45 protein-coding genes and 1 pseudogene (2 of these 46 only partly in view) are annotated in these 57,671 nt (G+C 39.0%); 33 read left to right on the top strand and 13 right to left on the bottom strand.

The features are described 5' to 3' along the window. From LVD15_RS17775 to LVD15_RS17790, 4 genes are all read left to right on the top strand, one after another. A protein-coding gene (locus LVD15_RS17775; protein ID WP_233776562.1) for a PAS domain-containing protein crosses the window boundary here: on the top strand, positions 1 to 1,842 show its 3' portion. Its footprint begins 864 nt before the window's first position; only the last 1,842 of its 2,706 coding nucleotides appear in the window; its start codon lies beyond the left edge, outside the window; it ends in the stop codon at positions 1,840 to 1,842. Next, positions 1,829 to 2,482: a response regulator gene (locus tag LVD15_RS17780; protein WP_233776563.1), complete on the top strand. Its 654-nt coding sequence runs from the start codon at positions 1,829 to 1,831 to the stop codon at positions 2,480 to 2,482. The genes LVD15_RS17775 and LVD15_RS17780 overlap by 14 nt, the downstream gene beginning before the upstream one ends. 105 nt (positions 2,483 to 2,587) lie before the next feature. After that, complete coding sequence (locus LVD15_RS17785; protein ID WP_233776564.1) at positions 2,588 to 3,007, top strand: response regulator; 420 nt, start codon at positions 2,588 to 2,590, stop codon at positions 3,005 to 3,007. 968 nt (positions 3,008 to 3,975) lie between these two features. Continuing rightward, positions 3,976 to 5,082 carry a PAS domain-containing sensor histidine kinase gene (locus LVD15_RS17790; protein WP_233776565.1) on the top strand — a complete coding sequence of 369 codons (1,107 nt, stop codon included), beginning with the start codon at positions 3,976 to 3,978 and terminating at the stop codon, positions 5,080 to 5,082. Positions 5,083 to 5,117: 35 nt separating this feature from the next. On the opposite strand, the gene LVD15_RS17795 is transcribed toward LVD15_RS17790, so the two are convergent. Further along, positions 5,118 to 7,967: a M16 family metallopeptidase gene (locus LVD15_RS17795; protein ID WP_233776566.1), complete on the bottom strand. Its 2,850-nt coding sequence runs from the start codon at positions 7,965 to 7,967 to the stop codon at positions 5,118 to 5,120. A 135-nt stretch (positions 7,968 to 8,102) separates the two neighbouring features. Between LVD15_RS17795 and LVD15_RS17800 the strand changes: the two genes are divergently transcribed. From LVD15_RS17800 to arsC, 4 genes are all read left to right on the top strand, one after another. Further along, positions 8,103 to 11,018, top strand: coding sequence for a TolB-like translocation protein (locus LVD15_RS17800; protein ID WP_233776567.1), 2,916 nt, complete (start codon positions 8,103 to 8,105; stop codon positions 11,016 to 11,018). Positions 11,019 to 11,104: 86 nt separating this feature from the next. Beyond that, complete coding sequence (locus LVD15_RS17805) at positions 11,105 to 12,757, top strand: pyruvate dehydrogenase complex dihydrolipoamide acetyltransferase (protein ID WP_233776568.1); 1,653 nt, start codon at positions 11,105 to 11,107, stop codon at positions 12,755 to 12,757. Positions 12,758 to 12,831: 74 nt separating this feature from the next. Further along, complete coding sequence (gene hslV / locus LVD15_RS17810) at positions 12,832 to 13,380, top strand: ATP-dependent protease subunit HslV (RefSeq protein WP_233776569.1); 549 nt, start codon at positions 12,832 to 12,834, stop codon at positions 13,378 to 13,380. Further along, positions 13,380 to 13,721 carry an arsenate reductase (glutaredoxin) gene (arsC, locus tag LVD15_RS17815; protein WP_233776570.1) on the top strand — a complete coding sequence of 114 codons (342 nt, stop codon included), beginning with the start codon at positions 13,380 to 13,382 and terminating at the stop codon, positions 13,719 to 13,721. Before hslV ends, arsC begins: the two co-directional genes overlap by 1 nt. Here arsC and LVD15_RS17820 read toward each other — a convergent pair. Then, on the bottom strand, positions 13,616 to 14,743 hold the full coding sequence (locus tag LVD15_RS17820; RefSeq protein WP_233776571.1) for a glycosyltransferase family 9 protein: 1,128 nt from the start codon (positions 14,741 to 14,743) through the stop codon (positions 13,616 to 13,618). The two genes, arsC and LVD15_RS17820, sit on opposite strands and share 106 nt — an antisense overlap. Positions 14,744 to 14,754: 11 nt before the next feature. Next, a complete protein-coding gene (gene polX / locus LVD15_RS17825) occupies positions 14,755 to 16,473 on the bottom strand; it encodes a DNA polymerase/3'-5' exonuclease PolX (protein WP_233776572.1) in 1,719 nt (572 codons plus the stop codon). A gap of 176 nt (positions 16,474 to 16,649) precedes the next feature. Between polX and LVD15_RS17830 the strand changes: the two genes are divergently transcribed. The 3 genes from LVD15_RS17830 (at position 16,650) to LVD15_RS17840 (ending at position 21,040) form a co-directional block, all read left to right on the top strand. After that, positions 16,650 to 18,233 (top strand): hypothetical protein, encoded by a 1,584-nt coding sequence (locus LVD15_RS17830; protein WP_233776573.1) that lies wholly within the window; start codon positions 16,650 to 16,652, stop codon positions 18,231 to 18,233. Positions 18,234 to 18,323: 90 nt separating this feature from the next. Then, on the top strand, positions 18,324 to 18,551 hold the full coding sequence (locus tag LVD15_RS17835; RefSeq protein WP_233776574.1) for a hypothetical protein: 228 nt from the start codon (positions 18,324 to 18,326) through the stop codon (positions 18,549 to 18,551). 263 nt (positions 18,552 to 18,814) lie between these two features. Further along, positions 18,815 to 21,040, top strand: a complete 2,226-nt coding sequence (locus tag LVD15_RS17840; RefSeq protein ID WP_233776575.1) for an amino acid permease — start codon at positions 18,815 to 18,817, stop codon at positions 21,038 to 21,040. On the opposite strand, the gene LVD15_RS17845 is transcribed toward LVD15_RS17840, so the two are convergent. Then, entirely contained in the window at positions 21,041 to 22,273 is a 1,233-nt protein-coding gene (locus LVD15_RS17845) for a sensor histidine kinase (RefSeq protein ID WP_233776576.1), read from the bottom strand. Between the two features lie 322 nt (positions 22,274 to 22,595). Next, on the bottom strand, positions 22,596 to 23,321 hold the full coding sequence (locus LVD15_RS17850; protein WP_233776577.1) for a class I SAM-dependent methyltransferase: 726 nt from the start codon (positions 23,319 to 23,321) through the stop codon (positions 22,596 to 22,598). Between the two features lie 90 nt (positions 23,322 to 23,411). Here LVD15_RS17850 and LVD15_RS17855 point away from each other — a divergent pair, with 90 nt between their 5' ends. From LVD15_RS17855 to LVD15_RS17865, 3 genes are all read left to right on the top strand, one after another. Continuing rightward, complete coding sequence (locus LVD15_RS17855) at positions 23,412 to 25,562, top strand: TIM-barrel domain-containing protein (protein WP_233776578.1); 2,151 nt, start codon at positions 23,412 to 23,414, stop codon at positions 25,560 to 25,562. A gap of 186 nt (positions 25,563 to 25,748) precedes the next feature. Then, positions 25,749 to 29,801, top strand: coding sequence for a hypothetical protein (locus LVD15_RS17860; protein ID WP_233776579.1), 4,053 nt, complete (start codon positions 25,749 to 25,751; stop codon positions 29,799 to 29,801). Positions 29,802 to 29,892: 91 nt separating this feature from the next. After that, entirely contained in the window at positions 29,893 to 30,297 is a 405-nt protein-coding gene (locus tag LVD15_RS17865; protein ID WP_233776580.1) for an ester cyclase, read from the top strand. 59 nt (positions 30,298 to 30,356) lie between these two features. On the opposite strand, the gene LVD15_RS17870 is transcribed toward LVD15_RS17865, so the two are convergent. The 6 genes from LVD15_RS17870 to LVD15_RS17895 all read right to left on the bottom strand — a co-directional run bounded on the left by LVD15_RS17870 (position 30,357) and on the right by LVD15_RS17895 (position 36,573). After that, positions 30,357 to 30,749, bottom strand: coding sequence for a ribosomal maturation YjgA family protein (locus LVD15_RS17870; RefSeq protein WP_233776581.1), 393 nt, complete (start codon positions 30,747 to 30,749; stop codon positions 30,357 to 30,359). Then, positions 30,736 to 31,707: an alpha/beta hydrolase gene (locus LVD15_RS17875; RefSeq protein ID WP_233776582.1), complete on the bottom strand. Its 972-nt coding sequence runs from the start codon at positions 31,705 to 31,707 to the stop codon at positions 30,736 to 30,738. Before LVD15_RS17875 ends, LVD15_RS17870 begins: the two co-directional genes overlap by 14 nt. A 110-nt stretch (positions 31,708 to 31,817) precedes the next feature. Then, a complete protein-coding gene (locus LVD15_RS17880; protein WP_233776583.1) occupies positions 31,818 to 33,140 on the bottom strand; it encodes a hypothetical protein in 1,323 nt (440 codons plus the stop codon). Between the two features lies 1 nt (position 33,141). Continuing rightward, on the bottom strand, positions 33,142 to 35,286 hold the full coding sequence (locus LVD15_RS17885) for a DUF4836 family protein (RefSeq protein WP_233776584.1): 2,145 nt from the start codon (positions 35,284 to 35,286) through the stop codon (positions 33,142 to 33,144). A 49-nt stretch (positions 35,287 to 35,335) separates the two neighbouring features. Further along, a complete protein-coding gene (locus LVD15_RS17890) occupies positions 35,336 to 36,022 on the bottom strand; it encodes a hypothetical protein (protein ID WP_233776585.1) in 687 nt (228 codons plus the stop codon). A 188-nt stretch (positions 36,023 to 36,210) separates the two neighbouring features. Next, positions 36,211 to 36,573 (bottom strand): VOC family protein, encoded by a 363-nt coding sequence (locus tag LVD15_RS17895; protein ID WP_233776586.1) that lies wholly within the window; start codon positions 36,571 to 36,573, stop codon positions 36,211 to 36,213. Positions 36,574 to 36,742: 169 nt separating this feature from the next. Here LVD15_RS17895 and LVD15_RS17900 point away from each other — a divergent pair, with 169 nt between their 5' ends. The 4 genes from LVD15_RS17900 to LVD15_RS17915 all read left to right on the top strand — a co-directional run bounded on the left by LVD15_RS17900 (position 36,743) and on the right by LVD15_RS17915 (position 41,005). Further along, positions 36,743 to 37,771, top strand: a complete 1,029-nt coding sequence (locus LVD15_RS17900; protein ID WP_233776587.1) for a carbohydrate-binding family 9-like protein — start codon at positions 36,743 to 36,745, stop codon at positions 37,769 to 37,771. Positions 37,772 to 37,787: 16 nt separating this feature from the next. Next, entirely contained in the window at positions 37,788 to 38,873 is a 1,086-nt protein-coding gene (locus tag LVD15_RS17905) for a putative glycoside hydrolase (protein WP_233776588.1), read from the top strand. A gap of 126 nt (positions 38,874 to 38,999) precedes the next feature. Continuing rightward, positions 39,000 to 39,587, top strand: coding sequence for a Crp/Fnr family transcriptional regulator (locus tag LVD15_RS17910; RefSeq protein ID WP_233776589.1), 588 nt, complete (start codon positions 39,000 to 39,002; stop codon positions 39,585 to 39,587). Positions 39,588 to 39,724: 137 nt separating this feature from the next. Further along, a complete protein-coding gene (locus LVD15_RS17915) occupies positions 39,725 to 41,005 on the top strand; it encodes a M20 metallopeptidase family protein (protein ID WP_233776590.1) in 1,281 nt (426 codons plus the stop codon). Here the strand turns inward: LVD15_RS17915 and LVD15_RS17920 are convergent. Continuing rightward, on the bottom strand, positions 40,995 to 41,684 hold the full coding sequence (locus tag LVD15_RS17920) for a 2'-5' RNA ligase family protein (protein ID WP_233776591.1): 690 nt from the start codon (positions 41,682 to 41,684) through the stop codon (positions 40,995 to 40,997). The genes LVD15_RS17915 and LVD15_RS17920 overlap by 11 nt on opposite strands. A 129-nt stretch (positions 41,685 to 41,813) precedes the next feature. On the opposite strand from LVD15_RS17920, the gene LVD15_RS17925 reads away from it, so the two are divergent. Next, the gene (locus tag LVD15_RS17925; RefSeq protein WP_233776592.1) at positions 41,814 to 42,290 is read left to right on the top strand and encodes a GNAT family N-acetyltransferase; all 477 of its coding nucleotides are present in this window, start codon (positions 41,814 to 41,816) and stop codon (positions 42,288 to 42,290) included. Here the strand turns inward: LVD15_RS17925 and LVD15_RS17930 are convergent. Then, positions 42,281 to 43,291 (bottom strand): helix-turn-helix transcriptional regulator, encoded by a 1,011-nt coding sequence (locus tag LVD15_RS17930; protein WP_233776593.1) that lies wholly within the window; start codon positions 43,289 to 43,291, stop codon positions 42,281 to 42,283. The two genes, LVD15_RS17925 and LVD15_RS17930, sit on opposite strands and share 10 nt — an antisense overlap. Positions 43,292 to 43,570: 279 nt before the next feature. Between LVD15_RS17930 and LVD15_RS17935 the strand changes: the two genes are divergently transcribed. The 14 genes and pseudogenes from LVD15_RS17935 to LVD15_RS18000 all read left to right on the top strand — a co-directional run. Further along, the gene (locus LVD15_RS17935) at positions 43,571 to 44,335 is read left to right on the top strand and encodes an SDR family NAD(P)-dependent oxidoreductase (protein ID WP_233776594.1); all 765 of its coding nucleotides are present in this window, start codon (positions 43,571 to 43,573) and stop codon (positions 44,333 to 44,335) included. 247 nt (positions 44,336 to 44,582) lie between these two features. Continuing rightward, positions 44,583 to 46,205, top strand: a complete 1,623-nt coding sequence (locus LVD15_RS17940; RefSeq protein ID WP_233776595.1) for a hypothetical protein — start codon at positions 44,583 to 44,585, stop codon at positions 46,203 to 46,205. Between the two features lie 44 nt (positions 46,206 to 46,249). Beyond that, positions 46,250 to 49,189 carry a glycoside hydrolase family 31 protein gene (locus tag LVD15_RS17945; protein WP_233776596.1) on the top strand — a complete coding sequence of 980 codons (2,940 nt, stop codon included), beginning with the start codon at positions 46,250 to 46,252 and terminating at the stop codon, positions 49,187 to 49,189. Positions 49,190 to 49,704: 515 nt separating this feature from the next. After that, entirely contained in the window at positions 49,705 to 51,024 is a 1,320-nt protein-coding gene (locus LVD15_RS17950; RefSeq protein WP_233776597.1) for an IS110 family RNA-guided transposase, read from the top strand. Beyond that, the gene (locus LVD15_RS17955) at positions 51,024 to 51,335 is read left to right on the top strand and encodes a hypothetical protein (protein WP_233776598.1); all 312 of its coding nucleotides are present in this window, start codon (positions 51,024 to 51,026) and stop codon (positions 51,333 to 51,335) included. Before LVD15_RS17950 ends, LVD15_RS17955 begins: the two co-directional genes overlap by 1 nt. 103 nt (positions 51,336 to 51,438) lie before the next feature. Next, positions 51,439 to 51,753 (top strand): transposase, encoded by a 315-nt coding sequence (locus tag LVD15_RS17960; RefSeq protein WP_233776599.1) that lies wholly within the window; start codon positions 51,439 to 51,441, stop codon positions 51,751 to 51,753. A gap of 95 nt (positions 51,754 to 51,848) precedes the next feature. After that, positions 51,849 to 52,115 (top strand): IS3 family transposase, encoded by a 267-nt coding sequence (locus LVD15_RS17965; RefSeq protein ID WP_233776600.1) that lies wholly within the window; start codon positions 51,849 to 51,851, stop codon positions 52,113 to 52,115. 67 nt (positions 52,116 to 52,182) lie between these two features. Beyond that, positions 52,183 to 53,502: an IS1380 family transposase gene (locus LVD15_RS17970; RefSeq protein WP_233776077.1), complete on the top strand. Its 1,320-nt coding sequence runs from the start codon at positions 52,183 to 52,185 to the stop codon at positions 53,500 to 53,502. Between the two features lie 18 nt (positions 53,503 to 53,520). Beyond that, a pseudogene (locus tag LVD15_RS17975) lies at positions 53,521 to 54,033 on the top strand (IS3 family transposase); the annotation flags it as partial. A gap of 404 nt (positions 54,034 to 54,437) precedes the next feature. Further along, a complete protein-coding gene (locus LVD15_RS17980; RefSeq protein WP_233776601.1) occupies positions 54,438 to 55,502 on the top strand; it encodes an IS110 family RNA-guided transposase in 1,065 nt (354 codons plus the stop codon). Between the two features lie 48 nt (positions 55,503 to 55,550). Next, positions 55,551 to 55,757 (top strand): hypothetical protein, encoded by a 207-nt coding sequence (locus tag LVD15_RS17985; RefSeq protein WP_233776602.1) that lies wholly within the window; start codon positions 55,551 to 55,553, stop codon positions 55,755 to 55,757. A gap of 159 nt (positions 55,758 to 55,916) precedes the next feature. Next, entirely contained in the window at positions 55,917 to 56,336 is a 420-nt protein-coding gene (locus LVD15_RS17990; RefSeq protein WP_233776603.1) for a MerC domain-containing protein, read from the top strand. Beyond that, the gene (locus tag LVD15_RS17995; protein WP_233776604.1) at positions 56,333 to 57,532 is read left to right on the top strand and encodes a GTP-binding protein; all 1,200 of its coding nucleotides are present in this window, start codon (positions 56,333 to 56,335) and stop codon (positions 57,530 to 57,532) included. Before LVD15_RS17990 ends, LVD15_RS17995 begins: the two co-directional genes overlap by 4 nt. 106 nt (positions 57,533 to 57,638) lie before the next feature. Further along, on the top strand, positions 57,639 to 57,671 hold the 5' portion of the coding sequence (locus tag LVD15_RS18000; protein WP_233776605.1) for a TerD family protein. Its footprint extends 2,136 nt past the window's final position; the window shows 33 of its 2,169 coding nt (coding positions 1-33); it begins with the start codon at positions 57,639 to 57,641; its stop codon lies beyond the right edge, outside the window.

Here is a 57,671-nt window from a genome sequence, read left to right on the forward strand (position 1 = left end):
AAAGCCAGGCAGCAAACCCTTTCATTGATCTATAATAATGCCTCAGAGTTAATCGCCTTGTTTGAGGTACATGAAGATGGAAATATCACATTGGCCAAGTTGCCTGATTGGTATTTACAACAGCTCTATGAGGCCAATATAGATTATCCGCCATATAAGATTTTGGGTATTTCTATTCGGGAGCTTTATAAAGATTTGCTCAAGCTGGAGCAAGCGGAAATTAAAGAGCGAACTGACCGGCTGGAAAGTGTAATAAGAAACAAGCAGAATGTGGTGTATGAAGAGAATTTCAAGTCTCCAAGGGGCAATTGGGGTGTTGCGGAATCTAACCTCGTGCCTATATTAGATAAGGATAAGCATTGTACTCATATCCTTTATGTATCCAGAAATATCACTCATCAGAAGAAGATGGTTGAGGATCTTACAGAAACCAAAAACCGACTTCAAATGGCTATTGAAGGAGCTAGAGAGGGTATGTGGGACTGGGATATTACCACTAACGAAGTGGTTTTTAATGAATACCATGCTTCCATGCTGGGCTTTACGCCTACTATGCTTAAAGGTAATTTTACTGAATTCTCTCAGCGTATTCACCCGGAAGACAGAGACAAGACCTTTTATGCCTTGATGAGTCATTTGAATAATGAATCTGACTTTTATGAAACTGAACATAGGCTGAAGACCTATAATGATGGTTGGAAGTGGATCATGGTGCATGGTAAGGTAATGACCCGTGATAGTGAAGGGAAGCCACTTAGAGTAATCGGTACAAATGTGGATATTCATGATCGGAAAATGGCCGAGCTTGCCCTGAAGAAAAATCAAAGACGATTGGCCACCCTCATGTCTAACCTGCCAGGTATGGTTTATAGGTGTCAAAATGATGAAAAGTGGAGTATGATTTTTACCAGTGAAGGGGCTTTGGAGCTTACAGGGTATGATTCATCAGATTTTATTAGTGGTAAATTGAGCTTTGTTAGCTTAATAGTAGATAAGTATAAAAAGGAAGTATGGAAAACGGTGCAAAAGGCAATATCCAAAAAAGAGCCTTTTACGCTGGAATATGAGATAACCACAAAATGCGGAGAAAAAAAATGGGTTTGGGAGCAAGGGCGTGAGGTAGAAGATGGTATTTTAGAAGGCTTTGTGAGTGACATTTCAGAACGTATGAATGCTCGCGAGAAAATTATTTCTACTATTATAGAAACAGAAGATAAAGAAAGAAAAAGAATAGCCAAGGAGCTGCATGATAGCCTGGGACAAAAACTAACCACGGTTTCATTAAACTTTAATTCTTTGAAGAAGGACCTGCAGTTGAGTGATTCTGGTGAGAAAAAGCTGAATACAGGCCTGAATTATTTAAAAGAAGCTATTAAAGACAGTAGAGAAATTGCACATAACCTTATGCCACAGAGCATAGAAGATTTTGGGTATGTGCTTTCAGTGCAAAGTTTAATGGCGGATATTGACAGAGTTTCAGAAACCAAATTTGAGTTTTATGATAACCTTAAAGGCGCAAGATTGCCTAAAAATTTGGAACTCCATCTTTATCGTGTTACGCAAGAGGCGATTAATAATATCTTAAAGTACGCTAAAGCCAGCCAGGCATCTGTACAGCTGATGGCTTATAATGATGAAGTAGTCCTCACCATAGAAGATGACGGCATAGGCTTTCTTTATCATGAAAAAATGGAAGATGAAACACAAAGTTTTGGATTGCGTAGCATGAAAAACCGGGTGAATTCTCTTTCCGGAAATATAGAAGTAGAAACCAGTCCGGAAAACGGAACAGTAATAATAGTAGAAGTACCCTTCAAATATGAGTATAATGAAACCAACTAGAATATTAATAGTGGACGATCATAAAGTGGTAAGGGATGGTGTAGCCATGTACCTGGAAAATAACCCGGCCTATGAAGTAGTAGGATTAGTGGCCAGTGGCATGGAGGCTATAGAGGAGGTAGGAAAGAATGATTTGGACCTGATTATTATAGATATAAATATGGATGGCATGGATGGCATAGAGGCCACCCGAAAAATAATGGAAATAAATCCTGATATCAAGGTTTTGGCCCTAACCATGCATAATGACTATCAGCATATTAAAGCCATGATGGATGCTGGCGCCAGCGGCTATGTGCTTAAGAGCTGTGATGAAGTAGAAATGAGAGGAGCCATTGATACCATATTGAATGATGATATATATTATAGTAGTGAAGTAGGGCAGACGGTAATGAACAACCTGGCCAAGAAAAAGCCTAAAGCCTCAGGAACGGCACCTACTCCGCTTACACCAAGAGAGAAAGAAATATATAAACTCATATTAGAAGAATATTCCAATCAGGAAATCGCAGATAAATTGTTTATAAGCGTGAGGACGGTAGAGGTTCACAAAAGAAATTTATTAGAGAAAACAGGTGCGAAAAACTCTACAGGACTAGTGCTTTTTGCTATAAAAAATAACTTGTTTGATGATATTTAAAACCTAATTAAGTGAAACGCGTAGTGCGGGAATTACGCAAAAAGCCTTAACATTTTTTAACAGCGTATAGATAAATTTGTATGTACGTTGTGAATAGGGAGAATATTGAAAGAGTTAAGGAATATAGCGTTTTATAGTAGGTCTAATGAGGTTTTTGATTGTTTGGATGAAGAGATTTTCCAAAGGTGGAATTTCTTTTTGGCCTCACCTGATATTGCCTCTCCAAAATTAGATAGAGTTTACAACCCTTCATTATTAATTATAGATACCTATTCTCTGGGTATAGAGTTTCTGAATTTCATTTTTGAGCATTCCAGGTATAAAACTACGCCTGTCTTGGTGTTAGATTTTTATACTGAAAAACCATTCATTGAAAATTTGATATATAAAGGAGCTTCAGGGTACCTATTAGTACATTCTTTTGCTGATGAACTGGATACAGCTATGTCGGCGATTTTAGAAGGAAGGAATTATGTTTCTGACCAGTTAGAAATTTATAAGGGAAACACGTATTTAATAAAATAAGTAAGATTGCCTATGAAATATTACATGAAGATGTGTAGGTTTGTAGTGTAATAAAAAAATAACTGATCCACAATCCAGATATTTTTTTAAACTAATTGACAAAGATTTTTAAGAGTAGGTTTAGGTTGATTAATGGTTTAGATTAATCATGGTAACAGTCGGGAGAGGTCCCGACTGTTCGTTTTTTATACCTACTTGTTTTTATATCCTCCCTGGTTTTTTCCTTAAGAGCTTTCCCTTACTTCTGTAATTTCGCTTAATTCGAAGACATGTCAGGAAATGGGTGTATTTGTTACATTTATTTTGATTCCTTTTCTCTACTTTTGCCTAGTTTTTATTAATCCTAACTCAATTGAGTTCCTTTTTTTAATTGTGCGACCGCACAATTATATCTCTTCCTGTTACCTCAGCATTGAAAATCAGAGTTTTATCTAAGTATATTTTACGATAAGTAAGGGTAATCACTTACCTGATAAATTACGCATTTCCCCTGATTGATAAAACTTTATTCTGTTATACATTTGTATTGTAATCGTTGTCAAACACAACATATTATGAAAAGAATAATAATGATGACAATCATTTGTTTAACGGCTTTCACGCTGGGGTCATGCAGCCAATATACTTGCCCCACATATTCTAAAAATGAAAACCAGAAAACAATTAAAAATATTTAAGAATAGGGTTTAGGTTGATTAGTTAAGTAAAAAGGAGCGGTCTGATATCAGTCGCTCTTTTTTCATTTTAGACCCTTTACTTAACTCTGGTACGCGAAATACGTATTTTTTGAAATAAGACCCTACCCTTAAGAAAAGCTGCTTTTTACTCCCCATCTTTGTGTTGTTATTGTACTTAAACCTAAATGAAGTATGAACAATCGACTAATTGACAATAGCTTTTTTCTTTTTTTTACATTCATTCTTGCTCTGGTGAGTTTGGTTATAGAAGTTATTTAAACCCTTTTCGCCATGAGTATAACCACGCGAGAAGAAGAACAAGTTAATCTGACTAATGAATGTATTCACTTATTAGATGGCCTTAATGATGGCCTTCTGTGGGTAAATAAATTTGGAGACATAGTACAGGTAAATGCTGCTTTTGTCCGTATGACAGGATATGAAAAAGCAGATATAGAGCAAAAGAAGGTATTCCTTTATTTCAGAGAGATAAGTATGCTTTCCTGGGAGCTTTATTGGCGCAAGATGAAGGAGGGTGATAAGCCCGAGGCTGAAGGGAGAGTAGTGGATAAGGCTGGTATTTTAAAGCCAGTGCACATTAAGTTTAATGGCATAAGTTCTAAAAGAGACCTGGCCTGTCTGGTAGTGCAGGATGTTGCCTATAATATAAGTGATAGCCAAAGGCTTAAGCGAGTGAGTTATGAATATGATAGACTCATGTATCGTACTTCCCATGATCTTAAAGCACCTATTTCTACGATTTTGGGGTTGGTAGAGTTAGTAAAGAGAGATGCTACCAGTAATCAGCGAGAGTGCCTTTCGCTGATAGAAAAAACCATAAGAAAGCAAAACGCTTTGATGGGAGATATCAATCACCTGGCCTTTATAGAATCATCTAGAGTGGTACTTGATAGGGTGGATATTGAAGCGTTAACTAAAAGCATAATTTCAGGGTGTTTAATAGATAACCCTAAAGGTTCACAAATAGAATGGGAGTTAGATTTTAATACGAAAATCCCTTTTACTAGTGATGAAAATCTACTCAGTAAGGCGCTTTCGCCATTAATTAAAAATGCTATAGAATACAAAAGGGAAAATGCGCCTGATTGTAGAATAAGCATTCATGTTTTAATTACCGAGCAGACGCTCACGTTTAATATTGAAGATAATGGTATTGGCATATATGAAGATCTTCATAAGAAGATTTTTGATATGTTTTATCGGGGTACAGAGCGGTCCACTGGATCAGGCCTGGGTTTATATGTATCTCTAATTACTACTTATAAGTTAAAAGGGCACGTAGAGTTGGTAGAGTCTTCAGAGGGGAAAACAGTTTTTCAACTGGTGGTGCCAAATAAATTTTGTGTAAGAAGTAAGGCCATATCACATGAGCTGTAATATGGCCTTATTTATCTATTTTCTTTAGGTCTTATTTACATGGCAGGCTCAGGTTCTCCTGTTTTATCTACTAGAACAGGACTGCCCATTCCTTCCACTTTAAGTCTGTCATATTGCGTTTCTTTGTCGCCTACTATAACATAGGTCATATTTTTCAGATCCATATACTTTCTTACTAATCCTTGAACATCTTCCATGGTCATGTTTTGTAAGGTGCGTTGTTCCTGATCTATATAATCTAGCGGTAAGTCGTAAGCACTGATGGTTTCTAAAATACCGAGTAGAGAATTTAAAGTCTCAAACTTCCTAGTATTTTGTTTTATCAAAGCATTTTTAGTCTTATCCAGGTCTTCTTCAGTATAGGTTTTACCGTAGTTGCCTATTACTTCTTTGAAGGTTTCTAAAGACTCCAGGGTAACGTTAGACTTCACGCTAGATGAGGCTACGAAAGGCCCGGGATAAGTGCTTCTGTCTACATAAGAGTAAGCGCCATAGGTATACCCTTTCTCTTCTCTCAATACTTGGAATAGCCTGCCTCCAGAACCAGAACCGAGACGATAATTGGCTACGGTTAATGGGTAAAAGTCAGGGTCGTTACCATCTACAGTAAGTCTGGCTATTTCTATAACTGATTGCTTAGCTTTAGGTATATCTACAAAATATACTTGAGGCTCATCAGGCACAGGAAGTGTGGCAGGCGTAGGTATGCTTACTTCTTTAGCGGCCCACGAGTCTTCAAAAGAGGCGATTGATGATTTCACGTCATCTTCACTGATATTACCCGCAATATGGAATTTAGAAATAGAAGGAGAGAAGTATTGGTTATAAAAAGCCTTCATATCTTCTATGGTAATGGACTCAATAGAGCTAACATCTCCTGAAGAAGGTGTGCCTAGAATGCTTTCTTTACCGTAAAGCTTTGTGTTCAACACCATATTAGCTATGGCATTAGGGTTTACATCTCTTTGCTGAATATAGTTAATAGTGGCCTTTTTAATTCTATCAAACTCTTTCTCGTCCCATCTCGGCTCCAGCAGAATTTCTTTCACTAACTCCAAAGTAGCCTGGTAGTTTCTTGAAAGGCAGTTGGCTGATATGGTAATGAATTCATCAGAAGTATACATTCTTACATTAGCTCCCAGCTGACCAATGGCATCTTCTAACTCTTCTGGTGTTTTGGTTTTTGTGCCTTCCATCATTATGTCAGTGATCATGTAAGCTACTCCCACTTTATCAGGGTTGTCTGCTTTATGTCCTCCGCTTATTTTTATGCTGAAGTTAACAAGAGGCAGTTCGCTGGTTTCAATACCATACACGCCCATGCCATTAGCCAGTTCGCTAGTCCATATTTTTGGAGGACTAAGCAGAGGTGCATCGCCTAAAGGAGGCTCTTGGGTACGATCAAAAGAACTTTCGGTGCGAGGGTAATCATCGCTGGGCTCCTGATCTACCATAGCACTTTGCTCATTAGGTACTATGGCTTCTTCTTCTATTTCAGCTACTACACTTTGCCCTACAGCAAGATCAGGCTTACCGGAAGGAACAAAGCTGGTAAGAACATAATTTTTGCCTTTTATATACTTGTTATAGGCATCCATCACCTCTTCTTTGGTCACGGATTTAATATTGTGAATATCAGTAGTTACATAATCAGGGCTGCCAGCGTATTCATTATAAGTTGCTAATTGAAATGCTTTGCCTAGCACGCTTGAAATACCGTTATAAAAACTAGTTTCTAGTCCGGCCTTAATTCTATCAAGGTCTTTTTGATTAACACCTTCTTTTTCAAACTTGGTTAATGCTTCAAATATGGCGATTTTAACGCTGTCTAGGTTTACGCCTTCATTGGCTCTAACTCTTATAGTGAAGGTTCCCGCCAGCTCATTACTACTGTTATAAGCTACAGGGTTAGGCGCTAACTCTTTTTCTTCTACCAGTACTTTATATAATGGTGCGCGCTTGCCATCAGATAAAATTTCACCTAATACATCCAGAGCCCACTGATCTTTATGGTATTGCTCTACTGTAGGCCAGGTAAGTGTAAGTTCGGGCAAACTGGCAAAGTTATCTTCATAATATAATTGAATGGTAGAATCTAACTTTACAGGCTGTGGCTTTAAGGGCTTATCTACTCCTCTGGAAGGTATTTCACCAAAATACTTTTCAATCAGTTTTTTAGTTTCTTCAAGATTAAAATCGCCGGTTAATACCAAAGTGGCATTGTTAGGCCCATAATATTGCTCATAAAATTCCTTTACATCATCAAGCGTTGCATTTTGTAAGTCTTCTAACTCACCTATGGTAAGCCAGTTGTAAGGGTGCGAAGCAGGATATAAGGCCTTGTTAATCACTGCTCGGGTGTTGCCGTAAGCTACATTATCATAGCGCTGACGTTTTTCGTTTTGTACTACCGGTTTTTCCCCTTCAAGGCTGGCTTTAGTCACTGAGTTAATGAAATAACCCATGCGGTCAGATTCCATCCATAATACTTTCTCAAGAGCATCTTTAGGTACTACCTCGTAGTAAACCGTGCCATCAGTCCAGGTACCTCCATTAAAGGTGCCGCCCCATTCGTTAATGTTTTTGAAAAAGGCTCCTTGTGGTAAATTTTCAGAACGCTGAAATAGCATGTGCTCAAAAAAGTGAGCAAACCCGGTACGCCCCGGTTTTTCACGGTTAGAGCCTGCGTGTATGAGTATGGCTGTGGCTACAATAGGATCAGAGTGATCTTCATGTAAAATAACATCCAACCCATTACTCAGCGTGAATTTTTCGTAATCAATTGACAGCTCACCGTCTGATGAGCCCTTATTTCCTTCAGAATTATCACAAGCTTGAAATAATGCTAGTGTGATGAAGAAAATGATTGAGTAAATCTTCTTCATTATGTAAGTTTAGTTAAGAATGATAAAGACTATCAATTTATAAATAAAAATTATAAAATGCAGGTTCTTAATGTTTGAAAGGAGTTTTTCTTGTAATGAGTGGTGCTTTTATTAATTTGGAGGAAATATTGTAAAATGAAGTGTATTAAGTCTTTATTCTTTCTTTTGAGCTTTTTAAGCGCGCTCTCTGCTGTAGCTCAGTCAGATCTAATATTAGAAAATTCTCAACCCTCCATTAAATGGAAGCAGGTAATTACTCCCGGCTTTAGGGTAATTTATCAGGATGGTTTCGATGAGCAAGCACAACAAGTAGCCGGTAAATTACAATATTTAAGAGCTCCGGAGTCTGAAAGTCTGCTAGGCGATAAGGAGCCCAAAAGAATATCCGTTATTCTACAAAACCGAAACTCTATATCCAATGGTTTCGTAACGTTGGGCCCCAGAAGGTCTGAGTTTCAGACTATGCCGCCTCAGGATTATAATTTTGTGGGTAACAACCGCTGGCTTGATCTGCTTTCGGTACATGAGTTTAGGCATGTGGTGCAAAACCAGCATAGTAAAAGAGGATTTAACAAGGTTTTCTATTATGTGTTTGGTGAAAATACGCAATCTGCCATGGCCTTTTGTGCCGCTCCACGCTGGTTTTGGGAGGGAGATGCAGTAGCCATAGAAACGGCTCTAACCAATAGCGGGAGAGGAAGAATGCCTTCTTTTAATCGTGAATTTAGAGCTAATACACTGGAAAAAAAGAGATACAACTATCATAAGCAACATTTAGGTTCTTATAAAGATTTTATTCCTAATCATTACGTGCTGGGCTATCATTTTGTGGGTAGTCTGAGAAAGAGAACAGGGGACAAAAATATATGGGGCAGGGTCACTAAAACGGCTTTTTTATTTCCTTTTATACCTTTTACGTTTTCTAATTCACTCAAAATACAAACGGGAAGCTTTTTGGTGGATAATTATGAATTAATGATGAATGATTGGGAAAATACCTGGCATGAGCAACTGCAGGGCTTGGAAATAACTGACTTCACTACTATAAACAAAAGAGAGTCAGAGGTTTTTAGAAATTATGAGTTCCCGCAACCGCTGGAAGATGGCAGAGTGTTAGTGCTAAAATCAGGCATTAGTGAGATTCAAAAGTTCGTGATTTTAGATGCTCAAGGCAAAGAAGAGGTGGCCTATACACCAGGAATTATGAATAGTTCAGGTATGCTTTCTCTGCAAAACGGTCAATTGGTTTGGAATGAATACCGCTATGATCCACGCTGGAGACAGAAGAATTATTCGGTGATTAAATCCCTCGATTTGGAGAATGGAAAATCCGAAACCATCACGCGCAAAAGTCGTTATGCAGCCGCAGCATTGTCACATAAAAAAGGCAAGATAGTAACAGCCATGAATACCATTGAAGGAGAGAACTATTTGGTGGTGATAGATGATGTAAGCGGAGAGGAGATAAAAAGATTTTCGGATGCTAACAATGCTCTCTACGCTATGGCACGCTGGAGTGATGAGGATAATGCCATTGTAGCTCTAAAAGTGAAAGATTCAGGCAAAGCGGTGGTAAAAATCGATTATAATACCGGCGAAGAAACTATATTAATTACTGTAGACAATGAGAATATTGGTCATCCGGTATTGAAAGGTCAGTATTTGTTTTATAATTCTCCTTACAGCGGCATTGATAATATTTATGTGAAAGACCTGAAAAGCGGTACAGCGTATCAGGTTACAAGCAGTAAGTTCGGAGCCTATAACCCGGCCATTTCGCCTGATGGAAAGTTTATTTACTATAATGATTATACCGTTAATGGTTTTGATGTGGTTAGAATTCCTTTTGCAAAAGACACTTGGAAACCCCTGGAACAGGTCGAAGATAGGAGCTATACATTGCCAGAGCTATTAACCGAACAAGAAGGGAATCCTGATATGCTCAGTCACGTTCCTGATGAGCGTTATCCCGTGAAAAAGTATAGCAAATTAGGTCATATGTTTAATATTCATAGCTGGGGGCCTTATGCTACTACAGACCTTACCAGAGCGCAGTTAGGCGTGTTTTCCAGAGATGTATTGAGCACTACTGATATTTCATTAGGCTATATTTATGATGTGGAGGAGGAGACAGGCTATGCTTCTGCAGGTGTAACTTATCAGGGTTGGTATCCTATTATTGATTTGGAAGTGACCAGAGGGAATAGGTCTACTACTGAAAGTTATCAGGGTGAGGATATAGGATTTAAGTGGAATGAGACCACGGTCGATGCCGGTTTTAGAATCCCATTATTGCTTACCAGATCGAAATTTCATAGTCAACTAACTGTTCAGAATAATTTTAGTCTCACGCGGGTATCAGACTATAACCAGCCAGAGAGAATATACATAGACCAGCAGGCCAATGGAGACTTGTTAACCAATGAGACTACCCTGAGCTATTACAGGCTCCTGAAGCAAAGTACGCGTGACTTGTACAGTAAATGGGGGCAATCTATTACCATCAATCATACAACTTCCCCTTTTGGAGGTGATTATGATGCCGGGCAGACTGCACTTAGAGGTAGCTTTTACTTTCCAGGCCTATCAGCCAATCATAGTTTTTATTTAAGAGGTGCTTATCAACATAGAAAGTGGAAATTAGATACGCTCAGTAATGATACTTACATCCTCAGAAACCAGATTCCGCTTACACGAGGTTATTCTCATTCTACCTGGGAAGATTTTGTGTCTCTTTCTGCTAACTACGCTTTACCCCTTTGGTGCCCTGATATAGCCTTTGGCCCTATATTGTATGTTAAAAGAATAAGAACTAACTTATTTTATGATTACGGGTATGCAAGCACTGATCTGGTAAATAATCAGCAAAGAGTACAGTTAAAAAGGGACGCCATATACCAATCTTTTGGTGCAGATTTCTTATTTGATATAAATATTTTTCGATTCCCGCCAGAACTTTCACTAGGATTTAGAATTTCCTATGCAAAAGCCAATGATTATAGCTCAGGAGGTAGTAAGTTTGAGCTACTGATATCAAATATTAGTTTTTGATAAAGATCATATTTTATTTGAAATCATTTATTTGAATAAAGGGATTTTAACCCTTATTTTTGGCACACAAAATTTAATAGAGACCTATGGCAGAAGTAATACGTATGCCCAAAATGAGCGACACCATGGAAGAAGGTGTGATCGCGTCTTGGTTAGTGAAGGAAGGAGACAAGGTAAAGTCGGGCGATATTTTAGCAGAAGTAGAAACAGATAAAGCAACAATGGAGCTGGAATCCTATGAAGATGGGACATTGCTTCACATTGGTGTAAAAGAAAAAGATGCAGTGCCGATTGATGCTGTAATAGCCATCATCGGTGATGAGGGTGAAGACATCAGTGGCTTGCTGAAAGAGATTGAAAGTGGAGGTTCTGATAATGGAGCCGCCAAAGAAGAAGAGCCATCGGATAGTGGTGCCGCTGCTGACGAGGATGTAGAAGAAATCGACGCCTCTGATGTGAATGCCACCATCGTGACTATGCCGAAAATGAGTGATACCATGACAGAAGGTACCATTGCAAGCTGGCAGAAAAAAGTAGGTGACTCTGTATCTTCAGGCGATGTAATGGCTGAAGTAGAAACAGATAAGGCTACTATGGAACTGGAAGCTTACGAAGATGGAACTTTACTATACATAGGTGTAGAAGAAGGTGACTCTGTTGAAGTGGATGGTGTGTTAGCCATTGTAGGAGAAAAAGGTGCTGATTTCGAAAAACTTCTTAAAGCACATCAGGCAAAAGCCAAAAAAGGTTCTGGTGGTGAAGAGAAGAAGGAAGCCAAAAAAGAGGCTCCTAAGAAAGAAGAAAGCAAACCTGCTGCTACACAAGAGAGTGCTGCTCCTTCAACTACAGAGGGTGGAAGAGTAAAAGCATCTCCTTTAGCTAAGAAAATGGCTGAAGATAAAGGGTATGACATCACTAAGATCAAAGGATCAGGTGATCATGGCAGAATTGTTAAGAAAGATGTAGAAAACTATACTCCTGCAGCTCAGGCACCTGCACAACAGGCTGCTGCTGGTGGAGAAGGTACTACAGTGAACATCCCTCAGGTAATAGGTGAAGAAAGCTACGAAGAGGTGAATGTTTCGCAAATGAGAAAAACCATTGGTAAGCGTTTAGCTGAGAGTAAATTTAGTGCTCCTCACTTCTACGTAACCATGGAAATTAACATGGACAAGGCTATTGAAGCCAGAAAGGCCATGAATGAATATTCTCCTGTGAAAATAAGCTTTAACGATATTGTTATTAAAGCGGTAAGTGCTGCTTTGAGACAACACCCTAAAGTGAACTCATCTTGGTTAGGAGATAAAATCAGATATAACAAGCATATCCACGTAGGTGTGGCTGTAGCAGTAGATGAAGGTCTTTTAGTACCTGTAATCAGATTTGCTGATAACAAGTCATTATCTCACATCTCTGCTGAGGTGAAAGACTTAGTGGGTAAAGCTCATAATAAGAAATTACAACCTAGCGAATGGGAAGGTAACACTTTTACAGTGTCTAACCTGGGAATGTTTGGCGTAGAAGAATTTACTGCCATCATTAACCCGCCAGATTCTTGTATCTTAGCTATCGGAGGTATCAAACAAACTCCTATAGTTAAAGACGGACAAGTGGTGCCTGGTAACGTAATGAAAGTAACCCTTTCTGCTGACCACAGAGTAGTGGATGGTGCTTTAGGAGCTGCTTTCTTACAAACACTAAAAGGACTACTTGAAAATCCGGTAAGAATTTTGGTTTAAGAAATAAGATAAATCATTAAACAATATACCCTGGTAGTTCCTTAACTATCAGGGTTATTTATTTAAAAGAACTGATGGGAAAAATTAAAGTAAGATCTACTACGGTATTGGCCGTGGTGCATAATGGAGAAGTAGCCATAGGGGCTGATGGACAAGCTACCATGGGTAACTATGTAGCTAAAGGCAACGTGAAGAAAATCAGAAAGCTGCAAAATGGTAAGATTGTAACTGGCTTTGCAGGATCAACGGCTGATGCTTTTACCCTTCTGGAAAGATTTGATGAGAAGCTTAATAGCTACGGCGGCAATATGAAGCGTGCAGCCATAGAGCTGGCTAAAGACTGGAGAACAGATCGATATCTAAGAAAGCTGGAAGCTATGCTTATTACTGCAGATAAAGATGAGGTGCTGATTGTTTCCGGTACAGGAGATGTGCTTGAGCCTGATCATGAAGTGGCAGCAATAGGTAGTGGTTCTATGTATGCTCAAAGTGCTGCTTTAGCATTGAAAAAGCATGCTACTCACCTGAGTGCCGAAGAAATGGTGAGAGAGAGTCTTAACATAGCCGCTGATATTTGTATCTATACTAATCATAATTTAATAATCGAAAAAGTAACGGGCTGATGCTAACTATATATCATAACCCCAGATGTACCAAGAGCAGAGAAACACTTCAGCTCATAGAAGAGCATGGAGATATGGTTGAAGTGGTAGAATATTTAAAAATGCCACCCAGCAAAGCTGATCTGGAAAAAATTGTAGAAAAGCTGGGTATAAAACCCCATGATCTGATCAGAACAGGCGAAGCAATCTATAAGGAGAAGTACAAAGGCTCAGAGCTTTCTGACGATGAATGGCTTCAGGCAATGGAGGAACATCCAAAATTGATTGAACGCCCCATAGTGATTAAGGGCGACAAGGCAATCATTGGAAGACCTCCTGAAAAAGTGAAAGAGCTTTTCTGAATTCCTTGTTTTAGGGTAGAAAAAAAGTCAAAAACAAGGTTATTCATACATTTGAAATGGCCCTTAGGACATTTGTCATACCCTATTTTGGAGCACGGTCTACAATCTAGTTTGTTATTTTCAAGAATAGTGAAATGAGTTCGGTAGGGGTACATGCCAAACATAGGAATGGTGTTGCCCCATATGCTGAATATTTCCTTTTTAAACGCTGCCGCTATATGCATAAGACCGGTATCATGGCTAAATACATAGCGAGCTTGTTTTACAAGTGATGCAGACTGGTTCAAATTAAACTTGCCACAAGCGTTATAGATAACCGTTTTTTTGTTAAGCTTCACTAGCCCTTCTTCCATAGGTTCAGATTTTTCTGATCTTTCGAAGAAGCGTTCTATAGCCTGGGCGGTTTCATTGTCGCCAGGACCTCCTAATAAGATGATAGGCTTATTAATTTTATCGCAAAGCTCTATCATTCTGTTAATGGGTAGCTTTTTAGTGTTGTGCTGTGCGCCGATAGCATAAGCTACATATTCTTTCTGATGCGTTTCAGGGAGCCACTCCAAAGGCACATTATCTTTATCAGGGATAAAGTAATCTAAGCCCAGGTTATCCATTTTTACTCCTAAGGGTTGGGCTGTTTCCATGTAGCGGTCTACAATATGCCTATTAGGCAACTTGTTGATTTTCATATTCACCATAAGCCATTTCTCTTTGTTCAGCTTTTTGAAAGAAGCGCTTCTGGCGGCTAATCTGGTTTTGATAATTTTGGTACGCAGGTTTTTATGTAGATCTATGATGTAGTCATAATGCTCTTTCTTTAAATCTGCCACCAAATCGCCCATACTATCCTTTAAATAGTGGATCTTATCAATATAGGGGTTGTTTTCAATGATCTCCTTAAATTGATATTTGGTACAGTAATGTACTTCAGCGTTTTCTACCTGGGTTTTTACGTTCCTTATTACCGGTGTGGTTAGCACTATGTCTCCAATAGAAGAGAAACGTATAATAAGTATTTTTGTCATGAGGTTGAGGGTTATCCTACTTGGGTTAAAGCTTTTTCTTTTTTTGTAGTAAAGTACGACTCTAAATCATTCAAAGACAAGCTGTTAAGGTTCATTTCTTTTGTGAGTCCTCCTTTTCTGCCTACGCATAGTCCATAATACATGTCATGGTAGCCAGCTTTAGCGTGAGCATCAGGGTTAATACTAAGCATTACGCCTTGTTCCAGAGCATAATGAACCCATCGCCAGTCAATGTCAAGTCTTCTTGGGTTAGCGTTTATTTCTATCACTACTTTGTTTTTGGCGCAGGCATCAATAATAGTTTTATGGTCTACAGGATAGCCTTCGCGCTGTAGTAGCAGGCGGCCAGTCATGTGGCCAAGAATAGTAGTGAAAGGATTTTCTACCGCTTTGAGTACACGTTCAGTGGCTTTCTGAGCATCCATGTTAAGTACAGAATGTACAGAGGATACAATGAAGTCAAAGCTGGCTAGCACTTCAGGATCATAGTCTAAGCTGCCATCAGGGAGGATGTCGCACTCTATGCCTTTGAATATTTTAAAGTCTTTGTAAGTTTTATTTAGTTCATCTATTTCTGCTTGCTGCTCTGTTACGCGTTTTTCATAAAGGCCATTAGCATAGTAAAAAGATGATTTACTGTGGTCTGTAATGCCAAGGTATTCATACCCTAATTCCTGGCAGTAGTCGGCCATTTCTTTTAAAGTATGCTTACCATCACTGTAAGTAGAGTGGTTATGTAAAATGCCTTTGAGGTCAGACATTTCTATGAGTTTTGGGAGCTTGTTTTCTGCTGCCAGACCTAACTCAAACTGTCCTTCTCGTAGTTCAGGAGCTATAAAAGGCAAGTCAGCTAATTTATAAATATCTTCTTCTGAAGCTATAGTGCTTTCTTTTACAAGGTCAGCAAGACTTTTCTCTTCTTTTACAGGTGTATGAATGTGAGTAGGAGTACTAGTAGTTAGGAAAAGTTGCTTTTGGAACTCTTCAGCCGAAGTAAACCTTACCCTTACGGCGGTATTTTCTTGAGTGAGGTGACCTCGCCAGTTAAAAGGACTGCTTTTATCTTCTTCCGCAGTAAGGCTTTCATCATTATCTAAAAATGCCCTCACCTTACTTTCATCAGTGGTGGCGCAGAGCAGCATAATTTCCTCTATTACTTCTACTTTTCTTCTAAGCGCTCCTGAAGTAGATATTTGTATGTCATTAAACTCAGCCTTGAGCCTTTCAATAAGTGCTTCTGCCAGGGTTTCAGCCTGAGCATATAGTAGTTTGCCTTGATGTGCATTTCTGAATAAAATGGCCTCTTTAAGATTTTTCTGAGTCTTATCTCCAAAACCTTTGAGTTTGGTCAGTTCACCTTCATTTATGGCTTTTAATAACCCCTCACTATCCTGAATATCAAGGTCTTTCCATATCTGCCTGATTTTTTTAGCTCCTATGCCTTTAAGGCTCAATAAATCCAATATGCCCTCAGGGGTTTCAGAAAGATATTTTTCCAGAATGGTTAAACTGCCTTCTTGGTTAATTTCATCAATAGCTGCGGCAATGCTTTTGCCTACACCGTTTAATTTTTCGAGCTCTGCCAAGCTAAGCGAAGCCAGTTGCACGGGCTCTCTTTCAAGGTTAAAAATGGCATTATTATAGCTCTTAATTTTAAATTCGTTTTCACCATGAAGCTCCATTAACTGAGCCGTGGTTTTTAATAATTTGATAATTGATTTGTTATCCAAAAGGTGTTTTCTTTATTGGTCTACTACAAAATAAAGGAAACATTTCTATCAACCCACTATTATTTGAAGGCTAACTGTGATTTAGAATATTTATAATTAGGGAGTTGTTTACATGATACTGTCTAAATCAGTATATTTTAGGTGTATTCTAAACCATTTCGTTCATACATTACATTATGAAATTTAACACTATTCTGTTATTCTTTCTTTTGTGCTCATTTAGTGCCTTTTCTCAGCTTAAGCAGCTTACCCGCTATGAACTGGACAGAAAAAGCGGAGATGATTTCTTTACTGTTATTTCTGCAGGTAATGAGGGACTGATAGTGATACAAGAAACCGATGAGTATGAAAAAGGTCAAGGCAATACCTGGAAGGCAATATTGCTGGATACGCTCATGCAAGAGCGGTTTAGATATGACCTGGCTATTGAAAGCACCTATATCTTTAGAGGGTATGACTTTAACAATGGTATATTTTATATGCTATTCAGACATGATGAAGGCTTAAAAAGTGATTTTCACCTCATTACCTTACATGTGGCTACTGGAGATTTAAAACGTTATGATATTAAAAATGAAATAGAGCTGGAGCTGTCTCATATGATAGTAGTAGGCGAACGAGTGGTGCTGGCTGGTTATGTGCGCTACAGCCCTACGCTGGTTTCTCTTACCATGGGCGAAGACAATCTCTCTGTAATTCCGGGTTATTTTAAGGATAGAAGTGATGTTATAGACCTGCGGGCTAACCATAATAGCACTTTTAATGTGCTTACCAGGGAGAAGAATTATGATGGCTATTATCTGCGTATGCGTACTTACAGCCCTGAAGGACGGATATTATTTGAGAAGGAAATAGAAGTGCCATTTGATTATCGCGTGGTAGATGCTAAGACTACTGATTTTGTGAGTGGCAATATAGCTGTGGTGGGTACTTTTAGCAGGGGGAGCACCTCTTCATCTCAAGGAATATTTTTCACTATAGTGCAGCCCGAAGGGAAAAGGGAAAAAATGATATATTTTGGTTATGGTGATCTGGAACATTTCTTTGATTATATGGGGGAAAAACGATCTGCCCGAGTAAGAAGGCGGGTGGAGAGGAAAAAGCAGAGGGGTAAAGATTTTAACTATAGTTCTAAATTATTATTACATCAGGTAAGAGAAGAGCAGGACGCTTACATTATTGCAGCTGAGATTTATGATCCTGAATTTGAGCGATATCAGGATCCGTCTATGTTCTCTCCTTATTATGACCCTCGTGGTTTTAATCGATATAATTCTTTTAGCCAGCAGCGCTATGTAAGAAGGCCTTATGGTTATCAGGGGCCTCATGAACCTAATCACTTCAAATACCTGGAAACTATAATAGTGAAGCTGAATGATGAAGGTCATCTGCTGTGGGATAACAGTTTTGCCATAGAAGAGGTGGAGTCCAATTCATTAGAGGCTGTTACTGATTATAATGTAAAAGGAAATGATATTAGCATGATATATAAGTCTGATGAAAAGCTCGCTTATAAAATTGCTGAAGGCAGTGAAAGCATAGTGGAAGATGCTGACGAAATGGCCCTGCTTTATGAAAATGATGAACTGGATCATGAGTATGAAGGCGTAGGAGGGGTGAGTCATTGGTATAATGATACCTTCTTTGTTTGGGGCTACCAAAAGGTGCAGAATAAGAAAAATGAAGCGGTTGATAATCGTCGAAGTGTGATCTACATAAACAAGGTGGAAATTGATAAAACCCTCCAAAATGAGCAGTAACCTTAATTTAGTTTAATTATAAATTAAAATCGCAATGAACATTTTCCCGTTTTTTATCCTTTCTTTGATATAAACTAAAACGGAAGAACTATGGAAAATGTATGTAAAAACTGTAACCACTGGGCGCCAGAAGCACCAGTAGTTGCTAATAAGGAAAATTACGGAGAGTGTAACAAATTAAGTCATGTGGAGTCTAAAATGGATCCTGACTTCATCATTCCTGTACTTAATGGTGGTAAACCTGTGAATAGTGAATCTAAAGAGATTGAATACATCACTGGTTCTACTTTCGGTTGTAACCAATTCGCACAAGCGTAAATAATATTTCAGCTGTTTTAAAAGTAAGGGTTGCTCAGCAATATCATTCTGCTTTTAAAACAGCTTTTTTTCTTTAATGACTCGCCAGTTCATAGATAAAGTATCCTATTATCATCAGGATCATAGCTGCATACATTAGCAGATCTACCCTTACATATTCTTTATATTTCCTGTACAAATTCATTAATTCTCTCATGTGCTCTAAGATAAGTGTTTAATTTATTTTAAATACTTTGAATTTGCCGTTATATTGGTCTTAAGTTATGAGTACTACATTAAGAGAAAAGAAGGCCGGGTTCGGAACGGGTCCCGTATTCTTTACAGCAATATCTACTATTTTGGGTGCCATTATGTTCCTGAGATTTGGTTATGCTGTAGGTAGCGTAGGGTTTGCAGGTACTATTGGTATTATCTTATTTGCTAATTTGGTTACCATACCTACTGCTATGGCTATAGCCGAAATAGCTACTAACCAGAAAGTAGAGGGTGGAGGTGAATATTATATCATTTCACGTTCTTTTGGCATTAATGTAGGTGCCGCCATTGGTATAGCTCTATATCTGTCTCAGGCCATAAGTGTGGCTTTTTATACCATCGCTTTTGCCGAAGCTTTTGGGCCAGTGTTTGATTATGTTAACACTCAGTTCGATCTCAATCTGTCTGATAAAAGGATTATAAGTCTGCCTGCTGTGATATTGCTGAGTATACTTATGATTAAAAAAGGGGCCGATTTAGGCATGAAGGCTTTGTATGTGGTAGTAGCCATCCTTTTTCTGTCACTTATTATGTTTTTTGTAGGCTCTACAGATTACAATTCAGCCATGGTAAATCTCCGCTGGACTGATCATATTGATAATCCTGATACCTTTTTCGCGGTTTTTGCCATTGTCTTCCCTGCCTTTACCGGTATGACGGCCGGTGTAGGGTTGTCTGGTGATTTAAGAGATCCTAAAAAGTCTATTCCATTAGGTACACTGGCAGCTACTATTGTGGGTATGGTAATTTATATATTTATTGCCTATAAGCTGGCTGTATCAGCTGCTCCTGGTGATTTGGTAGAAGATCCTTTGATTATGATGCGCATAGCGGCTCTGGGTCCTATTATACCTATTGGCTTGGCGGCAGCCACCATTTCTTCTGCACTGGGCAGTATTATGGTTGCGCCCAGAACTTTGCAGGCACTGGCCAGTGACAAGGTGTTTCCTTTGCCTCATATTAATACGTATTTGGCGAAAGGGAAGAAAGGCTCCAATGATCCTATCAATGCTACTATAGTCACCAGCCTCATAGCCATTGTTTTCGTTAGTCTGGGCGATGTAAATGCCGTAGCGGAGATCATCTCTATGTTCTTTATGATTACCTACGGTTCGTTATGCCTTATTTCATTTCTTCAGCATTTTGCGGCTGATCCTTCATACAGACCTTCTTTCCGGTCTAAATGGTATGTTTCTTTACTAGGGGCAGTGTTATGTGTGTACCTCATGTTTAAAATGAATGCACAGTATACCATTATTTCAATTATTTTAATGACGGGGATTTATTTCTTCGTAACCCAAACGAGCAAATCAAAAGAAGGACTGGCAAAAATATTTCAAGGCGTTATCTTTCAGCTGAGTAGGCAGCTGCAGGTGTTTTTGCAGAAGGCTGAACGAGGAGAAGAGGGGTGGAGGCCATCCGTAATTTGTATTTCCTCTGATTTCTTTAAGCGCCCGGCGGCTTTTCAGTTTATGAAGTGGATATCTCATCGCTATGGTTTCGGAACTTATCTACATTATATTAATGGATATTTCTCAAAAGATTCCTATCAAAAGTCGCAGGAGCAAATACGCAGGTTATTGAAGGTGACAGGCTCCACCCGCAATAAGGTGTTTGTAGATACCCTCATTTCGCCCTCCTTTACCAGTGCTGTGGCTCAGGCCATACAGTTGCCTAGTGTTTCCGGTAAAGAGGTGAACATGATTTTGTTTGAATTTGCCAAAGACAACATCGCTAACCTAACGGACATCATAGATAATTTCACTATGGTGAAAGCTGCTGAATTTGATATTTGTGTGCTGGGCTCCTCAGACCGGGAGTTTGGCTTTAATAACAGTATTCATATCTGGCTTACACCTAATGATCTAAAAAACAGTAGTCTTATGATTTTGATGGGCTACATCATTATGGGGCACCGTGATTGGAAGAATGCAGAGATCAAAATTTTTGCAGTGGTAAATGAAAAGGAAATGTCTGAGCAGGAGGAAATGCTCATATCTATGATTAAGGCAGGTCGTTTGCCTATCTCTCCTAAAAATATTGAGCTCATAAAGCATAAGCTGGAGGTGAGTACTAAAGAGATTATTAATGATAAGTCACAAGATGCTGATCTTACTATTGTAGGATTCAGGGCTGAAGCTATAAAACAGCGCGGTGCAGAAGTATTTAAAGGGTATGAAGGAGTAGGAAATATTCTATTTGTGAACGCTTCTAAAGAAAAGGAGATACAATAGTTAAACTTCTTTTTTGAACCTTACGAAGAAGCTGGCTCCTTTTTTTAGCTCACTTTCGCACCAGATTTCAGCATTAATAGCATCGGTGTATTTTTTCACTATTGATAGTCCCAGGCCTGTAGATATTTCATTACCTGTAGGTCTGGCTGATAGTTTTTGGTATTTTCTGAATAGCTTATTCTTGTCTTCTTCGCTAAGGCCAGGTCCTTGGTCTTTTACTTCAAAAAGAGCATGATCTTCATCTTCAGTTAAGTTGATGGTGATAGTGGTTCTGCGTGGAGAAAATTTAATAGCATTAGAGATCAGATTTTCAAGAATTTGATGGGCCAAATCTTCATCTGCTTCAGCTATAATAGGCTTGTTGATTTCATATTCCAGAGATATAGATTTTTCCTCTGCATTGAGCTTATAGTTAGCAATGATCTCATGTAATAACTCAGTCAGGTTGATGTCAGAAAACTCTACATTGAGTGCATTAGCCTCCATTGATTCTACATCTAATATGCGAGTAATCATGTCGTTAAGTTTACCTGCACTATACTCTATAGTGTTCAGGTATTTCATGGTCTCTTCGTCTATCCTTTCCGGGTGGATTTTTATCACACTGACCAAACCTTTTATCTGACTCAGTGGACTTTTTAAATCATGAGCTACTATGCCAATAAGGCTGTTCTTTTCTGAGTTTAAGTTAATGAGCTCTATGTGCTTTTGCATAAGCTCGTCTTTCTGTTGGCGAGCCACATCATGCATATTGCTAATGGTTTCATTAGCATTATACAGGTAGTCAGCCTGATCTTTTAGCTCCTCATTCTTTTCAGTAATGGTATCATTGGCTTCTTTTAACTGGTAGGCCTGGTCTTCTATTTTCTGCTTTTGACGGCTCAGTTCTTCATTTTTATGCCATATATTTTCATAGGCATCTTCAAGATGATCCATTAGTTTGAGAAGCTCCTTTTTCTTATGTTCTAGCAGATAATTATCAGAGGAGACTATTTCATTCTTCCTTTTTAGTTGATTGGCTTCAATTTTAAGGTTGTCGATTTCTGTGATAAAATCTTTCACACATTCATCATTAGAGGGAAGGGCGTGCTTAATAAACTCCTGATGCTTTTTTACAAAGTTTTTGAGCTCAGGGTCTTCTGAATTTGCTGCAAGAGTAAGCAAACCATTTATAAAACCTTTCGGCAAATAAGTATATTCAGATGTTTTTGCTTTTTTTTTAATGTTAGTCATCACACGCCATTTTACTGGCTAATGAAATTAATTGAATGCTATGGATTATGCTATTATTTGTAAGTTAAATATAAAAAATTATTATTTTATTATCTTTCTAAATAAGGGATTGTGTGTAAAGTGCTGTTAATGCGTTCCGTTCACAATTAACTCAATCTATGACATTATCCCTTGTTATCCGTTATAGGATAGACACTCACAATTAATGTTCAATATCTAATTTCAAAAATTAAAATTTATTTTCATATACAATGTCTAAATTAAACCTAGATAAGAATTAATCTTGATCTAGATAAGGCAGATACTAAACGAGAATTATGGGTTAAAGCCTCCCTGAATGCAAAAAGATAGGAAAGCTGATCTTATCCTCATTCCACACTTTCTTTAATTGGCTTATTACATCCGAAACGGGATTTTTTTGATGAGTTGAAATATACTTTTGAACAGATGACCAGGTGTTAAGGTAGCCTTCCATGTGTTCTATAGTCCAAGGCAGTGTATATTTGAAATACTGTTTTTCATAATTTCTAAGTCCGAAAGAAATACCATCATATTCATTCATAAGTATGGTTCTTTCAGGGTCCCAATTAGGTCCAATTATATCGTCATGGAAGTGTCTGATGATTTTGTTAGCTTCCTTATTAATATCAATAAGCCCATACCCCCAGTAGCAGAGCCAGGCCTCTGGAGTAGCTACTTTTCTTGCTTCTTTAATAAAAGCCTCATGATTGAACCAGTGGAGTGCCTGTGCTACCGTAATCAGATCTACAGATGCCGCAGGGATTGAACTGTCTTCGGCGGAAGCCACTAAATATTCTATATTATCTAGTTGAGGAGCCTGATCTAATTGTTTTTTACTGATGTCTGTGGCTATTACTTTTTCGAATTTTTTAGCTAATTGCTGTGCTACCTGCCCGTTACCTGTAGCACAATCCCAGGCACAAGAAAATGAAGTGACACGTGCGAAAAGTGTATCATAAAGTTCTTGAGGGTAGTGAGGTCGGTACTGTGCATACCCTTTTGCCTGTCTGGAAAAGTTATCCTTCATAAAAAATGCCTAATTTTAGATGATAAATAATGAACAGATAAATGATATTATCCATTAAAAGTTACTGGTACTCAACCTAAATTTACAGTCATGAAACGCTCAAACATACTACTACTTATAATTTTAATTTATGTAACCACAGCCTGTGGTCATAAAGAAACGGAGGATACTGCTGTTAAAGATCGGAAAGCGGGGCTTGTAGAAGCAGACGTAGCTGTTTTTTATCCTGATGAGTTCGATTCCGTTCAAACGCTACCTTCTCTGGCTATTATTAAAGATTTAGAATATACTAATGATCTGCCTGATGATTGGAATATAAAACCTGAATTTAGCGCTAATGATAGTGCCAGTGTTGTGAAAATAGCCTTTCTGGAGGGAACGGATTTATATGGGAATGGTGAAGTAACCGGCCCTTTGAGAAGAAATGGCACTAAAATAAAACTATGGAATACTGATAATTTTGGCTATGGCAAGTTTGATGGTAAGCAGCTTTATCAGGCACATCCCTGGGTGATGGGTGTACGACCAGACGGAAGCAGCTTCGGAATTATAGCGGACAACACTTATCGTCAGACTTTTGAACTGAATAACCCCATAACCATTACCTCTAACGGCCCATCTTTTAGAGTGATAGTGATTGAAAAGGACAGTCCGGAGGAAGTTTTGAAGAGTCTGGCTGACCTTACCGGAAAAATGAACTTGCCTCCTTTGTGGGCTTTGGGTTATCAGCAGAGTCGTTATTCTTATTATCCTGATTCGCAGGTGAGGGAGATAGCCAAAACCTTTAGAGAAAAGCAGATTCCTTGTGATGTCATCTGGATGGACATTAACTATATGGATGGTTTCCGAATTTTTACCTTTGACGAAAAGGGCTTTCCTGACCCTAAAAAGCTTAATGATGACCTGCACAGCATGGATATAAAGGCGGTTTATATGATAGATCCGGGAGTTAAAAAGGATTCCGCTTATTCTATTTATCAGCAGGGTAGTGAGGGCAACCACTGGGTGCAAGATGCTGATGGAAATGAGTTTAATGGAGAAGTATGGCCTGGCCAGTGTGCCTTCCCCGATTTTACCCGACCAGAAACGCGAGAGTGGTGGTCTGGCCTATATCAGGATTTTATGCAGTTAGGTATAGATGGTATTTGGAATGATATGAATGAGCCAGCTGTATTCGATGGCCCGGAAGGAAGCATGCCTTTTGATAATATTCACCGTGGTGGTGGCTACTTGCCGGCTGGTGAGCATATCCGCTATCATAATGTGTATGGCTTGCTTATGGTTAAGGCTAGTAGAGAGGGAATGATGAAAGCGAAGCCTGAAGAGAGGCCTTTTATATTATCAAGAGCGAATTATTTAGGAGGGCAAAGATATGCTGCTACTTGGTCTGGAGATAACGTTTCTACTGATGCTCACATGAAAATGTCTATTCCTATGACTATCACCTTGGGGCTTTCAGGTCAGCCATTTAATGGACCAGATATCGGTGGTTTTACGGGTGATACTAATGAAGAACTTCTGGCTCAGTGGATGTCACTGGCTCCATATTATCCTTTTTGCAGAAATCACTCTGCTATAGATGTGATAAGGCAGGAACCCTGGTCTTTTGGCAAAAAGACAGAAGATGTTTCGCGCACAGCAGTGAACAGAAGGTATAAGATGATGCCTTATTTATATACCCTTTTTCATGAGGCCTCACTAACTGGTGTGCCTGTGATGAGACCTGTATTTTTTGCTGATATTAAAGACAAGAAACTTAGAAAGGAAGAGCAGGCATTTCTTCTGGGTGAACAATTACTGGTAGTGCCTCGTTGGGCTACAGAGCCAGCGCTGCCAGCAGGAGATTGGAAAGATATTCCTTTTGAGAAAAAGGATGATGGCTATCAGGCTACAGTAAAGTTAAAAGATGGCGGTATAGTGCCTATGACTAAGCTTATTCAAAGCACGGAAGAATATTCAGCGGATTCTTTAACATTATATGTAAATATAAACGAACAGGGAAAAGCGGAAGGAGAACTATATAATGATGCTGGACAAGGTTACGAATATGAGTCCGGAGGATATGAATGGTTACATTTTCTTATTAATTCTGAAAATGAAAGTAGCTTTGCTCTGGAAGTAAACAAAAAGGAAGGCAATTGGGATAAGAATCATACTTATAGGCTGGCCTTAGTTACAGATGGTGGTATCAAATACACAGAATGGAAAACTGAGGATCTTACATTTTCTTTGAAGAATTAAGTTGAATTGAAAACCTTTTTTTAAAAATGGTGTCTTTCTTCGTGAGGATGGATTTCTCGATTATTTGAAATAAGTCGAGCTCATGAAGAAAGAGTTAAAGCATATATGACATTAAGACATAAATATTTTAATCTGCGTTCGTTAAGAAGATCTCGTCGAGGTCTTCTTATCAGCCTTTTAATCTTTGTGTTTGTTATCGTATTTGCACTGTTGCTTACCTATGAGAAGCTGATCAACTACTATGCTTATGACCTGTTAGGGAGAAGTATTCAAAAAACGGTAGAGATTAAAACAGATGGCCTTTACAGTATTTCCTATGATAGTATAGCGGTCGATTTTTTTAAATCAAAGGCTACGCTATATGAATTCGAGGTAAAAATTGATAGCTCCCAAATAGAGGAGAATGATCAGCGCACACTCTTTGCAGCTAAGGTGCCGCTGATGGAGGCCAATATCATTAACCTCATTGAGATCATTTTTAAAGATGAACTCAAGATAAAATCCATGTCATTAGAAGATCCTGAGGTGTGGATAGCTCAGCCCCGCAGGAGTGATAAAAGTCTGGGGTTATCTAAAGAAAGTGGTGACGTTTATAAAACCATCACCGAACAAATAAAGGCCTTCAACTTAGGTGAATTTAAGCTTAATCATGCTAAAATAAGCTATAAGCGAGAGCTTCTGTCTCCTCATTATGATTTTGTAGCCAGCAATATATCTTTTACTATTAAGAACTTTGGTTGGAATAGAAAAAAGGCTGATTCAGACCAGAAATTTTATACTGATCATATTAGCCTCATGCTTAAGAATCAGTCTTTTAAACTAAGAGACTCTATTCACGAAGTAAATTTTGATTCTGTATTTCTATCTACTAAGGATTCTAAAATGAGCTTGATGAATGTTCATTTGTATCCACGTTTCGATAAGCTTAACCAACCGGAATTAATAGGTAAAAATGCCTATTATGTAGAGATTCCTGCCCTAAAGCTCAGAGGGCTCAATTTTGGAAAGGCCTATGATGATAACATTCTGGATATAGACAGCATAGACTTGGTATCTCCTAAGTTTGCTATGGATAACTTTCATGGCGCCAACCCTGATCAGGAGTTAAGTCCTTCTACTGAGCAGCTTATTAAGATTATCGCGCAGCTATTCAACGTTATTCAAGTGAGTAATGTAAATATCGATGATGGTAATATCAATATACTTAGAGATAGGGCTACATCTACCTCACGGTTTAAGGCCAGTAATATTTTTGCCAGAGTTAAAAATGTGAAAATAGACACGCTGGCTTATAGCGAAATTGGTTATGACAGCGCCACTGTGGGCTTAAAAGATTACCTCTACACCATGCCTGATAGTGTGCATGTGCTTAAGTTCGGCAGTTTATTTTTTACCACTACAGATAAATCTAATATTAAGGTAGATTCAGTACAAGTGTTTGATCGCCTGTCAGATGCAGAAAAGAGGGATAACGGTGGCGTAATTAATATAGTTGCTCCTCACATGGAAGTGACCGGTTTTGAGTTTGAAAATTTCATAGACAACAATGAACTGGTAATGAATAAGGTAGAGGCTATGCGGCCAGATATCACTTATTATATGAAGAGCGGTGCCGGGAGCGCTAATAAGGAGTTTAACCTTCCGCATCAGGTACGTAACATTTTCAGCCTTCTAAAAGCGGATAGCATTAAAATTAATGATGGTAACGTAAGATTGGTAAAAAAAGGTGTAGACCAGGTTAATGTGCAGGGATTAAAAACCTCAATAGGGGAGATCTATAATGATAGTAATAAGTCCAATCTATATTTGGACAGTGTGCGCATGTCTATCAAAGCCCGTAGAATATTACTGCATCCATCTTCTGATTTTCATGGCGAGCTTAGCTACGTCACACTTATACAACAAGAAGAAGCAAAGGCTCATATTAATAGAGTAGAGATTAATCATGATAAAGGAATAACTGCAGATTTTGATCATGTTGAGACCTCAGCCAAAGGATTAGCGATACTACTCAATAACCCAGAAAAGGCTATGAAAGGTCTTACGGCCAGGCATTTTAAGATGACAGTAGATGCTGATAAGCTTAAGGCAAGTGCCAACAAGGCCGGTAAACAGCGTGCTTCTACAGTCTTCAGTAACATTAGTCTTGGGGAAGGTGAGGTGACCATTCTTAAAGATGGTAGCGAATGGTTACATACCAATGTGCACAAAGCCGGATTTTCGCGTCTGGAGATAGGTAAGAAAACTAAAGTGTATGGCGTGTATGGTAACTTTGGCCGTACTTGGCTAGAAAAAGGAGAAAACAAAATTTCTGTAAGTAAGCTCAAAATATCTGGCTACAGAAATGAGTTTGCCGCTAAAGATCTCATTATTAATGGTAAAAACCACCTGTCCATAGATAGCGTGGCTATGATGGGCGCTGACGTAAGCGGCCTTATAAATGACGGTAATTTATATGCCCGACACCTGGTGATGCGCAAGCCTGAGCTACATTTAAAAAAGGCGGCAGCTAATACTAGTAAAAAGCAGCAGCTCACTATAGATGATGTAAGAAAGGCGCTTAACGAGACCTTTGCCGATATAAATGTAAGAAAAGTATCTTGGGATAAAGCCCATATTTATAATGATGATGGCTTTGAAATAAGAAACTTCAATGCTGATCTGAAAAATGTAAAAGTGTCTCAGACGGCGGGAAGAAAAGGTAAAATTCCTTTTATGCAGAGCATCACTGGTAATATTCAAGAGATTAAATTGCCTCTTAAAGACGCCTCGGTTACGTTAAAAGGTATAGTGGTAGATTCCAGAGATGACATGATCAGAATCAACGAATTTAGTTATTCTGATTTTGCAGGAATGACTTCTGTAAACTTGCCGCAATTTCAGAGTACCATACCTGATGTACATGCACTTTTAGATGACCAAAGACTGGTTTTTAATAAAATCACCTTGCCGCACCCTAAACTTGCTTTTGAAAAGAAAAGCGAAGGTGGAGATAAGAATAAGTTCCTATCTAACACGGCTTTAAAAAGCATAAGCATTAAGCATCTTGACCTTCAGCATGGGGATTTACTTTTAAAAAGGGAAAAGAAAGATTTTGAACTAGATGACTTTTCTATTGATGTTTTCGGTATTGTGCTTAACGAAAACACAGATCTAAGTAAAGACCTTCTGGTGTTTGATAACATACGGCTGGCTACGCCTAATCTTACTTTTTACACTAAAAATAAGTTAAATAAGTTGGTGCTGGGTAATGTGAAGTTCGCTTCTCAGGATTCAAGTCTTACGGTAACAGACATGTCCTTTTCTCCTGTATATGGCAGAGAAGAGTTTTTTCACCACAAGAAATATGAGAGTGATTATATAAAGGCCGATGCCAAGCTGGTAAAGCTATCTGGTATTAACCTGGATAAGTTCTTGAACCATCAAATTATTGATAGCCGATTACTGCTTATTGAAGGGGCTGAAGTGGATGTGTTTAGAGATAAGAATATGCCAGATCCACCACGTAAGGAGAAGGTGATGTATCAAATGGCTCTGATGAATTATGACAAACCCTTTAATATAGAGAATATACAACTTAGGAATGTAGATATTGCCTATAATGAACATGCTGAAAAGGCGCTGAAGCCAGGAACTATTACTTTTAATGACCTCAATGCGGATTTTAAAAATGTGACTAATCGCAAAGATCTGTTAAGAAGGAATAAAAACATGGTAGTGAATGTTAATGCCCAAGTGATGGGTAAAGCACCATTAAACCTCACCGTTACTTTTGATATGCTGTCTAATGATGGTGCTTTTTCACTGGGAGGTAATCTGGGAGCCACATCACTAACAGTCTTCAATGATATTACAAGAAATAATGCTTTTATAGATGTGAAAGACGGCTATGCTAATAGTCTTATGTTTAGCGTAAAAGGAGATGAGAAGGTGGCTTATGGGAATATGGATTTTCATTATGAAGACCTGAAGGTTACAATACTCAATAAGCATTCGGGAGATTCTAAGCTGGTGAAATCTATTGCTTCTTTCTTTGCCAATACCTTCGTGATTAATAAAAATAATCCGCACTTATTTAAGTTCAGGGAGGGAAAGATCTATTTTGAAAGGAACCCTAATAAATCATTATTTAACTACTGGACTAAGTCCTTCTTAAGTGGGTTGGTAGCCAGCATAGGTGTAAATAATAACCGCAAAGAATTTGAGAAAGTCACTAACGGAGATCAGTCTGATAAGTGATTTTGGTCATTTGATTTTTCTTGTGAATGAGGCACATTGAAATACCCTTCTTTTAAAATGAGGAAGGGTAATTACTTAAACCTCATGAAAAATGACCTACAATAGACAAGAAGCTAACAAAGAGCTTGTAATTCGATTTAATAGAGAGTTTCTGGAACAAGGAGACTTTGCTGTACTTAATCAGTTGATTGATCCTGATTTTATTAATAGAACACCATTTCATGGCACTCGTACTGTAGAGAGCCTGATAATGTTTAACCGGTGGCTGCATGAATCTTTAAATGGCATTCAGATAGAAATGAAAGAAATTGTATCTGAAGATGATATGGTGGCTTCCAGAAAAATAATCAAGGGTACTCATACAGGAAATATTACTGGGCATCAGCCAGGAGAAGAGGCTTGTTTTCAGGTAATGGATTTTATAAGGGTACAAAGAGGCAGGTGCCTGGAGTACTGGTCTGTAGATGACTTTAAATATGAACTCCAATATTCATAAATGGAGCAAATAATTTCCAGCGCTGAATAATGATTCTCATACATCAGCGCTGGAAATTATTATTTAGCCACCATTTGCTTTCTTTTACTTTTGAGTAAAAACTCTATACCAATAGTGGTAATAATGCCTAAGGTATAAGCTAGCATATCTATCCATTCAAAAGATACGCCCAGTACTATTCTGGCCAGTCGGTTATCTTGTAAGCCTAATAGATTAACCATTTTGAGGTATTGCATGGTTTCTATAAAATAGGAGAAAATTAGTACCCCTATAGCCGTTTTTACTACCGGAAAATCAAAGAAACTTTTCACAAAACAATAGACAAACATCACTACCAGGTAATCTCCAATGTAGGGCCTTACAATATTATCATGCACATAAAGCGCTATAAAAACCTCAGTGAGGAATAGTAAAATGGTAAGGACAAAATACCGAATATTAAATTTCAACATGTTCAGAATTAGGGTTTAAAAATTGGGCTACATCTTGCTCCCATTGGTTATTGATGTTCTCTAAAAGTAACCTGTGACCTGCCTCAGGGTAGTTTTTTAGCTTCTTGGGGCCTTTTAGATTATGATATATATTATCAATTTCTTCTTTGCTCACGCGGTCATCTTTCTCGCCATAGATAATTAAAGATGGCACTTGTATGTCTTTAGCATATTCTTCAGGGTTATGGTCAAAGGCATTAAACCCATTGATTACTCCACCCCAAAACATGAGCATACGGGCACAAGGGAATGATGGGATATGAAACAGGCTGAAGCGTGCTTCTACCGCCTCTAGCATAGAATCGAAAGGAGCTTCAAGAATAATAGATTGAGCATTTAGTTGATGGTCTTTCATGGCTTTCATTATGGAAGCGGCGCCCATAGAAGTTCCAAAAAGTATAATTTTGCTTTCGTTTTTTCTTGCTTTTATAATGTCATAGGCCGCTTTTACTTGGTCAGCTTCATAGTATCCGAGCGTGGTCTGGTGTCCTTCTGAGCCTCCTGACCCCATGAAGTCAACCAAAAAAGTATTGAAACCCATTTTATGAAATTTTTTTGACTTAGCAATCAGCCGAGACTTATCACTGATATAACCATGAAACATGATTACTGTGCCCTTAGACCTCCGAGCTGGTATGTACCATCCTTCCAGCGCTAAATCATTACTTTCAAACACTATAGTTTCATAAGGATTGTAAGGTACCTCTGTATTCTTTGGTCTGGCGGTACCCAGGCCATCATAAACCAGGCCTTGTAGCTTTTTCTTTACTTTTTGGTATCTGCTGGTAACAGTAGGCTCCCCATTACTACTAAAATGGGTAAGCTTATATGCCAGAAATATGGTAATAACATTTAAGCATAGAAAGGCTATTAATAAGCCTATACCCCAGCGTTTTAAGGTTTTAGTTTTAGGTTTCAAAGCTAACTATGTTTTACTAGGTGAAGGATGTTGATTATAGCACGTTAATATAATTATAAGAGGGGTAAAACTGTGAGTTATTCAATCTTTGTTTTCAATTTACTTAACCTTTATTTTTTGATAAACTGGATAAGTGAATTTAAATCCGATTGAGTCATTTTAATGCTTCCGTTCAATTTTACATTGTCGTTTTCCTTAGTTCCGTATAATTCTACAACGGATAAATAACTTACTCTATTTTCCAATATAGGTATTTGAGCTTGTAATTTATTGAAATCAACATAAAGGCCTATTAAATTTTCTGATGCACTGTATTCCGCATCTAAATCTGTGGCTAGGTTGCTGATGATTAGCAAAGAGTCCTTCTTGCTGGTATTTAGATGATAAAGCGGAAAGAAGCTTTCATTAACCTGACCATTTTTAAAAATGCCTTTGTTTTGAAGATATTTTTGCATGGAGTCTGCTTCACACTGCACTGCCAAACTAATACCCGGTACTCTTGAGGTGTTGATTTCTTTTTGTTCTACCTTTTCAAAATCATCATTGTACTCATAGTTGATGATGGTATCCTGCTGTACCGTAGTGCCGGCTATTTGTAAGTCAATGCCATTTCGGTAGTAAGAATTTAGCTTTTCACCGGAAAGCGTCACATGATTGATAGTGAAGAGGGTGTCTAGCTCTGCTGTAGGAGTGGCAGATAGCCAGGCGTGTAGTCCCATGCTATCCAGGTTCTGTTTTACCTGGGTTTGTTGAGGTATCTCCAGGTATTTGTGCAAGTTAGCTAAGCCGGATATACTTACTTCTCCTGTGTTGAAATCAATGGTTACTTCTGAGTTTTCTCCAAACAGGCTTACATCACTTTCAGCATCTCTTAAAGCTGTTATGGTTGGGGTGTTTCTATCCATAGGAGTGAGGTTGAAAAGTAAATCGTGCAATTGGCTTTTTACATTTTCCCTGTCAAAAGAGAAGGCCACAAAGGCCATGTTTTCATTATAGATTACTTGCAACTGTCTGTTATCAGTAGTGCCATAGGTGTAATTTTCTTCAGGCTGGTATTCGTCAATAGATAATTCCTTTTTAAAAAAGGCCTGCATGCCTGCACTGTCTTTAATGTGCAGGGAGGTGTAAAAGCTGTTAGGTGTAGTCTTAAGGTTATAAACGAATACATTGGCAGGTATTACGAATGAAGGATCTTCTGCCTCTTCTTCGTCAGTTTCGGTGCTGTCAGAAGAGCTTTGGTAGTAGTATTTGGGGTTAGTGATGGAGTTGAAGAGCAGTTTTTTGAATAACTGATCTATGTTAGCGCGCATGACAATCTGAGCACCTTCGGGGATGTTATTGTAAGACCGTGATTGTCTTAATTGTAAATAGAGGTATAAAGCAAGGAGCAGCAATAGCATAACTATTGCCGCTCTTTTTAAGAATCTTAACATTTTATCTTGATAAATGATCAATCAAATCTAACAGATAAGTAGTAGCATCAACGTGTTGATCAGGTACTTCCATTATTAACTCGCTGTGCATGGTGTTGTTTTTGAATTTTGATGACTTTATGTAAAAATCAGTGGCATTATCAGAGATATATTGGAACTGTTGCTCCTCTTTAGGTGCCAGGTGCATTTCTTCTGTAGGCACTTGTGCTAGCAATGCTTTGCTCTTAAAGTACATAGAATAATTTCCTGCTCTCATCAGCTTTTTATGCTTTTTAGATAATGAAGCATTGTAGTTTCCTCTTTTAATGGCAGTCATATCTTCAGTAGATGTGCTCAGGAAGAAAATGTCATTTTTAATCATAAAGTAAAGATCCATAGGTACTTCACTTTTAGGAACATTAATGTGGTAATAACCATCAGCAGTAGTAGTTACCATTTCTGAAATTGATAAGTAATTGATCAGCTTATCAGTAAATTCAGGTGATTCGGTAGAGCACATGAACATGAAATTAGGTAATGTTTCTGTTTTTGTTTTTGTTACCTCTTTGTAATTATAATCTTCATCATATTCATAACCAGTATAAGTATATTCTTTCTCTTCAAAACTAGTTACATAGAATAGGGCGTCTCCTTTTATCAGGTCGCCTAAGGCTTCTTCGTCTACCACAAGTGTAAATACATCGGCTAATAGCTGCGCTTCATTCATGTTAGAACCAAATAAACCACCATACTGAGCGGCTAATAAATCAGGATACTCTTCTAGCGCCTTTTCCATGTTGAAGTTATATGACATGTAACCTAAAAGCTTGTCTTCATTGATGTATTTGAAGAATTTCTTGTTGATTTTGCTGTCAGCCATTCTTTCGAAGGACTTAGAAAATTCATCTTTAAAGCTCACATTAAAATCAATCTTAGCTGATTCTTTATTTAGGTATAAATTACTGCTTATCTGTCCGTAATTGTTAAAGAAGCTTGCTGGGTTATTAGATAAAGGCCCCATCATAGGCATGGTATTATTTCTTACCTCTTTTAGCAAGCTTCCCATATCACCGTTCCATACATTGATCACGGCATCAGAATCAAACTGATCCATGTATTGCTTGTTTTGAGTAATAGGCGTACTGGCAGGATACATGGTATAGTTAGTCTGTAATCTGGTCCATTTGTTAACTAAGTAATCTTTTTCCTCAGTATTAAGCCCATAGTAACCAGTATACCTTTGCTGGTGGGTAGAAATATTGAAGCTATCGCTATAATAAGTGATGTTATCTATTACTTCGCTAAGTTGTTTCTGTATTTCTTTATCTTCCAGTTGACTTATTTCTTTTTCCAGGTCACTGCTTCTTCTGTGTAAAAATTTATCGAGAGAGCTAGGATCGGGAGCATAGATAGAATCAATGCTTTCAATGTTATACCTAATAGAAATAGCATCTTGCTCTTTTAGAACGTCAATATATTCGCTATCAATAGTGCCTTCTTTAGCTCTGTCAATAATATCAAGTGTAGTGTTGTTATACTTGTTTAAGTACAGCTGCAGTGAGTAGTTATACAGATAAGGTGTTCTACCTTCTTCATAAACTGCGGCTTCGGTTTCAGTCATCTCATATTTGCTCTCATCAGAGGCAGGTTTGTCATTGGCCTGCTGTTGCATTTCTCTCTTTACGGGCTCAAAGTCATATTCATAGAAATAGCTGGTTACACCTGAACCAATGCTCATTACCAGTTTTTCATCATCCCAGGCAGCATAGGTGCCGTTAGAAAGCTGTACATTAGTGTATTTTCCGCTGGCTACATTTTCCTGGTCTTTATACATTTCATCTAATACCTTTTTAGATTGAAGAGGGAAGATGAAGTTAGTGATGGTGATACTATCTGTGCGGATAGCATAAAAGTATGCAGTGCCAGAAGTGTTAATACCTACAGAATCAAGTGATGTCACTTTGTACCCCAGTTTCTCAGACAGAGCAGCTAAGAGCTTTTGACCAGGGTTGCTTTTGTTTAACCTCTCTAAAATTTCAGGCTTAAAAATTTGGCTTCCATTCAGGCTGCCTACCACAGTGGCTCTGGCCGGCACGTAAGAACTAAGATCTTGTGCCTGAGTAACACCAAAGGAAAAAAGTGCTAGTATGAGTAATAGTTTTTTCATCTTAAAAATTGTAATCTATGTATGGTAATATAAGTTTAAATATAGTGCTCTATTTACTGAGCGTTATTTTGTTAGAAAGAGACGTTTTGCCATTAATTACATCCAGAGCAGAGGCTCTGAGCATCACCGCTTTTTTTGATTTAGAAAGTTTGGCATTAGCATTACTGTAATGGTTCACTTCCTTTTCAAAACGGTAGATGCAGGTGTAAAATGAGTCGTCAAATATCTGCTGATCATCACTTTGCAAATCAGTATATTCTCTTTTTGCGGAGGTGCTAAAAGTATTTTCTCTTTGGAAAGTTTTGCTGCTGTTATCAAAAGAGAAAGAAGTGGTGAAGGGCTTTACTTTTAGTTCTTTAGTAACTTCCCTGATCACCATGTCAATATCTTTTACCTGTTTAAAATCACAGCTAAGAGAGAAAATGAAATTATTGAAATCCGTCTTTTTTTGAATATTGCTGATGCCTGATGCTTGTTGCAAGTATTCTACGGCCTGGTTGAGGGCCGTTTCTATATCTTGCTTTTGCGGTACTTTATGACCATTAATGCTGTCTAAAAGCATTATAGAGGCCAGTTTGGTTTTACTTTTACTCAGGTTGACGGTGAGGGTCATGCTGCCGGAGCCATCCTGTTTTACATTGATTTCTTCTATAATATCAAAGCAAGAAGAAAGCGAAAGTAAACAGGTGAAAACCACCAGCCACATGGAAATTCGATTGATTTTTAATAGCCTCATATCTCTGAGTAATTATTGATAATACAAAGCTATAATACATCGGTGTTTTTAAACTATAATTGAGGTAATTACTTCGGGTAAAACACTATAAATCACGGTTTTCAGGGAGTGCCCATACCACTTAAAATGGCCATAAATAGGGAGTTTAGTGAGGGTTTTAAAATAATTTAGTTCTAAAACCCTAAGCTTTAAGGTCCGGGTTTGAAGTTAGGATTATAGATAAGCCCGATAACATTATCCCATGGATCTTTTATGGTAGCGGTAATAATATCATCACCCACCTGTTCGGGTGCTTCATAGCCTGTGGCTCCTAATTCTATTAGCCTTTCGTACTGCTCTTTGATATTAATGACTCCCCAGTAGCTCACTACGGTATTGCCGGTTTTTACTTCACCTTCATAAGGCATGAGGCCTAGTTCAAAACCGCCTATATTAAAGCCTACATAAAAAGGCTGATCAAAATAAGGAACGGCTTTAAAAGCTTTACAATACCACTCTTTGGCGGCAGAGATATCAGGCACCTTATATATTGTTGTTCTTAAACCTAGCATGTCTTTTAATTAAATGATTTTAATGTGAAAAATAATAATTGATTCTTGAGCCAAGTGCATAAGGTAAGTTGAGTAGATCCTGCCATGCCATTATGCAGGTTTTAAGATTTTTAACCACTCACATAATTACGCCCCTCCAGTTTTCTTCTGATCAGTATCTTTAAAACCAATGATTCGTATATATAATGTTATTTTGGCCATAATGGTTTTGGTATTTTTTAACACAGCCCAAGCGCAGCACCAAAACCTTCCTCTTACTTATAACGCTCACTATACTTCTAAAAGCCTCGTTATTGATGGCAAGCCGGAAGCTGCCTGGGATAAGGCACCCTGGAGCAGTAGTTTTATTGATATTGAAGGCGAAAAAAAGCCTGCTTATGATACAAAAGTAAAGATGCTTTGGGATGATGAGTACCTCTATTTTTACGCTGAACTGGAAGAACCTCATATATGGGCTGATATTACTAAACGTGATGAGGTGATTTTTTATAATAATGATTTTGAAATATTTATAGATCCTGATGGTGATACCCATAACTATATGGAGTTCGAAATGAATGCTCTAAACACGGTGTGGGACCTATGGCTGGCTAAGCCTTACAGAAATGATAGCAAGGTGATAGATAACTGGGATATTAAAGGCCTGAAAACCGCCGTTGACATTAAGGGAACACTCAATAACCCGGGTGATAAAGACCAAGGCTGGTCTGTAGAAATAGCTATGCCCTGGTCAGCTTTAGGTGAAGCGGCTAAAAACTTAAAGGCACCAGAAGAAGAGATTTGGAGAATTAACTTCTCACGCGTTAACTGGGATTATGCGTTGGAAGATGGTGAATATGCCAGAAAAAAGGATGAAAAAGGAAATTACCTTCCTGAATACAACTGGGTATGGTCTCCGCAATATGCTATAGACATGCATAGGCCTGAGCTTTGGGGGTATGTTTATTTCACTAAGAAAAAGAAGGCCGAATATGAAATGCCTGCTTCTGAACAAGTGGTGTGGAAGCTTTATCAGGTTTATCGTGCAATTATAGAGCGTGATGACGTAATGGTGTTTCAGAAACATATTGAAGTAGATGGTAAGAATATACCTATAAACCTGGAAGAGCACAGTGCAGGTTGGAACCTGATGGTAGATGATCCTTTCAGCGGAAAAACTATAGTGATTCGAGAAGATGGCTTTTTGATTCGTAAATAATCTAAAATTTAAAAATATGCGTATTTCGATTCTTTTAAAGGTAGTGGTTTTAATGGTGGTGCTTGTCAGTGGTGTTGAAAGTAGGGCACAGCAATCTGATCCGGATTTTAAATACTGGACCTGGATGCATTATGGTCATGATAAAAAGGATAAGGAGTACTTGAAGCTGTTTAAAAAACTGAAAGACAGCGGTATAGATGCTGTGCTTATTAATACAGATGGCAATACCAAAGACCTGCAGCATGTTACTGATCTTGCGCGAAAAGAAAAGCTGGAAGTGCATGCCTGGATCATGGCCATGAACAGACCGGGAGATAAAGTGGCTCAGCAGCATCCTGATTGGTATACCGTAAGCAGAGACGGTAAATCATGTTTTGATACGCGACCTTATGTAGATTATTACCAATGGCTTTGTCCTACTCGAGAAGCCTCCAGAAATCATGTGCTTAGCCTGGTAGAGGGGCTGGCAACAGTAGAGGGGCTGAGCAGCGTGCACCTGGATTACATTCGCTTTTGTGATATTTTTCTGCCTATAGGCCTTCTTCCAAAATATAACCTGGAGCAAAATACAGAATTGCCAGAGTTTGACTTCTGCTACTGCGATGTGTGTATTGCCACTTTTGAAAAAATGCACCATAAAAATCCTTTAGAGATGGAGCACCCTGAACTTGATATCGAATGGCGACAGTTTAGGCTTAATCAGATAAAAGCGGTGGTAGATGATGCTTATGAAATAGTCCATAAACACAATAAAGACCTGACAGCAGCAGTTTTCCCTTACCCGGAAATGGCTGGCAGAATGGTGCGCCAACGCTGGGATAAATGGAATATAGATGAAGTATTGCCAATGATCTACCATAATTTCTATAATGAAGAGCTCGACTGGGTGGGCTGGGCTACGCAGCAAGGAGTGAATGACCTGGAAAACACCGGCACAAAGCTAAATACAGGTGTATATGTTCCTTCAATAGAACCTGCTAAGATAGCTGAGGCAATACAACTGGCCAAAGAAAATGGAGCCAAGGGAATTGCTTTCTTTGATGTTAATGCTCTAACAGATGAACATTTAAAGGTGATAAAATCTTCAAAGACAGATCGTTAAGTATTAGCTTGGCTTGAAGCTTATAATTCATTAATTTCAGTGTTTGCGGCTCGGGCTATCTCTTGCAACAGAGGGATAGGTTTGAGCTTTTAATATTGAAACATAGAGAAAAGTTTTAAGCTATATATGGAAGGAGGCCAAAAGTACTTCGATGCATATTTGAAGCAGTTCGGTCAGTTAAGTGATGAAATAATAAATTTCCTCAGGCAACATCTTGCCTTAGTGGAGAAATCTAAAGGTGACTTTTATCTTCAAAGCGGTGAGGTACAATCGCATATGGGCTATGTGAGTAGTGGTTTGCTAAGAAGGTATTATATCAATGATAAGGGAAATGAGATCACCACTGGGTTCATAAAAGAGAATGAATATTTAACTGATTATCCCGCTTTTATTAGGCAACAATCAACCAAATACTATATGCAGTGCCTGGAGCCTTGCATCATTATAGATCTTCCTTATAATATTATTCAGGAGAGCTACAGCAGGTTCAAAAGTAGTGAAATGCAGGGCAGACTAATTGCTGAAAAGGTCTTGACCATTTTGAGTGATAGGGTAGAGAGTTTTCTCTTTAATACCGCAGAAGAACGATATTTAGCTTTTCTTGAAGAAAACGAGGAGCTCATGAACAGAGTGAGCTTAACGCATCTGGCGTCATTTCTAGGTATAGAAAGGCAGTCGCTTAGCCGAATAAGAAAAAGAATATCACAAAAATAGCTTTGTCACATATGTGACAGGTATAAGCCATCAGATAGCCCCACCTTTGTAATATGAAAAATCTAAAAACACCCCATTACTCGTCTATCATTAAGAGCATTTGTTTTATCTCATATCTCTTAATTTGTAACACCTCCGTGCGAGCGCAAAACAACGAACTGCAAAGCGTACATACTGCTATTCAGCTTGCCACTGACTCGCTCTACAAAAGTTTAGTAGAAATAAGAAGAGATATACACCTGCACCCGGAGTTGAGTGGCGAAGAAAAAAGGACCTCAGAGTTTATTTATCAGTACCTGACTGAGCTGGGCCTAGAGGTGAAAAGGGGCATAGGAGGTTACAGTGTTATCGGAATTTTACAAGGAGCTCAACCTGGAAAAAAAATAGCCTGGCGGGCTGATATTGATGCTATTCCTGTTCATAATCATGGGGCAGGAGAGGCTGCAGCTAAAAAGGAAGAAATGGGCCATAATTGCGGTCATGATGTGCATACTACCATAGGGCTGGGCATCGCGAATGTATTGACAAAGCAAAAAGATCAAATAAAAGGAACCATATACTTTATCTTTCAGCCTTCTGAAGAGAATTACAAAGGAGCTAAGATGATGATAGATGATGGCCTTTTTAATGTGATCTCTCCTGAAGAGATATATGCTGCCCATATTTCCCCCATGCCGGCCGGACTGATAGCTTCTAAACCTGGCTACCTCTTTGCCGATTACAAACAAATCAACATGACCTTCAAAGCCACTGAGGAGAATGATGAAATAGCAGGTTTTGTAAAAAAGAAAGTTGCAGAGCTGCAAAACGTGGAGCCAGACAGTAAGTTTTGGGACAACAGGAACTTGATGGACCCTAATATTGGAATCGGCAATCCTAATACTATTTTTAAAGACTTTGTTACTGCTCAAAAGCAGTTTAAGGTAGAAGAAAATGATGGAGAGCTTAAAATTATAGGCTTTATTAGTGCTAGTAATGAGGAGCGGATAAATGCCATTCCCGATCAATTGAAAGCCACATTAAAGGAGTCAAAATATGGTCATTTATTAAAAGATGTCTATTATTATTCTAAAATGATTGGTTATTCCACAGAGCGAGGAAACATAGATAATGATGAGCACCTCACGTTGCAAACAATCAATACCGTGGCCAATATTTATGGGCCAGCCAGTGCCATCCAACTGTATGGTATAATACCTGATGGCCGTGGAGATGATTTTTCTTACTTTCAACAGCAAGTACCAGGAACCTATTTCTTAATGGGAGGATCTAATTTTGAAAAAGGCATTATCGCTATGCCTCATAGCCCTAATTTTTCAGTAGATGAATCGTGCATAAAAAGTGGAGTGAAGTATTTCGCCTCTATGCTGGTGGAGCAAGTGAATAAAACTGAAGAATCGGTGAGCATTAAAGATTGAAAGTAGCGAGTTGCTGCACCTTATCAGCTTTCTGATACCAATCATTAAAAACCAGTTCAGGCTCATTTACGGTAAAAGAACCAAAATCATGAGTTGTAAATGTATCGAGCATATTCAGATACTGCTTTTGATGAAGCAACGGTTTCTGAAAGCGCACCACTGTAGCATGAGCTGTTTTTAAGGTGTACCTTTTGTCAATGGATTCTTCAAGGCCAGAATTCTTAAAATGCTTTCTGAGTTGATCGCGCATCATTTGCATGGCATTACCTTCAGGGTATCCGCAGATGATGATAGAAGAAGGAGAAGCGGAAATGCCTTTAAATTGAATATTGAAAGGAGGGATGCCGTTAAGAGCGGTTTTTATAAGGCCATTATAATCAGGCACATTAATTTGCTCCAGACTAAAACCACTGTAGCAGGAAATGATCGACATGATAGTAACGTGTAGATCTGTTGCAGGGTAATAATACTGATCAGAATCAATGGCTTTGAGTGAATGGAGAAACTCATCAATGTTATTTTTAACCTTTTCAGAAGGCCGAGCTAATAAAGTAATGCCATATCGGTCATCTTGCGTATCATTTAGCAATGGATCTACCGAGCAGCCCTTAGCTTTTATTTGATTGATAGAAGAGTGATACAGGTTTTGGTAGTGCTGCTCCAGGCTGTTCTCAGTCATCAAAATTGATGTTTATAGATTTTCTTTAATGGTTTCAAAATTAGAAAAAGTGAAACAGTAAGGCCTTTTTTATTATCAATTTATTGGCAACATCAGCTAGATTTGCCACGGATAAAATAACAAGAAGTGATGGTGAAGCTGCTGAGAACGGATAGTGAGCATGAAGATTATATTCATTTAACACATTTACTTAATGATGATTTGGCTGATAGGTATAATGTAGAACCCTCGCTGTTTCTAAAAATCAATGCCAAAAAACTCAGCTGGGTGGTAGTGATTTATGCTGGTGATATCGCTATTGGTTGTGGTGCTATTAGATCTTTTGATGATCATTCTGTAGAGATTAAGCGGGTATATGTGCACCCTGATCATAGAGGCAGTGGAGCCGCTTTTAAGTTACTTACAGAGCTGGAAGCCTGGGCTAAAGAGCTGGGCTATAGTAGAACAGTATTGGAAACGGGCACGGGACAGCCAGAAGCTATTAAGTTTTATAAGAAGTATGGCTACACGGCCATTCCTAATTATGGAGAGGGAGGAGATTTGAGCCGTTGTTTCGAGAAAATGCTAGTGAGCGAAGTACAGCAATGTTCCGCTGATCAATCATAACTCTGAGCCGCTTCTTCATGAATTTTCTTAATTCGCTTCTTTAATCTCTCTGGACTCAGAACTTTAACAGAATTACCGAACCCAAGAATCACACGTTCCAATTCATAGTTCAGCTGTACTTCTATAGTGATCTCAATACCTTCAGTAGATTGAGAAACCGCCTGCTGCGACTGATGCAGCGGTTTAGTAATTACATAAGGAGCATTTTTTTGATCTATTGCTAAATGTACCTTTTGCGGACGCTGATGGCGCTCCACTGTAACTCCAATTACGTGCTTAAAATGTTCATCTGCATTGAAATCAGGATCTTCAATAAATGTGAGTTGTTTATTAAGACTTATTTCCTGAATACGATCCAGTGCCAAGGTGAGCAGGGGCTCTTTTACACTCTTTCGTCCTAGTACAAACCAGCGGTTGCGATATTCCTTTAAAAGGTAGGGGTGCAAAGTGATATTATGAGGTCTTTTCGCTTTGAAAGATTGATATTTTATGGTTAAAACCTGCTTCTTTTGTATAGCCTGATACAAATCATCCAGATGCTCTATGCCTACTAAATGGTGATTGGTTTCCAGGTGAATGATAGAGTGCTCCTGAGTTCTTGCAGTATATACTTTGTCTTCCAGCCGCTGAATCATGCCACTCATTTCCTGAAAGTGCGAGAAGCCCTTGAACTGTCTAAGAATGTCTATGACCTCATTAAGCTTATTCAGATCATTTTCAGTGAGCGGGTTGTTCTTAATAGAGTATTCCGGGTCTTCATATAGATAGTACTTACGGTCTTTAACCACTATTGGTGCATTGTACCCCAGCTTGTCACTACGCATCATTTGAATGTCCATTTGCACAGTTCTTTTGCTTACGCCTTTATCTATACCTTCATATTCATACAAAGCTTCAGAGCAAGCTTCTATCAGGTCTTCCAAAGTCCACTGTCTGTACTTATTTCTAAGGCATTTATCTATAGTATTATAACGAATGAGCGCATTTCTGTTAACGGGCATACACTTATGATTAGTGATTTGGTCACATTAGTTGAGAACGCAAAAGTAAAATATTTAAAAGTTAAAGCGTGCATCTCAGTACTATGATGCTATTGTTATGAATTGGTTAACAAAATTTAACTTTACTCTTTTTATTGTAATTATCTGTATGTCAATGATTTGCGTGTGATTGTATTTTATGTGTTGAAAAGACACATATATAGCGAAACAGTGTAAGGCTGAGATCGTTAGCAATAGTGAAAGAACACGGTTTAAATTAAGTTTAAAACTATTATAGATATGGCAAATTTTGAAAATAAAGTGGCTTTGATCACTGGAGGTTCAGGCAGTATAGGATTTGAGACCGCAAAGAATCTTGCAGGAAAAGGAGCCAAAGTGCTTATTGTAGATATCGATGAAAATGCACTTCAGGAAAAAGAGAAAGAAGCTAAAGATGCAGGGCTGGATATTTCATATTGCGTAGCAGATGTTACCAAGAGTGACCAGGTAGAAAACTATGTAAATACCTGTATAGAAAGATATAGAAAAATAGATTTCTTCTTTAATAACGCGGGTATAGAAGGAGTAGTAAAGCCCATGCAAGAGTACCCTGAAGATGTTTTTGATAAAGTTTTAGCCGTTAACGTAAAAGGGGTTTATCTGGGAATGAAATATGTGATTCCTAAAATTGAAGATGGCGGTAGCATAGTAATTACCTCATCAGTAGCAGGATTGCAAGGTAGCCCGGGTATGGTAGGTTATATCACCAGTAAGCATGCTGTGATAGGTATTATGCGTACTGCGGCTTTAGAGCTGGGAGCAAGAAATGTAAGAGTAAACACCGTACACCCTGGTGTAGTAGATAATCGCATGATGCGCTCTTTAGAAGATGGAATGAATCCGGGACATGGTGCTGAAGTAAAAGCGCAGATGGAAAGTACAGTTCCACTAAAAAGATATGCAAAAGCGGAAGATATAAGTAACATGGCCGCCTTCTTATTTTCAGAAGAAAGCAGCTATGTAAATGGTACCACAATCTCAGTAGACGGAGGGATGAAAGCGTAAGGTTGAAAAACTACTGATTGATTTTGAAAGGCCCGGTTACCCGGGCTTTTTTTATGCATTTAATTATAATTACCCATGTTTATATTGTGATATTTTAATAATATCACATAGGTGGTTTTATGTGATTCTTTTGATTTTGGATCAATGATTTTTTTTCGAAAATGAGGTGAAGTTTTACTGACCTACTTTTTCATCTGCAGCCTGAACCGGAACCTGTATCATTGATTATCTAAACAAAATCAAAACCATGAAAAAGCTAAACCAACTCCTGCTAGTATTTGCTTCGTTATCGTTCATTGCTCTTGTTTTTTACCAATGCTCAAGTCATGCCTCTATTGATGGCAAGGGCTCTTCGTCCAAAAAGAGTTACCTGGACTTTCCCGAGCCGATCACAGCAGAAACGCCTTATGATGTAGACTCCGAGCTACAGGCTAAGCTTACCGCTGATAATAAGTTTGCTGAAGTACAAAGGCTTTTTGAAATTCTCAGTTGGCAGTTTTTTATTAGCCTTAACTGGCCTACCGATGATACCGGTCAGCCTCAACCAAAAATCACAGATCAAGGTGACCCGGTATGGTATAGCTGGAAGGAGAGCTTTGAGGTATTCCGCTCTGATGGCTCTAAACCCTGGGAATGGGGTAAAATGGAACTGCCCGAAGGACTCAATGTAAAGCTCGAGGCAAGTGAGAAAGTGCTTTTTAGAACCAGCAAAGTAGCTGAGTTTCATTATGCTGATTCGGTAGATGAGATAGACCAAGCTTTTACGGCTCCTATCTGGGACCAGAGTGGCAATATCGTGAGGTATGAGGTGCGGATGAATAAAAAGGAATTCAATTACATAGTGGCCAATGAGCTTTATAACCTGGATGGACAGATAGCCTTTTCCAAATCGCACCCGGAAGGCGTTGATTTCCCTAAAGGAAGTATAGACAAGGAAGGCGTTTTTGAGATAAAAATAGCTTGGAAAATAATGGAGCCGGAAGTGGATGATCCTAGCCGTTATTTTACTACTCAAGCTTATGTTATAGAGCCAGGTTCAGAAGATTTTAAGCTGGCAGAAGTGGGTATGGTAGGTATGCATATTTCTACTAAGACAGAAACTTCGCCTCAATGGATTTGGACCACTTTTGAGCATGTAGATAATTTGGAAACCAATGCCCTGGAAGAAGCCAATGGCAAACCACTAAAGCCTTCTTTTTATGATCCTGACTGCGCCACCTGTCCGGTTAATACTTTCCCTGATCAGAACCAAAAAGTGATCAAAAATCAAATTCAAAGGATGTTGCCTATCTCAGAAGCTACTCAGCAGCTCAACAGTCAGGTGCATGATATATTGGCTGAGGCAGGATCAAAACTGCAATATTATGATTTGATAGGCACACAATGGCCCACTGAGCCTGAATCAAGGCCATATCCTGCTGATACCTCTGTTTTCACCTTGCCTGAGTCGGTGTCTAATAAGTCAGGAGGCATGCCTACGCCGGTCTATCTTACCAATATGATTATGGAGACCTATTTTCAGGGAGGAACTATTACCAGTGATACTTTTAAAATCAGACAAAGTTACATTCAGGGCGGAAAAATTACATATGAAGATACCCTGTCAGGATTCAACGTTTATAATGCCAATGAGCCTGCCTTTTTTCAGATCCAGGGCTTCCCTGCTAATACAGATATTATTAATACGCACAGCATGATTTTCGGTACGGAGAGCTGTATCGGGTGTCATTACTCAGCCTCTATTGCCACCGGATATACCGTAGATCCTAAAACCAATAACAAAGTAGCCATATTCGGACCGCTTGAGGAAGGTGACTTTAGCTGGCTACTACAGCTGAAAGCACATTTTAAAGAAGAGCCTACTCCCTAATCAATAAATATTCACCCTCAATTTTCAACTAACCAAACATAATCATGGCTGTAAAAATTAAAGAAAAACAATTACAGGGTAATGGGCATGTAGACCCCAAGCTTACCAAAACGCTTACTGAAAATGTGGTACAAATGCAGGAGAACTTCTCTTTTGTACAAGTCAATGAATTTCAACCTAATGTGGATGGATGGAATATTATAGGCAAAGTCAGCTATACGCAAAATGGTAATGATATTTTGCTTACTAATGCTCAGGGCTATCAGGTGAAAGTCTCATTTTTATCACCTCTGGCTATTAGAGTAAGGTTTAAACCTGTGGTTAATCCAAACTATAGCAGTGATAACTCCTATGCTGTGGTGAATAGAAACTTAGGCAAGGTGAAGATAAAGGTAGAAGAACTGCCAGATGATGGTGGCACCCTGAAAATTGATACGGGAGCACTACAGGTACTTATTGGTTTGGATCCTTACGGTATTTCTGTTCAAAAAGATGGAAAGGTGATTACCGAAGATACTTATTCTAAGAATTTGGTTTTTAGTAATCAGGCTGTTGCGAATCTTAAAAAATCACCTGAAACGGAGTCTTATTTTGGCTTTGGAGAAAAGGCCGGTAGTCAGCTGGATAAGAAGGAGTTTACACTCACATTTTTTAATTATGATAACTTCACTTACAATAATACCGCAGCAGATGGTAGCAGGCTGGTGCCAGCCGGAAATGAAGGAGGGCCACTAAATCCTAGTTCTCCATTGTATAATTCCATGCCTTTTTGCCTGGCAGTAGGCAAAGGCCAACAGTCAGTAGAGTATGCCTATGGTGTTTATTTAGATAATGTTTCTCAAACATATTTTAACCTGGGTTCCAATGACTATTCTGATATGGATGGTAAGTATTATTTTGGAGCTTTATATGGTGAGTTAGATTATTATCTCATGGTAGGGCAAGAGAGTGATAGTGCTAATGTGATTGCTGATGTTATTAACCAGTATTCTGAGCTTACTGGCAGAGCCGCCATGCCGCCCATGTATGCGTTGGGCTATCAGCAGGGCTGCTATGGCTATTACGATCGGTGGATTCTTACCAGTGTAGCCCAGGCTTATCGGGCAGCCAAAATTCCCATAGATGGGTTGCATATTGATGTAGATTTTCAGAATAACTATAGAACCTTTACTAATAGCGAAAACAAATTTCCTAACGTGCAGGAGATGTTTGATCAGCTGCATGAAATGGGCTTTAAGTGCAGTACTAATATTACCGGTATCATTACTGCCAATCCGTTAGATGAAAATGGAAATAGCAAAACACCGTATCCTACCCGAGACGGGGTTTTGAATCTGAACCCTAATAATGCTCCTTATTCTACTTATAAAGATGGGGTGAAGGTAAAGCCATTTATTTATAACACCAGGGCCAATCAGGCGCCGAGCCCTGAGATATTTCTGGCCAACGAAAGCTATGGAATAGACACAGGCCTTAATCCTTTTAAATACCCAACGCCAGCCCAGCCAGAAGGCACTAATGAGCTGGGTACATATGGTTTTTATTGTGATTTGGGACAGCCCGATATTCAGGAATGGTGGGGGGACCAGTATGATTATCTGCTGACCATGGGCTTAGATATGATCTGGCAAGACATGACTTGTCCGGCTTTAGTGCCTAATGAAGATAATCATAATGAAGATAAAACCCTGCCGCTAGATCTGATGATGTATGATAAGGTGACGGAGATGTATCAGCCCAACGCTAAAATACATAATGCCTTTTCTCTTAATCTGGTGCAGGCTACCTATCAAGGGATTAAAAAGCTGAAATTGAGCAAGGAATATAAAAAAGGCCCTGATGGCAAGCCATTGTATAATTATAATAAGCGAAATTTCATTATTTCTCGAGGAGGCTTTGCTGGCGTACATCGCTATGCTGGTATTTGGACGGGTGATTCATCTTCCAGCTGGGACTTCCTAGCCATTAATATCCCGGAGGTTTTAAATGTAGGTCTTTCCGGTTTGCCTATTTCTGGCTGTGATATAGGCGGTTTTGCAAATGGTTCTGGTAGTGAAGAAGGAGGCGTTACTAACTATGAGCTCTTTACCAGATGGATGACCGCCGGAGCGTTTTTACCCTGGTATCGAAATCATTATGATGGTTATACTAAGACTTTTCAAGAGCCTTATCGCTATGGCTCACCCGTGCCGGAGAATTGTGCTAAATATATTAACATGCGTTATCAGCTGCTGCAGCTGTTTTATGATGCTATGTATGAAAGCACGCAGACGGGCATGCCTATTTGCCGGGCTCTGTTCTTAAATGAGGTGAATGATCCGGAAGTTTTTTCTTATGCTGATGATCAATTTTTTGTAGGAAAAAACCTGCTGGTAGCACCAGTAGTTTCGCAAGATTGGAATAAGGAGGTGTATTTGCCTGCTGGCTGTAATTGGTATGTTTTTGATATTAATGGAGGAAAATTACCGCAACCAACGGCTGGCGGAAGTACTTATAATTGGTATGTAACGCTCGATTTGGTGCCCGTTTATATTAGAGAAGGAGCAATTTTACCAGTAAGGGAGCTTGAGCAATACGTAGGCGAAAAGCCAGTCAACCCGCTCACCTTCTTTGTTTATCCAGGAAAGGAAAGCACTTATCAGCTCTATCAAGATGATAAAACTACCATGAATGCCGAAGAAAAAGGCGAGTACAGAGTAACTCAAATTTCTAATATTAATGGAGATGGTTACAAAGAGATCCAATTTCAGAGATCTTATGATAAATACACACCGGCAGAGCCTTACTTTATCATTAATTTGCTAGGCAACCTGGCTTCACCATCAGAAGTGCTGGTGAACGATGCGAGCTTAGAGCAGGTTCAGTCTGAATCAGCGCTTAGTGAAGCAAAAGCAGGAGCGTGGTTCTATGATCAAGCCAATGAGAGAACACTTGTTAATGTTCCTGATAATGATGCCAATTTGCTGGTGAGGATTAACTACTGATCGTTATTAAAGGATGCTGCATAAGCAGTTATTAAAGCAGTTATTGAAGAAAGGGAGATGGTCTAGTCTCCCTTTTTTAATGTAGAAGGAATTTTATCACCTACCCAAAGTCATCCTGAGGCCCTCGAAGGATAGACTTTCTGCTGGCCGGAGATGAGTTAATGCCTATGACAAAGCGCAAACCTTTGACAATGCAAGTCAGTTTCCATAAACCCGGCCTAAGCATCGAGATCCTCAGCTTGACCTGATTTATTGTATTATCACCTACCCAAAGTCATCCTGAGACCTAACATTTGTTTCAACCGCACAAAAAGAAATGACGTTAAGAATAGAAGTGGCCTGTACAATATAGCCGAACCTGGCATAGTGCAATTTGCCTGTCCCTGAGCATGGTTGGATAGAAAGGAGTCACAAAGTATGGTACTTCCTTGTTTTTATAGGAATGTCCGATTGGTAGTCTGTCGTGTACAATATTTCATCCTACAGGTCTTTGTTTAACTTTTAGAATATTAGTCATGAAAAAGATGAGAGCAAATGCTGCAGGCATAGATATAGGAGCCAAGCACATTTTCGTATCCGTGGAAAACAAGGATGTTCGTGTTTTTGAGACTTTCACTGAAAGTTTTAAAGAGGCATCGTGTTATTTATTATCAGAGGGGATCGAGACAGTGGCCATGGAAGCCACCGGCGTTTACTGGATCATCCTTTATGAGATCCTAGAATCAGCAGGTTTAGATGTCTGGTTAGTAGATGGGCGCCAGACAAGACAAGTACCAGGTCGAAAGACTGATGTAAAGGACTGTCAATGGATTCAGCAACTTCATAGTCATGGCTTATTGAATCGCTGTTTTGTTCCCGATGCACAAGTGAAGGAAGTTCGTGCTTACCAGCGGTTGCGAGAAGATCATCTCAGAACAGCCTCTATGCATGTAAACCACATGCAAAAGGCGCTAATAGAGATGAACATCCGGCTCAAAGAAGTGCTCAGTCAGATACATGGCGCCAGTGGTCTGGCGATCATAGAAGCCATCCTGGCAGGGGAACGTGATGCCCAAAAGCTCTTATCCCTGTGCCATAGCAGTATTAGAGAAAAGAAAGCCTCTCAAGTCATCAAGGCACTTTCAGGCTATTATACCGAGTCAGGGTTATTTGCTTTGGGACAGGCATACAGTGGTTACAAATTTTATAAACAACAAATACTGGCATGTGACCAAAAACTGGAAGAAGTCATGAAGCGGTTCAATAACTACGATTCAGATATGGAAAGCAAAAATGAAATAGATTCTGTTAAAGATCGAAAACCTGTTAGACATAATAAACCTGATATAGACCACTTAGGAGGACACCTGCTGAAAATCTTTTCAGGCAAAGATGCTACGTGTTTGCCGGGTATTACCGATTATACCTGGCTACAATTGTATTCTGAAATAGGCATGGAACTTTGTAAGTGGCCCAGTGAGAAACATTTCACTTCATGGCTAGGATTATCTCCAGGTCAACACCAGTCTGGCAAGAAAAATAAAACCAGAAACAGAAAGTACAGGCCAAAGGCAGGACAAATATTCAGACAAATAGCCCAAAGTTTAATAGAAAGCAAAAAGATAGCACTGGGAGCTTTTGGGCGTAGATTGAAAAGCAAAAGAGGTCCAGGCATAGCCACTAAAGCTACCGCCCGAAAACTGGCCGTACTCTACTGGCGGCTTATGGTAAAAGGGCTTGATTATACAGAACGGGGCATCAAAGCATATGAAGAAAAAATGCAGCTCCATAGAGAAAGATGGCTAGTAAAAACAGCTAAAGAATTAGGTTATGAGCTTGAACAAATACCTATTTAGTGTATTACGTCATTGGTAGGCCAAAGGCAGGACAAATATTCAGACAAATAGCCCAAAGTTTAATAGAAAGCAAAAAGATAGCACTGGGAGCTTTTGGGCGTAGATTGAAAAGCAAAAGAGGTCCAGGCATAGCCACTAAAGCTACCGCCCGAAAACTGGCCGTACTCTACTGGCGGCTTATGGTAAAAGGGCTTGATTATACAGAACGGGGCATCAAAGCATATGAAGAAAAAATGCAGCTCCATAGAGAAAGATGGCTAGTAAAAACAGCTAAAGAATTAGGTTATGAGCTTGAACAAATACCTATTTAGTGTATTACGTCATTGGTAGGTTCTCGAAGGATAGACTTTCTACTGGACCTGCTACATTTGATTGGACAGTAAGTTAAGCGCTTTTGAGTTAAATTTACTAAATATGAAAAGAGCAAGAAGAGAGTTTGACAAGGAGTTTAAACAGATAGCAGTGAACCTGTGCCTGTCAGGAAAAAGTACAAGAGAAGTAGCTGATGAGCTTGGTTTAAGGACTGAGCTGGTTACCCGATGGAAACGTGAATACAATGAGTACAAAGAAGGTAGTTTTTCAGGTCATGGTAATCAGAATTTAACCTCAGAACAAAAGGAGATAGCCCGTTTAAAACGAGAACTGCGTGAAGCCCAACTAGAAAGGGATATTTTAAAAAAGGCAGTAAGCATCTTCTCCAAGGGAGACAACAAATATTCCGGTTCATAAAGGAATACAACCACAGATTTGGTGTTGAGAGGATGTGTAAAGTACTTAAAGTCAGTAGAAGTGGTTTCTATAATTGGAGCAACAGAAGGCCATCAATGAGAAAGTTGGAGAATGAAAAGGTATCCGCATATATCAGGACTATACACAGCAATAGCAGAGGAAGGTATGGTAGCCCGAAGATCACCGAGGAGTTACGAGACCTGGGTTGGCGTATCTCTCGCCCCAGAGTGGCCAGGATCATGCGTAACCAGGGCATTAGAAGTATTATTTGCAGAAAGTTCAGAGGAACTACCACCCAATCAAGACACAACTATCCAGTAGCTAAAAACCTATTAAACCCTGATTATGCATTAGAAAACTAAAAGTTTAGAAAATCCTTCGATAATTGTGTAAAAAGATCGATTTTGATGAGGTATAAAAATCACCAGAATGGTTACTCAAAATATAGGGTCTTTACCCATTGAATATTCCTCCAAGCCAGTGACACCCTTTGGAGGGATGAGTTTAATGAAACGATTTATCGATCAGGTAGGGATACGAGAAAAATTAGCCGAACTGGCACTTCCATCTCCTGGTTCTAACCGAGGGTATGACCCCAAGCAAATCGTAGAGAGTTTTTGGCTGAGTATCTGGACAGGGGCTAGTAGATACATCCATTGTGACTGGTTGAGATATGATACTGTTTTACAGTCAATTTTTGGATGGGATGGTATGCCTAGCCAAAGTACCTACAGTCGTTTTTTTGGAAAATTCTCTCAATCCCTAAACAACGAAGTATTTCCAGAGCTTCAACAATGGTTCTTTGACCAGCTCCGTTTAGGAGCACTCACCATTGATTTTGATAGTACTGTGATCACTCGATATGGAGATCAACAAGGGAGTAGTAAAGGTTATAACCCCAACAAAAGAGGGAGAAATTCACATCACCCCTTGATGGCCTTTGTGAGTCAAACCAGAATGGTGGCCAATGCATGGCTCAGGCCAGGCAACACAGCGGCCAGTAGTAGTTGCAGGGAGTTCATGGAAGAAACCTTTAAGCACGCCTTGGCAGGACAAAAAGTAGGTCTGGTAAGGGCCGATAGTGGTTTTTACAACGAAGAAATCATGTCATATCTAGATGAAGAACTCCTCAATTACATTATGGCTGTACGCATGTACCCCAATGTAAAAAGCGAAGTTTGGGGGCTTAAAGATTGGGTCAAACTGGCAAAGGGAATAGAGCTGAACGAGATGGTTTTCAGTCATGAAAACGGTAAGCCAAGACGATACATTATTGTAAAAAAGCAAGTTGACATCAGGCCACATGCAGGAGGCAAGGAACTTTTTGAAGATCAGCCTGGCTATCGATATAGTTGCTATGTGACCAATATGGATTTACCTCTGGATCAGATTTGGAACATGTACAACACCCGCGCCGATTGTGAGAACAGAATTAAGGAATTGAAACAAGATTTTGGGCTTGAAAATTTTTGTTTACAAGATTTTTGGGCAACAGAAGCCTCCTTTCGCTTTATCATGGTGGCTTACAATTTGATGAGTTTATTCAGGCATTTTGCGTTGAACCATCATCGAAAAGCAACCCTATCAACCCTCAGATCCTATTGCTTTGCATTAGGAGCCTGGACAGCAAACCATGCTAATAAAAAGGTTTTAAAAATCTCATTACCCTCCAAAAGAAGACCCTGGATGGAGGGAATATTCTTGAACATATCGTCTACTAGTCCTCCTTTTGATTATTCTAATGAATAATCCGGGTTAAACAGAGATTTTCAGGCAAACCTTCCGGGGCATAAATGGGTCTCTGATATTACATACATCCCCACTGGTCAAGGTTGGATGTATTTAACCATCATTATGGATTTGTACGATCGAAAGATTATAGGATGGTCATTGAGTAGGTCTATGGCGTGCCATGATACAATATGGCCAGCCTGGAGAATGGCTTTAATTAATAGGCCAATAACAAACCAATTAATATTTCATTCCGACCGGGGAGTGCAGTATGCCACCTATTCTTTTTCAGATCACCTCAAAAGTAAGGGTATACAACAAAGCATGAGTAGAAAAGGTAATTGCTGGGATAATGCTGTGGCAGAAAACTTCTTTAAGATACTGAAGTCAGAACTGGTCAAACATACCAATTTCTATAGTATTCTTCAGGCCAAGAATGACCTGTTCGAATTTATAGAAATATGGTATAATAGAAAAAGAAAACATTCGCACTTAGGATATAAGACGCCTGAACAATTTAATAACCATAACTATTCAAAATGTGCTTAACTTATTGTCCAGTTTTTTGTTGCAAATCCATACTGGACGTAGATGAGTTATTGCTTATTACAAAGCGTAATCCTTTGAAAATATTAGCCAGTTTCCATAAATCCGGCCTCAGCTTCGAGCGCCTCAGCTTGACCGTGGTTATTGTCTTATTACCTACGTAAAGTCATCCTGAGACCTAACATTTGTTTCAACCGCACAAAAAGAAATGACGTTAAGAATAGAAGTGGCCTGTACAATATAGCCGAACCTGGCATAGTGCAATTTGCCTGTCCCTGAGCATGGTTGGATAGAAAGGAGTCACAAAGTATGGTACTTCCTTGTTTTTATAGGAATGTCCGATTGGTAGTCTGTCGTGTACAATATTTCATCCTACAGGTCTTTGTTTAACTTTTAGAATATTAGTCATGAAAAAGATGAGAGCAAATGCTGCAGGCATAGATATAGGAGCCAAGCACATTTTCGTATCCGTGGAAAACAAGGATGTTCGTGTTTTTGAGACTTTCACTGAAAGTTTTAAAGAGGCATCGTGTTATTTATTATCAGAGGGGATCGAGACAGTGGCCATGGAAGCCACCGGCGTTTACTGGATCATCCTTTATGAGATCCTAGAATCAGCAGGTTTAGATGTCTGGTTAGTAGATGGGCGCCAGACAAGACAAGTACCAGGTCGAAAGACTGATGTAAAGGACTGTCAATGGATTCAGCAACTTCATAGTCATGGCTTATTGAATCGCTGTTTTGTTCCCGATGCACAAGTGAAGGAAGTTCGTGCTTACCAGCGGTTGCGAGAAGATCATCTCAGAACAGCCTCTATGCATGTAAACCACATGCAAAAGGCGCTAATAGAGATGAACATCCGGCTCAAAGAAGTGCTCAGTCAGATACATGGCGCCAGTGGTCTGGCGATCATAGAAGCCATCCTGGCAGGGGAACGTGATGCCCAAAAGCTCTTATCCCTGTGCCATAGCAGTATTAGAGAAAAGAAAGCCTCTCAAGTCATCAAGGCACTTTCAGGCTATTATACCGAGTCAGGGTTATTTGCTTTGGGACAGGCATACGGTGGTTACAAATTTTATAAACAACAAATACTGGCATGTGACCAAAAACTGGAAGAAGTCATGAAGCGGTTCAATAACTACGATTCAGATATGGAAAGCAAAAATGAAATAGATTCTGTCAAAGATCGAAAACCTGTTAGACATAATAAACCTGATATAGACCACTTAGGAGGACACCTGCTCAAAATCTTTTCAGGCAAAGATGCTACGTGTTTACCGGGTATTACCGATTATACCTGGCTACAATTGTATTCTGAAATAGGCATGGAACTTTGTAAGTGGCCCAGCGAGAAACACTTCACTTCATGGCTAGGATTATCTCCAGGTCAACACCAGTCTGGCAAGAAAAATAAAACCAGAAACAGAAAGTACAGGCCAAAGGCAGGACAAATATTCAGACAAATAGCCTAAAGTTTAATAGAAAGCAAAAAGATAGCACTGGGAGCTTTTGGGCGTAGATTGAAAAGCAAAAGAGGTCCAGGCATAGCCACTAAAGCTACCGCCCGAAAACTGGCCGTACTCTACTGGCGGCTTATGGTAAAAGGGCTTGATTACACAGAACGGGGCATCAAAGCATATGAAGAAAAAATGCAGCTCCATAGGGAAAGATGGCTAGTAAAAACAGCTAAAGAATTAGGTTATGAGCTTGAACAAATACCTATTTAGTGTATTACGTCATTGGTAGGCCCTCGAAGGATAGACTTTCTTCCGATCAGCCTTGAATACTATTAAAAAACAACTTCACTAAAACTATAAATGCAACTATGCTGCATTTATAGTTTTAGTCTTTATATTTGCACTGTTGTTGCATTAAAGAAAGAAGACATGAAAAATAGTTTCGTAGGGGTTCACTGGGATTTTTTGGGGTTTAGTGCTTCATTTTTATGTGTGATACACTGCTTGGCTTTGCCTATAATTCTTAGCCTATCGCCTTGGGTGGGCTGGCAGGTGATGCATGATCCCGGCATTGAGCTTACAATTCTTGTTGTTAGCCTTGTAATAGCTGCTTTTGCGTTGTTTCATGGCTATAGAAATCATCATGGCAATTTCAAACCGATAATAATTGCTTTTGCTGGCTTTTTATTCATTTTGGTTGGTCATGCCTTTTTTCATGATCATGAAGTGTTCATCACCGCTCCGGGGGCCATTTTGGTGGCTATTGCTCATGTGCTCAACTGGTATTACGAACGAAATGAAGTGAAGCCAACGCATAGTTCGAAGCAAAATAAATTACACAATAAATGATAAAGGCCAATAAAATACCAGTAACTGTGCTGAGCGGTTTTCTGGGAGCAGGAAAAACCACTTTGCTCAACCATATTTTGCATAACCGTGAGGGATTAAGAGTAGCAGTAATTGTAAATGATATGAGTGAGCTCAATGTAGACAGTCAGCTGGTGCAAAATGAAGTGAAGCTTTCAAGAACGGATGAAAAGCTAGTAGAAATGAGCAATGGCTGTATCTGTTGTACACTGCGGGAAGACCTGATGGTGGAGGTAGAGAAGCTTGCCAAAATGAAAAAATTCGATTACCTGCTAATAGAGAGTACCGGTATATCAGAACCTATACCTGTGGCTCAAACTTTTTCTTTTGCTACGGGTGATGAGCTGTATGATCTTACCAAATTTAGCCGGTTAGATACCATGGTTACGGTAGTAGATGCTTTTAACTTTTTGAATGATTTTGGAAGTGCAGATACGATTGTAGACAGAGAAATGACTGATGATGCACAGGATCAGCGCTCTGTAGTGAACCTGCTCACTGATCAGATAGAGTTTGCTAATGTTATTTTACTTAATAAAACAGACTTAGTAGAGCCAGATGAGCTGAAACTCTTAGAAGGGATGATTAAGAAGCTAAATCCTGAAGCCCGACTCTTACGAACCAGTTATGGTAAGGTGCCACTGTCAGAAATTATTAATACTAAGCTTTTTGATTATGAAAAGGCAGAGCAATCTGCAGGCTGGATAAAAGAATTGAATAATGAGCATACCCCTGAAACAGAAGAATACGGCATATCTTCTTTTGTATTTAGGGCTTCAGAGCCTTTTCATCCGGAGCGGTTCCTGGCATTTGTTAATAAAAACTGGCCTGGAAACATTATTCGTAGTAAAGGCCTCTTTTGGTTGGCCTCCCGACCTGACCACGCCCTTCTGTGGAGCCAGGCGGGAGGTTCTTTAAAAGCTGAGCTCTATGGCCGCTGGTGGGCTTCGGTACCCTTGAAACAAAGGGCTATGAATCCTGCGTACATGGAAAATCAGGAGGTCATTATGGCTAAGTGGGATAAACAATGGGGAGATAGGATGAATGAGCTGGTAATTATAGGTCAGGATTTAGATGAGCAAGCCATTTCAGCCCAACTATCTAAATGCCTGATTAATGACCATGATCAGCAATCCGTAAAGGAAGGCAAGCAGTTAGTAGACCAATGGCCACTGTGATCCATTAAAATATTTTAAAAATTTTTCAAAAATATTTTCACTGCGCAAAAAGACTGCGCAGTGGTGCTGTTGCTTTGTATCATCATTAAGAAATAAAGGAACAATTATGAAAACTATTGCACTTAACCGATTAAACCTG

The sequence above is a fragment of the Fulvivirga maritima genome (assembly GCF_021389955.1).
GTDB lineage: Bacteria > Bacteroidota > Bacteroidia > Cytophagales > Cyclobacteriaceae > Fulvivirga > Fulvivirga maritima.

Bases quoted from the DNA above. Each gene is read 5' to 3' on its own strand.
- LVD15_RS17780 (WP_233776563.1), top strand. From the start codon at position 1,829: ATGAAACCAACTAGAATATTAATAGTGGACGATCATAAAGTGGTAAGG.
- LVD15_RS17790 (WP_233776565.1), top strand. From the start codon at position 3,976: ATGAGTATAACCACGCGAGAAGAAGAACAAGTTAATCTGACTAATGAA.
- LVD15_RS17795 (WP_233776566.1), bottom strand. From the start codon at position 7,967: ATGAAGAAGATTTACTCAATCATTTTCTTCATCACACTAGCATTATTT.
- LVD15_RS17800 (WP_233776567.1), top strand. From the start codon at position 8,103: ATGAAGTGTATTAAGTCTTTATTCTTTCTTTTGAGCTTTTTAAGCGCG.
- LVD15_RS17805 (WP_233776568.1), top strand. From the start codon at position 11,105: ATGGCAGAAGTAATACGTATGCCCAAAATGAGCGACACCATGGAAGAA.
- hslV (WP_233776569.1), top strand. From the start codon at position 12,832: ATGGGAAAAATTAAAGTAAGATCTACTACGGTATTGGCCGTGGTGCAT.
- arsC (WP_233776570.1), top strand. From the start codon at position 13,380: ATGCTAACTATATATCATAACCCCAGATGTACCAAGAGCAGAGAAACA.
- LVD15_RS17820 (WP_233776571.1), bottom strand. From the start codon at position 14,743: ATGACAAAAATACTTATTATACGTTTCTCTTCTATTGGAGACATAGTG.
- LVD15_RS17830 (WP_233776573.1), top strand. From the start codon at position 16,650: ATGAAATTTAACACTATTCTGTTATTCTTTCTTTTGTGCTCATTTAGT.
- LVD15_RS17835 (WP_233776574.1), top strand. From the start codon at position 18,324: ATGGAAAATGTATGTAAAAACTGTAACCACTGGGCGCCAGAAGCACCA.
- LVD15_RS17840 (WP_233776575.1), top strand. From the start codon at position 18,815: ATGAGTACTACATTAAGAGAAAAGAAGGCCGGGTTCGGAACGGGTCCC.
- LVD15_RS17845 (WP_233776576.1), bottom strand. From the start codon at position 22,273: ATGACTAACATTAAAAAAAAAGCAAAAACATCTGAATATACTTATTTG.
- LVD15_RS17850 (WP_233776577.1), bottom strand. From the start codon at position 23,321: ATGAAGGATAACTTTTCCAGACAGGCAAAAGGGTATGCACAGTACCGA.
- LVD15_RS17855 (WP_233776578.1), top strand. From the start codon at position 23,412: ATGAAACGCTCAAACATACTACTACTTATAATTTTAATTTATGTAACC.
- LVD15_RS17865 (WP_233776580.1), top strand. From the start codon at position 29,893: ATGACCTACAATAGACAAGAAGCTAACAAAGAGCTTGTAATTCGATTT.
- LVD15_RS17870 (WP_233776581.1), bottom strand. From the start codon at position 30,749: ATGTTGAAATTTAATATTCGGTATTTTGTCCTTACCATTTTACTATTC.
- LVD15_RS17880 (WP_233776583.1), bottom strand. From the start codon at position 33,140: ATGTTAAGATTCTTAAAAAGAGCGGCAATAGTTATGCTATTGCTGCTC.
- LVD15_RS17885 (WP_233776584.1), bottom strand. From the start codon at position 35,286: ATGAAAAAACTATTACTCATACTAGCACTTTTTTCCTTTGGTGTTACT.
- LVD15_RS17890 (WP_233776585.1), bottom strand. From the start codon at position 36,022: ATGAGGCTATTAAAAATCAATCGAATTTCCATGTGGCTGGTGGTTTTC.
- LVD15_RS17895 (WP_233776586.1), bottom strand. From the start codon at position 36,573: ATGCTAGGTTTAAGAACAACAATATATAAGGTGCCTGATATCTCTGCC.
- LVD15_RS17900 (WP_233776587.1), top strand. From the start codon at position 36,743: ATGATTCGTATATATAATGTTATTTTGGCCATAATGGTTTTGGTATTT.
- LVD15_RS17905 (WP_233776588.1), top strand. From the start codon at position 37,788: ATGCGTATTTCGATTCTTTTAAAGGTAGTGGTTTTAATGGTGGTGCTT.
- LVD15_RS17910 (WP_233776589.1), top strand. From the start codon at position 39,000: ATGGAAGGAGGCCAAAAGTACTTCGATGCATATTTGAAGCAGTTCGGT.
- LVD15_RS17920 (WP_233776591.1), bottom strand. From the start codon at position 41,684: ATGACTGAGAACAGCCTGGAGCAGCACTACCAAAACCTGTATCACTCT.
- LVD15_RS17925 (WP_233776592.1), top strand. From the start codon at position 41,814: ATGGTGAAGCTGCTGAGAACGGATAGTGAGCATGAAGATTATATTCAT.
- LVD15_RS17930 (WP_233776593.1), bottom strand. From the start codon at position 43,291: ATGCCCGTTAACAGAAATGCGCTCATTCGTTATAATACTATAGATAAA.
- LVD15_RS17935 (WP_233776594.1), top strand. From the start codon at position 43,571: ATGGCAAATTTTGAAAATAAAGTGGCTTTGATCACTGGAGGTTCAGGC.
- LVD15_RS17940 (WP_233776595.1), top strand. From the start codon at position 44,583: ATGAAAAAGCTAAACCAACTCCTGCTAGTATTTGCTTCGTTATCGTTC.
- LVD15_RS17945 (WP_233776596.1), top strand. From the start codon at position 46,250: ATGGCTGTAAAAATTAAAGAAAAACAATTACAGGGTAATGGGCATGTA.
- LVD15_RS17950 (WP_233776597.1), top strand. From the start codon at position 49,705: ATGAAAAAGATGAGAGCAAATGCTGCAGGCATAGATATAGGAGCCAAG.
- LVD15_RS17960 (WP_233776599.1), top strand. From the start codon at position 51,439: ATGAAAAGAGCAAGAAGAGAGTTTGACAAGGAGTTTAAACAGATAGCA.
- LVD15_RS17965 (WP_233776600.1), top strand. From the start codon at position 51,849: ATGAGAAAGTTGGAGAATGAAAAGGTATCCGCATATATCAGGACTATA.
- LVD15_RS17970 (WP_233776077.1), top strand. From the start codon at position 52,183: ATGGTTACTCAAAATATAGGGTCTTTACCCATTGAATATTCCTCCAAG.
- LVD15_RS17980 (WP_233776601.1), top strand. From the start codon at position 54,438: ATGAAAAAGATGAGAGCAAATGCTGCAGGCATAGATATAGGAGCCAAG.
- LVD15_RS17990 (WP_233776603.1), top strand. From the start codon at position 55,917: ATGAAAAATAGTTTCGTAGGGGTTCACTGGGATTTTTTGGGGTTTAGT.
- LVD15_RS17995 (WP_233776604.1), top strand. From the start codon at position 56,333: ATGATAAAGGCCAATAAAATACCAGTAACTGTGCTGAGCGGTTTTCTG.